Here is a 55,746-nt window from a genome sequence, read left to right as displayed (position 1 = left end):
CGCTTTCGACACCGCGAACGGCGGATGCGCGCGCGCCCTCCTGCAAAACCGGCGGCGCCCGAACCTCGAGTTCGCGGCGCGCCACGGAGACCGCCTTAATGCCCAAGAAGATGCTTATCGACGCCGCTCACGCCGAGGAAACTCGCGTGGTGGTGATCGACGGAACCCGAGTTGAAGAATTCGATTTCGAGAGTCAGAACCGCAAACAACTCAGAGGCAATATCTATCTCGCCAAGGTGACGCGCGTTGAGCCGTCGCTGCAGGCGGCCTTCATCGAGTACGGCGGCAATCGTCACGGCTTCCTGGCCTTCAACGAAATCCACCCCGACTACTACCAGATCCCGGTGGCCGACCGCGAAGCGCTGATGCGCGAAGAGGCCGAGGAAGAGGACGATCACCCCGAGCCCCGCGGCCGTTCCTCGTCCAACGACGATGAGGACGATGACGACGCCGTCGAGGACGACGACGACGTCATGGAGGAAGAGGTCGCCCGGCGCCGCCGGCGGCTGATGCGCAAGTACAAGATCCAGGAAGTGATCCGCCGCCGGCAGATCATGCTGGTTCAGGTGGTCAAGGAAGAGCGCGGCAACAAGGGCGCGGCTCTGACCACCTACCTGTCCCTGGCCGGCCGCTACGGCGTGCTGATGCCTAACACCGCCCGGGGCGGCGGGATATCGCGCAAGATCACCACGGTCACCGACCGCAAGCGTCTGAAGGGCGTCGTTCAGAGCCTGGACGTGCCGGACGGCATGGGCCTGATCGTCCGCACGGCCGGCGCCAAGCGCACCAAGGCCGAGATCAAGCGCGACTACGAATATCTGCTGCGTCTCTGGGAGAACATCCGCGAGACCACCCTGCATTCCGTGGCCCCCGCCCTCATCTATGAGGAAGAGGACCTGGTGAAGCGGACGATTCGCGACCTCTACGACAAGGACATCGACGAGGTCTGGGTCGAGGGCGAGGCCGGCTTCAAGGAAGCGCGCGAGTTCATGCGCATGCTGATGCCGTCCCAGGCCAAGAAGGTTCAGCCGTATCGCGAACCGATGCCGCTGTTCGTGAAGTACCGGATCGAGGACCACCTCAGCCAGATCTACTCCCCGGTGGTGCCGCTGAAGTCCGGCGGCTACCTGGTGATCAACCAGACCGAGGCCTTGGTGGCCGTCGACGTCAACTCCGGCCGCGCCACCCGCGAGCGGAACATCGAGGCCACCGCGCTCAAGACCAACATGGAAGCGGCCGAGGAGGCCGCCCGTCAGCTGCGCCTGCGCGACCTGGCCGGCCTGATCGTCATCGACTTCATCGACATGGATGAGTCGAAGAACAACCGTGCCGTCGAGAAGAAGCTGAAGGACTCGCTGAAGGACGACCGCGCCCGCGTCCAGATGGGCAAGATCAGCTCCTTCGGCCTGATGGAGATCAGCCGCCAGCGCCGCCGCTCCGGCGTGCTGGAAGGCACCACCCACGTCTGCGAACACTGCGGCGGCGCCGGACGCGTGCGCACGGTGGAGTCCAGCGCTCTCACCGCGCTGCGCGCCCTGGAGATCGAGGCCCTGAAGGGTGGCGGCGAGGCGACCCTGAAGGTCCCGCGCGCCGTCGGCCTCTATATCCTCAACGAGAAGCGCAACCATCTGGCGCGCGTCCATGAGAGCCTCGGCCTGTTCATCACCATCGTGATCGACGACGCCCTGGCCCACGCCGACCACGAGATCGAGCGGACCTCCAGCGAGACCCGGCCTGAACACCAGGCCCTGATCAGCCGCGCCCCGATCCAGGCCTACCAGCCGGTCGACGAGGACCTCGCCGACGAGACCTACGAAGACGAGGACGAGGACGAAGAAGGCTTCGAGGACGAGGAGGCGGTTGATCGCGAGGCCACCGACGACGACGAGGCCGAGCATCGACTGCAGGACTCTGAAGAGGGCGATGATGATCGCGGCCAGCGCCGTGGTCGCCGCCGGCGGCGTCGCGGTCGCCGCGACGGCGAGCCGCGCGAGGCCACCGATCGTCCGGCCGCCGCCGCCGTCCCCGCCGCGGCCGAGGCCGCCGGTTCCGACACCGAGGACGACGGCCAGGGCGGCCGCCGTCGCCGCCGCGGCCGCCGTGGCGGTCGCCGGATGCGCGACGACGGACGTCCGACCGACGTGTTCTCCTGGACGCGCCCCTGGGTGCCCTATGGCGACGACCCGTTCGTCTGGCACGATCCGGCGGAAGACATCCCGGCGCCGCGCGCGCCGGTGGCCGCCAATGACGAACGTCCCGCGCCGGTTGCACAGGCCCAGCCGGTGATCAGCGGTCCCGACGTCGATGTCTGGGTCGAGCTGCCCGCCGTCGACGACAAGCCGAAGAAGACCCGCTCACGCCGGGGCCGCGGACGCGGTCGCGGCGAGGACGGCGAGAGCCCGGCCGAATCCGCTGTCGAGGCCGAAGCCCCGATGGCTGAAGCCCCCTCGGTGGAAGCGGTCGTCGAGCCGGTGATCGAAGCGGCTCCCGAGCCGGAACCCGCCGTCGAGGCGGCGCCGGTGAAGAAGCCGCGCGCGCGCCGCACCAAGGCCTCCATCGCCGCCGAGGCCGCGGCGGCCGAAGCGGTCGCCGAGACCGCCCCGGAAGCCGCCCCGGAACCCGAACCGGAACCTGCTCCGACCCCGGCCCCGCCCGTCGTGGCCGTTCGCGAGCCGGATCCCGCCGAAATCGGCGCCAAGCCGCCGGCGGCGGCCCGCAAGGGCTGGTGGCGAAGGGGCTAACACCTAAATGCGCTTTCGGGCCCGGTTTCCACTCGTCCCGAAAGCGCGCTAGGCTTCGACCAACGATTTGGCGGGGGGCGCTAGGAGTTTGTTCGGCATGGTCTCCCCTGCCCGTTCTTTTTCCCGCATCGCTCTGGCGGCGACCGTCGCCTTCAGCATCGCGCTTCCTGCCGCGCCCGCCCGCGCCCAGGACGAAGGCATCGCGCTGATCCGCGACACCGAGATCGAGGAGATCCTGCGCAAGGACTCCGAACCTCTCTTCAAGGCGGCGGGGGTCGACTCGAAATCCATCGAGATCCTGCTGATCGGATCTAAGGAGCTGAACGCGTTCGCCGCGCCCAGCACCATGGCCGTCTTCACCGGCCTGATCCTTGAATCCGACAATCCCAACCAGCTCCAGGGCGTGATCGCCCACGAGGTCGGCCACCTGGCCGCCGGTCACTCGGCGCGCTCAGGCGAGATGAGCTCGGCCGGCATGAAGCCCTTCCTGCTGACCATGGGACTGGGCGTCCTGGCGGCCCTGGCCGGCGCCCCCGACGCGGCCGCCGGCCTGGTGAGCAGCGCGGGCTATTTCGGCACTCTGGGCGCGATGGGCTACAGCCGCGAGCAGGAGAGCCGCACCGATCAGGCCGGGGCCGCGATGCTCGAGCGGGCCGGGATTTCGGGCAAGGGCCTGGCCGACTTCTTCGACAAGTTCCGCTACCAGGAAGTGTTCCAGGAGGCGCGGCGGTTCGCCTATTTCCGATCCCACCCGCTTTCGTCGTCGCGGATCGACTCCCTTCGCCACCGCGTCGAACAGAACGCCAGCTACGACAAGGTCGACACGCCCGAGGCGATCGAAGAGCACAAGGTCATGAAGGCCAAGCTGGACGGGTTCCTCAACCCGACCACGGCCATCGTGAAGTACGGCGAGAAAGACACGAGCTACGCCGCGCGGTATGCCCGCTCGATCGCCTACTACCAGATGAAGCAGCCCGATCAGTCGTTGAAGCTGATCGACGCCCTGCTGATCGAGCACCCCAAGAACCCCTATCTCTGGGAACTCAAGGGTCAGGTGCTGTTCGAGTTCGGGCGCGCCAAGGACGCCGAGGCGCCGCAGCGCAAGTCGGTCGAACTGAAGCCAGACGCGCCGCTGCTGCGGGTCAATCTGGGCCAGACATTGATCGCCCTGGACGAGCCGACCAAGATCGAGGAAGGCGCGGCCGAGCTGCGCAAGGCGCTCACCCAGGAAGACGACAACGCCGTGGCCTGGCGGCTGCTGGCCCAGGCCTATGACAAGCAGGGCAAGGAGGGCCTGGCCCGCCTGGCGACCGGTGAGTACCACTTCGCGCTCGGCGACGCCCAGCAGGCGCGCGTCTTCGCCATGCGCGCCCGCGAGAAGCTGACCAAGGACACGCCCGAGTGGCGGCGCGCCACCGACATCGTACTCACTTCCAAGCCCAGCAAGGACGACCTGAAGGACCTTGCCCGGGAAGGCTCGATCATCCGCAGTTCCACGCGCTAGCGCCAGGCCGGCCGATCGCCTATCTCCGCAGGATGACCCCGATGTTCCGCACCGCCGTGGCGCTCGCCGCCCTCCTGTCGCTCACCGCCTGCCAGAAGGCCGAGGACGCGGCCTTCGGCCAGAAGGTCCGCGCCTATCTGCTGGCCCATCCCGAGGTGATCGAGGAAGCCGTGCAGAAGCTGCAGGAGAAGAAGCAGGTCGAGGCGGCCAACATCGCCAAGGTGGGCCTAGTCAAGCACCGCGACGCCCTGGAGCGTGACCCGCGCGACTTCGTGGCAAATCCGAACGGCAAGATCACGGTGGTGGAGTTCTTCGACTACCGCTGCGGCTACTGCAAGGTCAGCGCTCCGGAGATCCTGAAGCTGATCGAGGAGAACCCCGACGTCCGCTTCGTCTTTAAGGAATTCCCGATCCTGACCCGCGAGTCGGCCATGGCGGCCCAGGTGATCCTCTCGCCCAAGGCCAAGCCCAAGACCCTGGAGCTCCACCGCGCCTTCATGGCCGAAAAGGCGCTCAGCGAGGAGAGCATCTACCGCCACCTGCGCGCCGCCGGCGTCGATCCGGAGGCGGCCAAGGCCGAGGGTCGCGGCGCGGCGGTGATGAAGCACCTGGCCGACACCCGCGCCCTGGCCGGAAATCTCGGCATCGACGGCACCCCGGCCTTTATCGTGGGTGATCGGATGATCTCCGGCGCGGACATGGCCGGCCTGCGCGCGGCGATCGCCGAGGCCAAGACCGCCAACCTGAAGACCATCAACCAAGCCAAGGTCGACGGCGCCACCGGCTAGCTCGCCGCCGCCGGAAGCGGACGGCGCACGGCTCTGGAACGCGAGCCCTCCCCTACGTCAGGCTTTCCGGAGCGACGCGGCGCGGCTAGGCTTGATTCTACGCTTAGGCGCCAGTCCGTCGAGACGGAGGCCAGGAAGCAGGATGCACGAACGCGTGCTGGTGATCGGGTCGGGGATCGCCGGGCTGTGCGCCGCGCTCGCGCTGGCGCCGACCGGGCGCGACATCGTGATTCTCGAGCGTGACCCGCCCCCGCCCAAGGGCGACCCCAACGCCGCCTTCGACGACTGGAACCGGCGCGGGGTCGGCCATCTGCGCCACAGCCACGCCTTCCTGGCGAGGCTGCGCACCCTGATCCGCGACGAGCATCCGCGGCTGCTGGCCGACTTGCTGAGCGCGGGCTGCCGGGAACTCGGCTTCGAGAGCATGCTCACCGACCTGCACAAGGCCGACTACCGGCCCGAGGCGGTCGACCGCGACCTGGTCGTGCTGACCAGCCGCCGCACCACCCTGGAGCTGGTCATGCGCCGCTATGTGGAGCGGTGGCCCAATGTGCGGGTGGCCTCGGAGACTTTCGTGCGCAGGCTGCTCGTGCAGCACGATCCCCAGGGCCTGCGCGTCGTGGGGGTCTCCGTCGCCGACGCGGCCGGGCCGCGCGACGTGATCGGCGACCTGGTGATCGACGCCGGCGGCCGCACATCTTCGGGGATCGAACAGCTGGTCGAGGCCGGGGCGCCGATTACCGAGGAGAGCGAAACCTGCGGGATTCTCTACTTCACCCGCCACTACCGCCTGCTACCGGGGGTGAATGAGCCGCCACGGGGCAAGGCGCCGGCCACCGGCGACCTGGGTTTCCTGAAGTTCGGGGTGTTCCCGGCCGACAACGGCTGCTTCTCCATCACCCTGTGCGTGCCCGAGATCGAAATGGAGCTGCGCAAGGCGATCGTCGCCCCGGAGGTGTTCGACGCTATCTGCGCGCGGATGCCGGGCCTGGTCCCCTGGATCGACCCGGCCACCGCCCAGGGTGTCAGCCGGGTGTTCGGCATGGGCGAACTGCACAGCCGTTGGCGCGACCTGGCCAAGGACGGCGCCCCGGCCGTCCTCGGCTACTTCGCCGTGGGCGACAGCCTGATCCGCACCAATCCGCTCTATGGGCGCGGCTGCTCCTTCGCCGCCGTGCAGGCCTATCTGCTCCGCGACGTCCTGGTGGAGACCGACGATCCGGTGGTGCGGATGGCCGACTTCCAGGAGCGGGTGACCCGCGAGCTCCAGCCCTACTACACCAGCATGCGCGACCAGGATCGCTCGGCCATCAAGCGGGCGCAGCAGACCCTGACCCCGGGATTCCGGCCCAGCCTCAAGAGCCGGGTGATCAAGAGCTTCCTCGACGACGGCGTGAGCATCGCAATCCGGTCGGACACCCAACTCCTGCGTCAGGCCCTGCGTGGCTTCCACATGCTGGAGCATCCCTCGGCCTGGCTGAAGAAGCCGGGAAACCTGGCCAAGGTGCTGGGCTTTTGGGCCACTGGCCGTCAACAGAAGGCTGCTGCCTATCCGCCGAAGCCGGGCCCGGACCGCGATACCCTGATGCGCGCCGTCGGCCTGGAGCCGGAGGCCGACATGCTGAAGGTCGCAATGACCGGCTCCAAGGCCCGCGCCGCCCTCCGCGAAGGCGTCGTCCAGGCGCCGTAAGAATAGGTCCTCCCCCAGCGCGCAGCGCGATTTGGGGGAGGTGGATCGTCGCTTCTTCGCGACGAGACGGAGGGGGCTTCATCCACGGGGGACTGGGTCAAAGTCCCCCTCAGTCAGCTTCGCTGACAGCTCCCCCAGGAGGGGAGCATACTAGGTCAGGATTCATCCGCCGGCCGATTGAACAAACCGCCGGCCGCCATCTGCTCGCGCATGGCCTCGGGGGCGGCAGTGGCCATCTTGTCCATCTCCACCAGCTCGGGCGGCACGTACCAGTGCAGGGTGTCGGCGTGGTAGGCCTCCCACACCACCTTGGCGACCTCGACCGGCGGGATGGCGCGGAACAGGCCTTCCTTGGGCGCATTGGCCACCGTCTCCGGCGGCAGGATCGGCGTGTCGATCAGGCCCGGCAGGACATCGGCGACCCGCACCCCATAGGCCTTGAACTCCACCGACAGCGCCTCCGACAGCCCCTTCACGGCGTGCTTGGTGGCCGAATACACCGCGATCCCCGGCATGCCGAAGGTGGCCGAGGACGACGAGGTGGTGAAGCACAGCGAATTGGGCGTGGCCTTCAGCAGGCCGATGCCCTCGTGGATGCCGATCAGCACCCCCATCAGGTTGACCTGGACGACAGCGATCACGTCCTCGAAGGGCTGGTCGGCGAAGGGGCCGCCCCGGCCGATCCCGGCGTTGTTGTAGAGGATGTCCATCTGGCCGCCGGTGGCCTCGCCGAACGCCTTTAGCGCGGCGCGATAATCCTCGCGGTCGGTGACGTCGAGCGGCCGAACGATGCAGTTGTCGGCGCCCAGCTCGGCCTCCAGCGCCGTCAGGCCGGCGCTGTTGACGTCATACCCGCCCACGAACCACCCCTTGCCCGCGAACAGCCTGGCGGTCTCGCGGCCCATGCCCGAGGCCGCCCCTGTGATGAAGATCGATTTGCGTCCGTTCGCGCGGCCCATCAGATCAGTCCTGTCGTCGGCGAGGAGGCTTCGCCGAACACCTTCTTGGGCATGCGGCCGGCCAGGAAGGCTTCGCGCCCGGCGATCACCGCGTGCTTCATGGCCCGCGCCATGCGGATCGGGTCCTTGGCGTTGGAGATGGCGGTGTTCATCAGCACGGCGTCGCAGCCGAGCTCCATGGCGAGCGTCGCGTCCGAGGCGGTGCCAAGGCCCGCGTCCACCAGCACCGGGACCTTGGTCTGGTCGATGATGATCTTCAGGTTCACCGCATTGAGGATGCCCAGGCCCGACCCGATCGGAGCGGCCAGCGGCATGATGGCCGCCGCGCCGGCGTCTTCCAGCTTACGGGCGAAGACCGGGTCGTCGGTGCAATAGACCATCACCTGGAAGTCCTCGGCGATCAGCATCTTCAGCGCGCGCAGGGTCTCTTCCATGTCGGGATAGAGCAGGTTGGGGTCCGACAGCACCTCCAGCTTGACCAGATCCCAGCCCCCGGCTTCGCGCGCCAGGCGCAGGGTGCGAACCGCCTCCTCGCCGGTGAAGCAACCGGCCGTGTTGGGCAGGAAGGTGAAGCGGTCGGGCTTCACATGGTCGACCAGCATGGGCTGGCTGGGATCACTGAGGTTCACGCGGCGCAGCGCTACAGTGACGATCTCGGCGCCCGCCGCCTCGGCTGCCGCCGCGTTCTCCGCATAGTCCTTGTACTTGCCGGTGCCCACGATCAGCCGCGAGGTGAAGGTGCGGCCGGCGACCGTCCAAGTGTCCTGGTTGTGAACCGACCCGTCCATGTCAGCCGCCTCCGATAAAGTGCACGATCTCGATACGGTCGCCGTCGGCGAGCGCGGTGGCGCCATAGGCCGAGCGCGGTACGATTTCCAGGTTGCGTTCGACCGCCACCTTGCGCGCGTCGAGGCCCAGCTCCGCCACCAGGGCGGCGATGCTGGACAGGCTTCCGAAGGCCCTTTCCTCGCCGTTGATAGTCAAAGTCATGACGACCTCGTGAAGCGCCAAACCGCCGAATGCTTGTGACCCCCGCCGCCGACCGTTACAAGACGGCGGAATCGACGGCGGAGCCGAATGTCGAAACCGATCTATGTGCTTAGCGGACCGAACCTCAACCTCCTGGGGGTCCGAGAGCCGGAGATTTACGGAAAAGAGACCCTGGACGACGTCCGCACCCGATGCGAGCGACGTGCGGGCGCGCTGGGCCACGCCATCGTCTTCCGTCAATCCAACCACGAGGGCGAGCTGATCGACTGGGTCCAGGAGGCCCGTCTCGAGGCTTGCGCCCTGGTGATCAACCCCGCGGGCTACGGCCACACCTCAGTCGCCCTGCTGGATGCATTGAAAACACTGGATATTCCAGTTATCGAGTGCCACCTCTCAAACCCTGCGGCGCGCGAGGCGTTCCGCCGCGAAACCTATGTCTCGCTGGCCGCGACCGGAGTGGTCTCCGGCTTCGGCGGGGCGAGTTATGAACTGGCCGTCGAGGCCGCCGCGGGCCTCGTCCGCTAGGTCTCAACCAAGTTAAGGATTTTCATATGGCTAGCAGTCCCAAGGCTCCTGCCGATCCGATCGACGCGCGTCTGGTGCGCAAACTGGCCGACATCCTCACCGACACCGGCCTCTCGGAAATCGAAGTCGAGCGTGACGGACTGAAGATTCGCGTCGCCAAGACCCTGACGTCGGCGCCGATCCACTATGCGGCGGCTCCCGCGCCGGCCGCTCACGCGGCTCCCGCGGCGGCTCCGGCCGCCGAGGCGGCCCCCGCGCCTGCGGCGGAAACGCGCAGCAAGGCCGACACCATCAACTCCCCGATGGTCGGCACCATCTACCTGCAGCCCCAGCCGGACGCTCCGGCGTTCATCAAGGTGGGCGACACAGTCGCTGTCGGTCAGACCCTGATGATCGTCGAGGCGATGAAGACCATGAACCCGATCCCGGCGACCAAGGCCGGCAGGGTGGTGGAGATCCTCGTCGAGGATGGGCAGCCGGTCGAGTTCGGCGAGCCGCTCGTCGTCGTCGAGTAGGACGATGTTCGAGAAAATCCTCATCGCCAATCGCGGCGAGATCGCCCTGCGGGTCCACCGGGCCTGCAAGGAAATGGGCATCTCCACGGTGGCGGTCCATTCCGAGGCCGACGCCGGCGCCATGTGGGTGCGGCTGGCCGACGAGAGTGTCTGCATCGGCCCGGCCCCGGCGGCCAAGTCCTATCTGAACATACCCTCGATCATCGCGGCGGCGGAGATCACCGGGGCTCAGGCGATCCATCCAGGCTACGGATTCCTTTCGGAAAACGCGCGCTTCGCCGAGATCGTCACCGCCCACGGCTTCACCTTCATCGGCCCCAAGGCCGAGCACATCAAGATGATGGGCGACAAGATCACCGCCAAGCAGGCGGTGAGGGACGTGGGCATCCCCGTTGTGCCCGGCTCCGACGGCGCCGTGACCACTGAGGAGGAGGCCTTTGCGGCCGCCAAGGAGATCGGCTTCCCGGTGCTGATCAAGGCCGCCGCCGGAGGCGGGGGGCGCGGCATGAAGGTCGCCCAGAACCAGGACGAGCTCTACGAGGCGGTCTCGACCGCCCGCGCCGAGGCTCGCGCGGCCTTCGGCGACGACGCGGTCTATATGGAGCGCTACCTCCAGACCCCGCGCCATATCGAGTTGCAGGTGATCGCCGACAGCTTCGGCAATGTCTGCCACCTGGGCGAACGCGACTGCTCCCTGCAGCGCCGCCACCAAAAGGTGCTGGAAGAAGCCCCCTCCCCGGTCATCGACGCCGCGGCCCGCGCCAAGATCGGCAAGGTGGTGGTCGATGCGATCAAGGCCATCGGCTATCTGGGCGTGGGCACCATCGAGTTCCTGTACGAGAACGGCGAGTTCTTCTTCATCGAGATGAACACCCGCCTGCAGGTGGAGCACCCGGTCACCGAAGCGATCACCGGCATCGACCTGGTCCGCGAACAGATCCGAATCGCCGCCGGGATGCCCCTGTCGTTCAAGCAGGAGGACGTGGTCTTCGAGGGCCACGCGATCGAGTGCCGGATCAACGCCGAGAACCCGAAGACCTTCGTCCCCTCGCCGGGCCTGGTCACCGACTTCCACGCCCCTGGCGGCCTGGGCGTGCGGCTCGATAGCGCCCTCTACGCCGGCTATACCGTCCCGCCCTACTACGACAGCCTGATCGGCAAGCTCATCGTTCACGGCCGCGACCGCGAGGAGTGCATCGCGCGCCTCAATCGCTGCCTGGGCGAGATGGTGGTCGGCGGCATCGAGACCTCGATCCCCCTGTTCCAGGAGCTGCTGCAGCAGCCTGACATCCTGGCCGGCAAGTACGACATCCACTGGCTGGAACGATGGATGAAGGCCCAGTCAGAGGCGTAGTCGCCCCCCGCGTCGCGGGCGGCCGGCCATGAGCGGCCGGTTCGGGGCGCAGGAGCTGCTGGATTGCTACGCGCGCGGCGTCTTTCCCATGGCCGACGCGCGGGAGGACGAGCGGGTCTTCCTGATCGATCCCGAGAAGCGCGGGGTCCTGCCGCTGGCGGGTTTCCACGTCTCGCGCCGCCTGGCCCGGACCGTCCGCGCCGAGCCCTTCGAGATCCGCATCGACACCGCCTTCAGCCAGGTGGTCGAGCTCTGCGCGGCCGCCACGCCGGGTCGAGCAGAGACCTGGATCAACGGGGTGATCGAGCGCCTGTACGGCGAGCTGTTCGAAAGGGGCCACGCCCATTCGGTCGAATGCTGGAAGGACGGCCGCCTGGTCGGCGGACTCTACGGCGTGTCGCTGGCCGGCGCCTTCTTTGGCGAAAGCATGTTCTCACGGGCGACCGACGCCTCGAAAGTGGCTCTGGTCCACCTGGTCGCGCGGCTGATCGCCGACGGCTTCGTCCTGCTGGACGCCCAGTTCATGACCGAGCACCTGACCCAGTTCGGCGCCGAGGAGATCCCGCGTGCTGAATACCGCCGAAGGCTGGGCCGCGCGCTGGCCCGCGAGGCCAAGTTTCAGCGCTGCGCGGTGGGCGGCGGAGCCGCGGCCCTGCAGGTGATCAGCCAGGCGTCGTAGACCGGATGCTCCAGCGGGTTCAGGCCCGGCGAGGCGGCGTACATCCAGCCTCGGAAGGCCTGGCGGGGCGGCGGGACGGGCTTGCCCGGCGCGGGGCGCGGCTGGGATTCCACTGTCAGGTGGACCATGGAGTCCTCCACCGCCTCGTCGTCTGCCGAGCGCTCACAGGCCTTCACCGTGAACACCAGGTTCTTGTAGCGTACGGGTTTGCCGACCGCGGCCTCGAAGCGCATGGATTCGGCGGTCACCTTGTCCAGGGCCTGGATCACCGCGACGTCGTAGCGGGCGCGCTTGATGGCGGCTTCCGCGGGCTTGGCCGCGACCTGGGCCTTGGGGGCCGGCGCGGGAGCCACTTCAGTGGCCTCGATAGGCGGCGTGACGATCGGGGGCGGCGCGGCCACCTGCACCGGCGGCGCCTCCTCGGCGGGCGCGGCGTCGGGGGTCGGCGGCGGCACGGCCAGCGGCGGAGGCTGGACGGGCGGCGGGGCCGGCGCGGGCTGGGCCACGACGATCCCGGCCGCGGCGATCGCGCCCAGGGCCGCCAGGCCCGCGAGGATCGAACGCCGCACCATGACTATTCCGGCCGCCAGGCCTCGTAGTCGCCCGTCGCCTTCTGCCGCTCGCCGCCGCGGGCGATGGAGCCCTTGGGACGCCAGGCGTGGACCGTGCCGGTCAGGTTGGGGATGTGGTCCCGCTCCCAGGCCTGGCGCTTCAGCGGCTCGAGGGTGGGGGGCTCGTCGAAGGTGTGGTGCAGCCAGCCGTGCCAGTCGGGCGAGACCTTGGAGGCCTCGGCATAGCCGTCGAAGATCACCCAGCGGCGCTTGCGGCCGTCATAGGAATCCTTGGTGTCCTTGGCTTCGTAATATTTGTTGCCGTTCTCGTCCTGGCCGATGAAGACGCCGCGACGACCCACGGTGAAACGGATGCCGATGGTCGCGCCGTTCCACCAGGTGAAGAGATCTTTGAGCACGTTTGGGAGTTCCGGACAGAGCTACGAAGCGGGCGGACTATAGGTCCCAGGCTCCCGGGCGTCCAGCGACGCAAGCCTCGCAATATGTTGGGGATGGCCGGGGTGGCGACCACAACATGTGTTGCTCGACAAAGCGGCTCTCCCTAGACTCAGGTCTCGGGAGAACGATGCATGCGTAGCGAGACGGCGAGGATCGAGCGACGGCTTCTGGAGCGCGCCGCGAGCGTCGCCGAGGTCCTGGCGCCCGCCTCCTGGACCGACGCGCGGGTCGAGGCCTGGCTCGACTGGCTGGACGAGACTTCCGACCTGCCCGCCGCCCTCTTCCGGTACGCCGAGGACCTGGTCCAGCGCGGCGACGTCGCCGGCCTGTTCGATTCGGCCCGCTCGCGCGGCGGGTTCCGGCGCGACCTGGGCGCGGCCATGCTCTCGGGCCAGATGGCGATCTCCGCGCCCCGGCTCGGCCAGCGCATGCCGCTGGTCCAGGCCGCCGACGGCGAGTTCGCCGGCGCCCTGGTCACCCTGCGGGCCGAACACCGCGGCCGGGCCATGGCGCGCGCGGCCATGCGCGAGCTCACCGGCCGGCTGCAAGCCGTCATGGACGCCATCCTGCGCTGCGAGGGCGACCCGGCCGCTTGCGCCGACGTCCGCGCCAACGCCAGCCTGGCCCGCGCCGCCGAGGCCGCCCGCGCCGCCGGCGCCACTGACGCCATGATCCTGGACGCCGTCGCCCTGGCCCGGGCCGGCGAGCATGACTGGTCCGCACTCGAGCCGGTATTCAGCGACGTCGATGGCCTGGAGCTGGTCTGCGTGGGAGGTGAGGAGCCCGACCCTCGCCTCGCCGTCGCCGCCTGGGAGACTGGGGCTGTCGCCGCGGTGTTCTCCGCCGAGGCCGGCCAGGCCGTGGCCCGCGGCTGGGGCGGAGTACGCGGCGCGCTCAACGTGCTGGCCTTCGGCGCCGGGCAGGATTTCGACGCCCCGGGCTTCGACGCGGCCGTGGCGCTGCTGGGCGTGGCCCTGGCCGCGGCGGCCGACGATCGGCCCGTGGCGCTCGGCCTTGCGGGCGTGGCCGACTGGCTGGTGGCCCAAGGGCTCGCCTATGATTCGCCGGCCGGTCGCAGCGCGACCCAGGAGCTCTATCGCCGGGCGAGTTCGGCCCTGATTTCAAGCGGCGTGAAGCTGAGCGGCGGGCTGGCGGTGTTCGACGATCCGGAGCTGGCCCTGCGCCTAGGGGGCGTGGGCGCCTCGGCCGCGCCCTGGCTCGGGCCGATCACGGTGGCCGAGACCGAGGACGGCGCGATCGCCCGCGTGCTGTCCGAGGCGAGCCTGCAGGGCCTCACCGTCCTGGGCGGCGACATCGCCCAGGCCCGGGCGCATCTGTTGGGCCGCCTCGACCTTTCCGAGGCGCCGGGCGTGAGCCACGCGGCCCTGCACGCCAAGGGCTTCACCGATCACGAGATCGCCGCGGCCGAGGCCGCCCTGCCCTTCGCCACGCGGCTGTCCGACGCCTTCGCCGCCATCGACGCCGGCTTCCTCTGCGACGTGCTGGGCGCCACCGACGCCGACCTGGCCGATCCGTCGTTCGACGTCCTGAAGCTTGCGGGCTTCAGCGACGCCGAGGTGGCCTCGGCCGAGGAGTACGCCCTGGGCTCAGGGGCGCTCGCCGAGGCCGAATTCCTGACTCCAGCCCAGCAGGCGGTGTTCCGCACCGCCGACGATCTGGGTCCCGCGCCCTATTTCTCTCTGTTGGCGGCCATCCAGCCGGCCCTGTCGGCGCCCGCCATGCCGGACCTGGAGCTTGAGTGGGACACCACGCCCGCCGACGCCCGCGCCCTGATGAGCGCCGCGGCCCGGGCCGGCGTGGCCGCGATCCGGGTCCGCCGCGCGCCGCCCCCAGCCGATCTCTCGCTGGACCTGCCAAGGGCCTCCGAGCCGCCGCCGCGCGCCGCGCGCGACGCCGGTCCCGACGCCCAGGAGCGCCCAGCCGCCGAACGGATCGTCGAGCGCATCGTCGAGCGCGACCGCACCCGCCGCAAGCTGCCCGACCGCCGCAAGGGCTATATCCAGAAGGCGGCCGTGGGCGGCCACAAGGTCTATCTTCACACCGGCGAGTACGACGACGGCGAGCTGGGCGAGATCTTCATCGACATGCACAAGGAAGGCGCGGCCTTCCGATCGCTGATGAACAACTTCGCCATCGGCATCTCCATCGGCCTGCAGTACGGCGTGCCGCTGGAAGAGTTCGTCGACGCCTTCGTGTTCACGCGCTTCGAGCCGGCCGGTCCGGTCACCGGCAACGACTCGGTACGTTCGGCGACCTCGATCCTCGACTACATCTTCCGCGAACTGGGCGTGTCGTACCTGGCGCGCGACGACCTCGCCAACGCCGACCCAGGGGAGCTGAACGCCGACGGCCTGGGACGCGGCAAGCTGGACGACGCCGAGGAGCACCCCGGCGAACCCCAGCCCGCCAGCCACTTCATCTCCCGCGGCTTCGCCCGCGGCGCCGCTCCAGACAACCTGGTCTTCCTGCCCTCGGCGAAGGAACGCGGCCAGCCGCCGAATGCGCTGGAGGCCGACGTCTGCGCCGCCTGCGGCGATGTGGCCGTTGTGCGCAAGGGCGCCAGTCTGATCTGCGAGACCTGCGGCGTGCGGGCGGACGGCCACGGCGGGGACATGACCGGCTAGGCGAATGGCCGCGTTCACGATCAATCAGGTCTTAAAGCTTGGCCTGTAGACTTTGGCGGTCAGGTTCGGAGACCGCCATGAAACCGCCGGTAGTTATGTTGGGCCTGGCCCTGCTCGCGGCGGCTGTTCCCGCGGCCGCCCAGAACAAGGGCCAGATCAGCCAGGCCCAGCGCGGCGCGAGCTGCCCCAAGTGCAATCTTTTTCAGGCCGACTTCACCGGCCTGGAGATCCAGGGCCGCAATTTCGCCGGCGCGCGGCTCCGCCAGTCGGACATGTCGCTGGCGGTCATGAACCGCACCAACTTCGCTGGGGCAGACCTGCGCGACGTCGAGGCCTATGGCGCGGTGTTGTCCAGCGGCAATTTTACGGGCGCGGACCTCACCCACGCCAGCTTCGTGGGCGCCTACCTAGCGGGGTCGAATTTCACCGGCGCGAAGCTGGAGGGGACGAATTTTTCCGGCGCCAGCCTGAACGGCGCCAAAGGCTTGTCGCAAGCTCAACTGAATAGAGCGTGCGGCGATCCTTCGACCGGCCTGCCGCCAGGCCTGCGGATCCCCGCCTGTTGAGAACCGTTCGCTAAGTCGCTGAGAATTACCGCGAATTAAGTAGCCTACCGCAGCTTGTGCAGGCACATCATCACGCCATGGATCGCAATACTCGACCCCTGACGCCTCGGTTCGCCGCCCTGCTGGCCGCGATCGCCGCCACCGCCGCCTTCGCGCCCGGCCTGGCCAGCGCCGCCATCGGCGACAAGGACGTGGCCCGGATGGTTTCGTTCGGCGGCGCCTGCAGCCGCTGTGAACTCTCCGGCCGTAAGCTCAACGGCGCCCAGTTCATGGGCGCGAACTTCTCCGGCTCGGCCCTGGTCGGCTCGGACCTGCGCGATGCGCGCTTCTTCGGCGCCAACTTCGCGGGCGCGGACCTCTCTCGCGCAGATCTCTCCGAATCCGAGATGGTGGGCGCCAATTTCGCCTCCGCCGTGCTGGTCGACGCGCGGATGCGCTCGGTGGAGGCCAAGGGCGTGAACTTCGCCTCGGCCAACATGGCCCGTATCGACATGCGGGATTCCGAGGCTGTCGGCTCCAACTTCGCCAAGGCCAACATCTCGTCCGGCCGCTTCCAGGCCGCAGCCATGAACGGCGCGAACCTGACCCGGGTCGACGCCCGTGGCGCCAGCTTCCGCGACGCGGAGTTGTCCGGCGCGACGATGTCCGGCGGCCGTTTCGATCAGGTGTCCTTCCGCGACGCCGACCTCGACGGCGCCAACCTGATGGGCTCCAGCTTCTCCGGGGCCGACTTCCGCGACGCCAGCCTGCGCCATACCCACATCACCGGGGCCGATCTCTCACGCGCCCAGGGCCTGAGCCAGGAACAGCTCGACGAAGCCTGTGGCGATGCTTCCACCAGGCTGCCCTCGGGTCTGACCGTGCGCTCGTGCAGCCGCAAGATCCGCTTCGTCGGCGCCCATCACGCACCGGTTCCCGCCGTCAAGGCCATGCCGGCGGTTCCGCCGGCTCCGCCGGCCCCGCCCGCGCCCCGCTACATCGTCGCCAACGACTAGGCGTCTCCGCCCGCGCCGTCAGACCTTGATCGGGGGCGCGAGCCGGATGTGCAGTTCCTTGAGCTGACGCTCCTCGACTTCCGACGGGGCGTTCATCAGCAAGTCCTGACCTTGCTGGTTCAGCGGGAAGGCGATCACCTCGCGAATTGCGGTCTGGCCGGCCAGCAGCATGACGATGCGGTCGATGCCGGGCGCCAGGCCTCCGTGCGGAGGCGCGCCGTGACGGAACGCGTTCAGCATGCCGCCAAACTGCTCCTCCACCACGTTCGACCCATAGCCGGCGACCTCGAAAGCCTTCAGCATCAGCTCCGGACGATGGTTCCGGATCGCGCCGGAACACAGCTCGTAGCCGTTGCAGACGATGTCGTACTGGTAGGCCAGGATCGACAGCGGGTCCTGGGTAAGCAGGGCCTCCATCTCGCCCTGGGGCATGGAGAAGGGGTTGTGCGAGAAGTCGACGCGCTTCTCCTCCTCGTTCCACTCGAACATCGGGAAGTCGACGATCCAGACGAACTCGAAGCGGTCCTCGTCGATCAGCTTCAGGTCGGTCCCCACCTTGGTCCGGGCGCTGCCGGCGAACTTGGCGAACGCCTTGGGATCACCGGCCACGAAGAAGGCGGCGTCGCCCTGCCCCAGGCCGAGCTGGCCCATGAGCGCGCCGGTGGCGTCTGGGCCGAGGTTCTTGGCGATCGGGCCACCCCAGCCGCCCTGGTCCTCGCTCCAGAAGATGTAGCCGAGGCCCGGCTGACCCTCGCCCTGGGCCCAGCTGTTCATGCGGTCGCAGAAGGCGCGGCTGCCGCCCTTCGGCGCGGGGATGGCCCAGACGGCGTTCTTGGCGTCCTCGAGGATGCGGGCGAACAGTCCGAAGCCGCCGCCCCGGAACCGCTCGGACACGTCCTGCATGATCAGCGGGTTGCGGGTGTCGGGCTTGTCGGTGCCGTACTTCTGCATGCTCTCCCGGTACGGGATGCGCGGGAACGGATACGGCGTCACCGGCTTGCCGTCGGCGAATTCCTCGAAGACGCCGTGCATCACCGGCTCGATGGCCGCGAACACGTCTTCCTGGGTCACGAAGCTCATCTCGACGTCGAGCTGGTAGAATTCCAGGCTGCGGTCGGCGCGCAGGTCCTCATCGCGGAAGCAGGGCGCGATCTGGAAGTAGCGGTCGAAGCCCGAGACCATCAGCAGCTGCTTGAACTGCTGGGGCGCCTGGGGCAGCGCGTAGAACTTGGTCGGATGCAGACGCGAGGGCACCAGGAAGTCGCGCGCGCCTTCCGGCGACGAGGCCGTCAGGATCGGGGTCTGGTACTCCAGGAAGCCCTGGCCGATCATGCGGTTGCGGATCGAGTGGATGACCTTCGAGCGCAGGACGATGTTCTTGTGCAGGGTCTCGCGGCGCAGGTCGAGATAGCGGTGCTTCAGCCGGATCTCTTCGGGATAGTCGGGCTCGCCGAACACCGGCAGCGGCAACTCGGCGGCCTCCGACAGCACCTCGACCGAGCGCACCCGCACCTCGACCTCGCCAGTGGGCAGGTTGGCGTTGATGGTCTCGGCCGAGCGGGCCACCACCTCGCCGTCGATGCGGATCACGCTCTCGGCGCGCAGGCGTTCAATGACGTCGAAGCCCGGGGTCTCCGGGCTCATGACCAACTGGGTCAGGCCGTAGTGGTCGCGCAGGTCGATGAACACGAGACCGCCGTGGTCGCGCTTGCGATGGATCCAGCCCGAAAGTCGGACGGTCTGACCCGTGTCGGCGGCGCGCAGGGCGCCCGCGGTATGGCTGCGGTAGGCGTGCATTTGGAGTCGCTTGGGCTCTGAAAATCGAGGCGCGGAAGGGCGCATGTAGGCCCCCGAAAGTCAAGGCGAGGCGCGCGCTCCGACAGCTTGACCGTCGCGAGAAGGCCATGAAAAATCGCTGCGAATGCTGGACCAAGACAGCATCGCCTCGCGGCCGCATGAAGTGAAGTCCTGCTCCCCGCCAAAGGTCCCCTACGACGACAACCTCGGCTAATCCCCGGCAGTTCATCGCGCCTTGGAAGGCGTCCGGCCCGGCGGATAGTGTTCGAATATAGGTGAAACCAAGCGGGAATGTGTCCAGTATTATAAAATACTTAGAGGTAGAACGGAAACAATTTCGATCTCAAGGGTTGTATGACCCAAGAGGTAACTGGCTAATGCCAAATCCCACGATAATATTCGTTGATGACGACTTTATCTGCAACCATGACATCTGCGAGATACTCAACAGAGCGGACTTCACGGTTGTAACCGCCTATTGCGCTGCCGCTGCACTCGACGCCATCGCCACGGGTGACCCTCTGTCGGGCCTGGTGACTGACATCGACCTTGGGCCCGGGGCGGATGGTTTCGAAGTCGCCCGCCGCGCCCGCGCGGCCTACCCCGACCTGCCGATCATCTATATCTCGGGAACCGCGGCCGGCCGGCACCCCTTCGAGGGGGTCTCCGACTCGACATTCCTGTCCAAACCCTGCTCGCCCCAGCAGATCGTCGCGGCCCTGAACCGCGCGATCCGGCTCGAGGCGACCTGAGTGCTCTATCGCGCGGCCCTGGTCATTGGTCTCGCGGGTTTCTGCCTGGCCGCCGCCCTCGCCATGGCGTCGGGCGGTTAGACAGGACACGACGAAAGACCGCGTTAAACTGGTGGCCTCGCTGCAGTCCCGAGGCCATTTTGAACCGTGTCGTCATCCTGGGCTGCGCCGGCAGCGGCAAGACCACCCTGGCGCGCCGGCTGGCCGAGCGCATCACCGCGCCCCTCATCTGCCTGGACGAGATCTGGCCACCATACCAGGCGACGAACGACGTCCAGGCCTTTCGCGAGGCGGTGATCGAGGCCCACGCCACGGATACCTGGGTCAGCGACGGGAACTTCGCCCTGGCCACCTTCGACATCCGCCTGCCGAGCGCGGACCGTGTGATCTGGCTCGACCGATCCGGGCCGTCCTGCGCCTGGCGCGCAACGACGCGCCTGCTTCAGCCCGGCGAGCACCACCGGCCGCGCGACCTTCTCAAGGTGCTTCGGTTCATCCGGAGCTTCGACCGCATCAATCGCCCGCGCATCGAGACCGCGCGTATCGAGCACGGCCCGCATGCGCCGGTCGTCCGCCTGAGGAACGACCGCGAGATCGCGGACTTCCTGCGAGCGGCTGCCCCTATTTCGGCTTGAAACGCTTGCTGGTCGGGAAGCCCTTGGGCGCCAGCTTGCCAGCGGCCGCCCGCTTGGCCAGCCAGTCGCGCCACTCGCCCCAGACCCGGGTGCGCCCGGCGGTGTCGATCCAGGTCGCCCCCTCCTCGGCCTTGAACACGATGGCGTCTCGCAATCCGCCCTCGCGGTAGGACTGAAGCTTGACGCCCTTGCCCCGGGGCATTTCCGGCAGCTCGGCCATGGGGAAGATCAGGATCTTGCCGTTGTCGCCGATGACCCCCAGGTGGTCGCCCGTGGCCCGCAGGGCGAAGGCCGCTCCCTTGGCGCCGGCGTTCAGCACCTGCTTGCCGGCGCGTCGGAAGGAGATCGCCTCCTCCTCGGGCAGGACGAAACCGTAGCCCTCCTTCGAGGCGATGATCCGCTTGGTCCCCGGCCGATGCGGGAAGACGTCGACGATGGCGGTCTTGTCGTCCAGGTCCAGCATGAGCCGCAGGGGCTCGCCGTGGCCTCGCGCGGACGGGAGCTTGTCGCAGGGGATGGTGAAGAACCGGCCGTCGGAGGCGAAGATCAGCAGCTTGTCGGTGGTCTCGGCGGGGACCACGAAGCCGTGCTTGTCGCCCTCCTTGTACTTGAGCTCCGAGGGGTCCTCGACCTTGCCCTTGGCGGCGCGGATCCAGCCGCGATCGGACAGGATCACGGTGATCGGCTCGCGCACGATCATCGCCTCGATGGCCGCGTCCGCGTCGACGGTGGGCGCGTCGGCGAAGATCGAGCGGCGGCGGCCGAGCTCGGTGTCGGGCCCCAGGACCTTGCGCACCGCCTTCAGGCCCACGCCCACCAGCTTCCATTGCTGCCTGTCGGAGGCCAGCATGGTGACCAGGCCGTCGCGCTCCTCGGCCAGTTCGGCATGTTCGCGCCGCAGCTCCATCTCCTCCAGCTTGGCCAACTGGCGCAGGCGGGTGTTGAGGATGGCGTCGGCCTGCAGCTCGCTGAGCGCGAAGGCCTCGATCAGCTTGGCCTTCGGGTCGTCCTCGTAACGGACGATGCGGATCACCTCGTCGAGGTTGAGGTAGGCGATCAGCAGGCCGTCGAGGATGTGAAGCCGGGCTTCGATCTTGCCCAGGCGGTGCCGGGCGCGGCGCACCAACACCTCGCGGCGGTGGTCGAGGAAGGCCTGCAGGGCCTGGCGCAGGCCCATGACGCCGGGAGAGCCCCGGGCGTCCAGCACGTTCATATTCACCGGAAAGCGGGTTTCGAGCGCCGAGAGCTTGAACAGGCTCTCCATCAGCACCTCGGGCTCGACATTGCGGCTCTTGGGCTCGAGCACCAGGCGCACGTCCTCGGCGCTCTCGTCGCGCACGTCGCCCAGCAGCGGCGCCTTCTTGTTCTCGATCAACTCGGCCAGCTGCTCGACCAGGTCGGCCTTCTTCACCTGGTAGGGAATCTCGGTGATGACGATCTGGTAGGTCCCGCGACCGCCGTCCTCCTTTTCCCAGAGTGCGCGGACCCGGACCCCGCCCCGGCCGGTGGCGTAGGTCTCGATCATCGAGGCCTTGGACTCGACGATGACTCCACCGGTGGGGAAGTCCGGCCCAAGGACGTGTTCGGCCAGCTGCTCGGTGGAGGCATCGGGACTGTCCAGCAGCAGCAGGCAGGCGTCGATCAGCTCGGCGGCGTTGTGCGGCGGGATCGAGGTGGCCATGCCCACGGCGATGCCGCTGGAGCCGTTTGCCAGCAGATTGGGAAAGCCGGTGGGCAGGACGACGGGCTCTTCGTCCTGGCTGTCATAGGTGGGCTTGAAGTCGACGGCGTCCTCGTCGATGCCGTCCAGCAGCAGCATGGCCGCGGCCGTCAGCTTGGCCTCGGTGTAGCGCATGGCGGCGGGGTTATCGCCGTCGATATTGCCGAAGTTGCCCTGGCCGTCGACCAGCGGATAGCGCTGGGAGAAGTCCTGGGCCATGCGCACCAGGGTGTCGTAGATCGACTGGTCCCCGTGCGGGTGATAGCCGCCCATCACCTCGCCGACGACCTTGGCGCACTTGCGGGCCGCGTTCTCGGGATTGAGGCGCATCTCGCGCATGGCGTAGAGCACGCGCCGCTGAACAGGCTTCAGGCCATCGCGCACGTCGGGCAGCGCCCGGTCGGTGATGACGGAGAGGGCGTAGGCGAGATAGCGCCGCGACAGGGCCTCCGTCAGGGGCTCGTCGATGACGCGCGGGCCGTCGCCGGGCGGTTGGGTCTGAACTGTCATGCCGAATCGAACCTGGATGCTCGTCCTGTTCTAGCGGTCGCCGGGCCAATCGTCGCCGCGACGGAAAGACTCTCCACAGCCGGTTTCCCATGGTCGCCGATTCCTCCGGAGAGATCGGATCGTATGGGTCCCGGCCTTCCGCTTCGCCCCAGGCTGGATGGCAGCCGTTGAGTTACAGCCGGTCGGCTTCGTTCAGCCGGTCCACCAGCCAGACGCGGGCCGGCGGCAGCGGCCGGTTCAGCGGACCGAACACGAACAGCTCCAGGAAGTGGGCCGTCAGGTCGAGGCCGGCGCGCACGTCGCCCTCGGCCAAGCCGCCCTGGGACGAGAGCATGAAGGGCGGCAGGGCCAGCAAGCGGTCCTTATAGGGCTCCCCCGCCGTGCGGCTGACGGCCCGACCGGTGCGCGGGCTCACATAGATCAGGTCGTCCACCGCCCCGGTGGACGCGCACTTGGAAAGGTCCAGCCCAAAACCAAGGTCCTGCAGCAGGCCGGCCTCGAAACGCACGAAGATCGCCGGCCAGATGTCGGGCGCGAGGAGCGACTGAGTCAGGGCCTCGAAGGCCAGGAAGGCGCCGGGATGGGGCTCGCGCTCCGGCAGGGCCGCGGCGGCCACGGCGGCGGCCGCCGAGAGACCCGCGAGCGCCAGGGGATCGTCGAACAGCGCCGAAGGCCCCTCGCCCACCGGCTCGAGGGCCGCCGAGCCGAGCTGGTCGGACATCCGCGAGCGGTATTGCAGGATCACCCGCGCCCCGGCCTGCAGGAAGGGCTTCATCCGCCGCGAGGCCCCGCCAGCCACATGGGCGGCGTACTTGCCGTGCCGCGCGGTCAACAGTTCGACGATGGCCCCGGTCTCGCCATGCGCGCGGGCCGAGAGGACATAGGCGTCGTCCTCGAACTCCATCAGGGGGCGGCCGCAGCGACGGCGCGCGCCAGCACGGGTCGCCAGTCGGCCGCCACCGGCAGGCCGAAGGTCGAGGCCAGCTCGGCCTCGAGTTCGTCCAGGCTCAAGTCGCGGCGCTCCATCGCCCCGTCGTTGGTTCGCACGGTCAGGCGGCTGTCGCGCAGGATGTAGCGCGCCTGCGGCGTGGTCTTGCAGACGATCAACAGATGGCGGAAATGCGAGCTGGGATGGGTGGAGGAGAACCAGTTGTTGAGCTCGTAATCCTGATCGAGCTGGATATCCGGCGGGATCTGGTAGACCGGCGCCCAGTCCTCGCCGAGCTGGGCCTCCATCAGGATGTCGTCGCCGACCTGGGACAGCCGGTAAGTCTCGTGCGCCGTCGGCTGTGGTCCGCGCTCGGCGAACCTCAAGGGGGCGGTCGGCACGCAGCTGCCGAAACCGACATCGCAGAGCCAGGCTTCGCTCTCGATCGTCACGCGCAGCACCATGTGGGTACGCTGGCGCAGGGGAGCGTCAAGCGGCTGCTGCCACCGGACCCGCGCGATCAGGCCCTCAACCTGGAAGCCGAGCTCGATCAGCACCCGCTTGAAGAGACTGTTCTGTTCGTAGCAATAGCCGCCGCGCCCGGCGCCGATCAGCTTGGCGTCGACGGCCTGTGGGGCCAGGTCGACACCCCGGTCGAGCAGGACATCGACGGCCTCGAAGGGGATCGAGGCCGGGTGCAGCTCCAGCAGGCTGCGCAGGACAGCCAGCGTGGGTTCGCGCGGGCCGTCATAGCCGATGCGGGCGAAATAGGCGGTGACATCGGTCATCGGGCTCACCTATGGGGCCTAGGCGTCGAAATCCAGGCCCACGTCGCCGTAGAACTCCCGCTTGTCGGCCCAGCGCTCATCGACCTTTACGTGGATGAACAGGTGGACCGGCCGGTCCAGCAGTTCGATCAGCTCCTCGCGGGACTTTTGGCCGATCCACTTCAGGGTCTGGCCGTTCTTGCCCAGGATGATCGGGCGCTGGCTCTCGCGCTCCACATAGATCTGCTGCTCGATGCGGACCGAGCCGTCCTTGCGCTCTTCGAAGGCGGTGGTCTCGACCGCCGCCGCATAGGGTAGTTCCTCGTGGACCCGCAGGAACAGCTTCTCGCGGGTGATCTCGGCGGCCAGCAGGCGGGCCGGCAGGTCGGCGGTCTGCTCCTCCGGATAGAGCCAGTGGCCCTCGGGCATCAGCTCGGCCAGCCGCGCCTTCAGGTCGTCGACCCCTTGGCCGTCGGCCGCCGAGATCATGAAGACCTCTGAATAGACGCCGGTGTCGAACAGGCGCTGAGACAGGCCCAGCAGGCGGTCGCGGCGCATGCCGTCGATCTTGTTGAGCGCCAGTATGGCCTTCTTGCCGGCGGCCTTCAGGCCCTCGACGATGGTTTCCACGTCGATGGCCGATCGCTTGTCGGCCGACTTGGCGCCCGGCTCAGCGGCGGCCAGCTCGGCCACGGAGTCGACGAGGTGGACGATGCAGTCGGCCTCCTGCGCCCCGCCCCAGGCCGAGCGGACCATGGCCCGGTCCAGCCGGCGGCGCGGCGCGAAGATGCCGGGGGTGTCGACCAGGATGATCTGGGCCTCGCCGGCCATGGCCACCCCGCGCACGGGAAAGCGCGTGGTCTGGACCTTCTGGGTGACGATCGAGACCTTGGCCCCCACCAGGCGATTGGTCAGGGTCGACTTGCCCGCATTGGGGGCGCCGATGATCGCGGCGAAGCCGGCGCGGGTGGTCATTAAGTGCCTTCTCGTTTCAACAACATGGCCATGGCCGCGGCTTTCTCCGCTTCCTGGCGCGACCGGCCGTCGGCCAGTTCGGGTTCGTGCTCGCCCACGCTCACCGAGACGGTGAAGGAGGGCGCGTGGTCGGGTCCGGTGCGGTTTACCACCTTATAGGCCGGAAGGGGCATGCCGCGCGCCTGGGCCCATTCCTGAAGCTGGGTCTTGGGGTCCTTGATGCGCGGCTCGTCCAGCCGGCTGAACTCCTCGGACCAGAACTCCAGGAAGAAGGTCCGCGCCAGATCCAGGCCGCCCTCCACATAGAGCGCGCCCATCAGGGCCTCGCAGGCGTCGCCGAGGACCGTGTCGTTCTCGCGCGCGCCGATCTTGCTGGCGCTAGGGGCCAGGCGCAGGGCCTCGGCCAGGCCGATCCGGCGGGCGACCCGGGCGCAGGCGTGATAGTTCACCAGCGCGGCCATCAGCCGGCTCATCTCGCCCTCGCGGGCCTCCACGTCGAGCGCCATCAGGCGTTCCGCGGCCAGCAGGTTCAGCACCCGGTCGCCCAGGAACTCCAGCCGCTCGTAATGCCGGACCTTGGTCGCACCGTCGCCGACGCTGGCGTGGGTGAGCGCCCGTTCCAGGAGCTCGCGATCGTGGAAGACGTGGCCGATGCGGCCTTCGAGTTCGGCGACCGCGGCCTTGCGTCTATTCACTTGAGGACTTGGAAGAACCGGCTGGGTCGAGCGTCAAGGAACCAGGTCCACGGCTTGAAGATCGAGGCTTCCTTGTCCCAGGACAGCATGATGATCTGGGCCTTGCCCACCAGGTTCTCGGCGGGCACGAAGCCCACGCCGATCTCGGCCGGCACGCGGCTGTCCAGCGAGTTGTCGCGGTTGTCGCCCATGAAGAAGTAGTGGCCTTCCGGCACCACGAAGACGTCGGTCTTGTCGACCTCGCCGTCCGGACCGAAGTCGTAGGTCACGAACGTCTTGCCGTTCGGGAAGGTCTCCTTGAAGCGCTCGACGCTGCGGGTGAAGCCGTAGCCCGAGTCGATCATCACCGGAGGCAGGCCCTCGCTCGGCACCAGCTTCTCGTTCAGATAGAGCTTGCCGTCGCGCATCTGGATGCGGTCGCCCGGCAGGCCGACCAGGCGCTTGATGTAGTCGGTGCGGCCGTCGCGCGGCAGCTTGAAGACGACGATGTCGCCCCGCTGCGGCGCGCGCTCCATGATCCGGCCGGTGAACACCGGCGGGCTGAACGGAATCGAGTGCCGCGAATAGCCGTACGAGAACTTCGAGACGATGATGTAGTCGCCTTCCAGCAGGGTTGGCTCCATCGAGGCCGACGGAATCGTGAAGGGCTGGAAGAACAGCACGCGCAGGAACAGCGCGATCAGCAGCGCGTAGGCGACCGTTTTCACGATCTCCACGAACTCGTTCACCGCGCCGGATTTTTCCGGGGCCGCGGCGGTCTGCGCCTGTTCGGTCATCAACAACGTCCTGACAGATGTCCGAGCTTCGGACAGTGAGCCTAGCTAGACGCTGCTTACGCAAGGAGCAAGCCAGAGCCCCGTGAACTCTGTGTCACGTGACCTCCGCATTTCGACGCAGCCGGCGATTGCAGGACAGAGCCGGCCGAAGTGGTCTGGCCCGGCGCGCCAAGGCGGACCATTGCGGCCAAGCCGCGATGCCCTATCTAGTCGCCGCATGACGCGCCCCGCCCTGCCCTGGTTGCATGTCCTGCTCGCCGTGGCCGTGGTCGCGGTGTGGGGCACCAATTTCGTGGTCATCCGCATCGGCCTTGACCACCTGCCGCCCCTGACCTTCGCGCTGCTGCGCTTCACCTTCGCCCTGCTCCCGGCGGTGCTCTTCCTGAAGAAGCCGGACGTGCCGTGGCGCAACCTGGCGGCCTATGGGGTGCTGATCGGGGCGGGTCAGTTCGGCCTGCTCTACATCGCCATCAACGGCCACATCTCACCGGGCCTGGCCTCGCTGGTGGTCCAGACCCAGGTGTTCTTCACCATCGGCCTGGCCATGTGGATCGCCAAGGAGCGCATCCGGACCTTCCAGATCGCCGCCCTGGCCCTCGCCGCAATCGGCTTGCTGGTCATCGTCGCCCATACCGACGCCAGCGTGACCCCGCTGGGCCTGGGCCTGGTGCTGCTGGCCGCGGCCAGCTGGGCGGGCGGCAACGCCTTCTCCAAGGCCGCGGGCCAGGTGAACATGCTGGCCTACGTGGTCTGGGCCAGCCTGTTCTCCCTGCCGCCCCTGCTGGTCCTGGCCCTGGTGTTCGAGGGTCCCACCGCCATGATCCAGGGCGTGCGGGCGGCCGACGCCGCCACCTGGGGCGCGGTGATCTGGCAGTCGGTGGGCAACACCCTGTTCGGCTACGCCGCCTGGGGCTGGCTGCTCTCGCGCCACCCAGCGGCGACCATCACGCCGATGGCCATGCTCGTGCCGGTGTTCGGCATGGGCGCCTCGGCCCTCTGGCTGGGCGAGTCCCTCCCCGACTGGAAGCTGCTGGCCGCGGGCCTGGTGATGAGCGGCCTGGCGCTCAACATCTTCTGGCCGGCCATGGAGCGGCGCCTAGCGCGAGCCTAACCGCCGCATTCCGCCGCCCGACCCAGCAGGAACGCCTTCTCCCGCGCGTTGCGGCTGAAACCAGCGGCCCGCTCGAACTGCTCCCTGGCCTCGGCCAACCGGCCGGCCCGAAACAGGAAATCGCCCTTGGCCGCCGGCAAGGGCGCATAGCTGCGCAGGGCGGCGGCCTCGATCCGGTCGACGAGGACCAGGCCGGCCTCGGGCCCGAAGGCCATGCTGTAGGCCACGGCCCGATTGAGATCGACCACCGGCGAAGGCATGACCCCGCTGAGCCTGTCGTAGAGCGCCGCCATGCGCTTCCAGTCGGTGTCCTCCGCCCTGCGCGCCCGCGCGTGGCAGGCCGCCAGCGCGGCCTGCAGGGCATAGGGACCGTCGGCGCCGCCCAGGGCCTCGGCGCGCTCCAGGGCGGCCAGGCCGCGGCGGATCAACATCTGGTCCCAGCGGGCGCGATTCTGCTCGGTGAGTGGGATCGGAGCGCCGTCGGCCGCCGTACGAGAGGCCAGCCGCGAGGCCTGGATCTCCATCAGCGCCAGCAGTCCGAAGACCTCGGGTTCGTCAGGCGCCAGCCGAACCAGGATGCGGCCCAGCCGCTGGGCCTCTGCGCAAAGGGCCGGGCGGATCAGGTCCTCGCCGGCCGTGGCGAAATAGCCCTCGTTGAAGACCAGGAAGATGACCTCCAGCACCGACGCCAGGCGCGCTTCCCGCGCCTTGGCCCGAGGCGTCTCGAACGCCAGGCCCGAAGCGCCGAGCGTGCGCTTTGCGCGGACGATGCGCTGGGCGATGGTCGCCTCGTTGGAGAGGAAGGCGCGGGCGATCTCGTCGGTGGTCAGTCCACCGATCAGCCGCAGGGTCAGGGCCACCAGCGCCTCGGTGGACAAGACCGGATGGCAGGCGGTGAACATCAGGCTCAGAAGCTCATCGCCGATCTCGTCGTCCATGGTCGCTTCGATGTCTTCGACGCCGACCGCGCCTTCGTCCTCCAGGTCCCGGCCGATCTCGGCGTGCTTGCGCGCGAGCATCTCGTTGCGGCGAAACCCGTCGATGGCCCGGCGCTTCGCGGCGGCCATCAGCCAGGCGCCGGGATTATTCGGGACCCCGGTCTTCGGCCACTCCGACAGCGCGATGACCAGGGCGTCCTGGGCCAGCTCCTCGGCCTGGCCCACGTCGCGCACCATCCGGGCCAGGCCCGCGATAAGCCTGGCCCGTTCGATCCGGAAGACCGTCTCGATCGCCTGATGGGTCTCGCTCGCCGCCACCTCTCCAGCTTAGGGAAACGCCGAGCGGCAAGGCAAGTCTCGCCCGGTCTCAGCGGTCGGCCAGCTTCTCGCGCAGCCTGTCCTGCCGTTCGGCGACCTCCGGCGTCATGGCGTCGCCGAAGTCCGCGGCCTCGAACAGCGGGCGGATCTCGATCTCACTGGGACCCATCATCGGGTTGGGGCAGCGCTTCACCCACTCGACGGCCTCGGCCATGTCCTTGACTTCCCAGATCCAGAATCCGGCGACCAACTCGCGGGTCTCTGCGAAGGGGCCATCGATGACCGTGCGGCCGGGGCCGTCGAAGGCCACGCGCTTGCCCTTCGCCGAAGGATGCAGACCATCGCCGGCGAGCATGACGCCGGCGTTGACCAGCTCTTCGTTGTACCTGCCCATGGCTTCGAGCAGCTCGGTCGAGGGCATGATCCCCGCTTCGCTGTCCTTCGTCGCCTTGACCATAACCATGACACGCATCGTCGCTCTCCTTTGCTTGATTGAGGCCGCACACGCGTCCTTGCCCAAACGACGAGCGAGCGGCGACGGGATCGACAGGGGCGTTCGATTTTTTCGAGAAGGTTTCGACCGCTCGCCCCCTAAGGCCGCACGCGCAGCCCTTCCAGCAGGGTCCTGAGCGCCGCAACATAGGCGCGAGGATCGCCACCATGAGCGCCGGCCACCGCGGCCTCTGTGACCGCACCCAGCAGCAGGCGGCCCAAAGGTTCCACCGGCTGTCGGGCGATGGTCCCCTGGTCCATGGCGATGCCCAGGGCGCGCGGGATCAAGGCTCCGAAATAGCGGCTGTCGATCTCGCGCCAACGCTCCCAGCCCAGGACCTTGGGTCCATCGCCCAGGATGATCCTGCCGTTGGGGCCCTCGGAGCAGGCCTCGAAATAGGCCGCCGTGCCGAGACCGATGGAGGCCAGCACGTCGCGGGCGTCCCGAGAGGCGGTCATCACATCCCGCGCCAGGATCTCGGAAGCCTCCTCGAAGACCGCCTCGAACACCGCCTCCTTGGTCGGGAAGTGATGATAGACCGCGCCCTTGGCCACGCCGGCGGCGGCGGCGATCTGATCGACCGAGGTGGCGGCGAAGCCCTGGGTTCCGAACAGGTCGGTCGCGGCCCCCAAGATGGCCGCGCGGGTGGCGGTGCGTCGCTCAGCCTGTTTCGCCATGGCCTCAACCTAACAGCGGAACCATCACCCGCCAATTGACATACCGCCGCTCGGTCGGTAAATACCGACTTCGGGTCGGTTTATGTAACTCCTCAGGTACCAGCCATGGTTTCGCCAACGCAGATCGAGAAGGCCGCCCGCTTCGCGGCCCTGCACCGCTCGGGATGTTTCGTGCTTCCGAACGCCTGGGACATCCCGAGCGCCCTGCTCTGCCATGAGGCCGGCTTCCCGGCTGTTGGCACCAGTTCGTTGGCGGTGGCGCTGGCGCACGGGGTGCTGGACGGCGAGGAGATCGGCCGCGACCGGATGCTGGCCGCCAGCGGCGCCATCGCCCGCCGGGTGCCGATCCCGGTCACCGCCGACCTGGAGGCCGGCTACGGCCCCTCCCCCAGTGATGTCGCCGAAACCGTGCGCATGGCGATCGAGGCGGGCCTTGTCGGCTGCAATCTCGAGGACACCGATCCCCTGACCCGCGGCCTCGCCCCCGCCGTGCGCGCCGCCGAGCGGATCGCCGCGGCGGTGCAGGCGGCCAAGGCCGCGGGCCTCCCCGACTTCGTCGTCAACGCTCGCACCGATCCCTACTACCACCAGTCCGCGGACCCGGCGGCGGCCTTCTCCGAGGCGGTGGTGCGGGGCAATATGTATCTGCAGGCCGGGGCGACCTGCGTCTTCGTGCCGGTGCCCAGCGACCTTGAGACCGGCAAGTCCCTGGTCACCGCCATCGATGGCCCGGTCAATCTGATGGCCGCGCAGAAGGTCGCCACGGCGTCCTTCCGCGAACTCGCCAACGCGGGGGTCCGCCGGATCTCCATGGGCGGCAGCCTGATGGCCGCCACCTACGCCCAGGCCGGCGCGGTGCTGGACGAGGTCCGGGCCAGCGGAAGCTTTGACTACGCCCTGCGCAGCGGCTCGGCCTTCCGCGACCTGGCCCGGCTGGTCTCCCGCCATCCCGAAGACAGCCACGCCTGAGGAAGCCCATGCCCAGCCAAGAAACCCTCGACGCCTTCGTCGCCCACGTGATCAGCGGCGACCATGTGGGCGCCATCGAGCGCTACTATACCGACGACGCCTCCATGCAGGAGAACAACGACCCGCCTCGGGTCGGCCGAGACGTGCTGATGGCCAGCGAGGCCAAGGTTCTGGCCCGGGTCGAGCGGGTGACGACCGAACTGAAGGCGCCGGTCCTGGTGGACGGCGACCAGGTGGCGATCCGCTGGCGCTTCGAGTTTTTTCCCAAGGAGGGCCCCTCGCGCATCATCGAAGAGGTCGCCTGGCAAACCTGGCGCGGCGACAAGATCGCCCGCGAAACCTTCTTCTACGATCCCAGGCAAATGACCGCCTGAAGTCCCGGGCTCCTCCAAGCCTTCCAACGTGCCCAAGCCCTCACCTCGCCCATCCCGGTTCGCCGGGGTGGGCGCTTTTTTTGCTAGTCCGGCAAGGCCTCGATGATCACGAAGGCCTGGGCGTAGGGATGCTCGTCGGTCAGCGACAGGTGGATGGCCGCGTGATGGCCCGGCGGCATGATCTGGCTGAGCCGGGCCAGGGCCCCGCCGGTGAGCGCCATGGTCGGCTGGCCCGAGCGCAGGTTGACCACCCCCATGTCGCGCCAGAACACCCCGCGCCGCATCCCGGTGCCCAGCGCCTTGGCGCAGGCCTCCTTGGCGGCGAAGCGCTTGGCGTAGCTCGCGGCGCGATCGGGCTTGCGCTCGGATCGGCTGCGCTCGATCTCGGTGAAGACGCGATTGGTGAACCGCTCGCCGTGCCGCTCCAGGGTCTTGGCGACCCGGCGGATGTCGGACAGGTCCGAACCCATGCCGATGATCACGCGGCCCGCTCCGCCAAGAGCATTTTCCGCCGAAGCGGCCGCCGGTTCGGCGAAGAAAATGCTCTCATCTTGAAATCCCTTGAGCCAATTCCGCTTCGGAATTGGCTCGGGCCTGATCCATCAAGGCGCGCATCCGCTGGATCGCTGGGACCAAACCGACGAAGATGGCTTCGCCGATCAGGAAATGGCCGATGTTCAGTTCGGCCAGGTCCGGAATGGTGGCGATCGGCTTGACCGTCTCGTAGTCGATCCCGTGACCGGCGTGGACTTCAAGCCCCAGGCGTCCGGCCTCGGCCGCGGTGTTCCGCAGGTTCGCCAGCAGCCGCTCCGCCTCGCCGGTCCGTTCACGCACCGCGTCGCAATAGGCGCCGGTGTGCAGCTCGATCACCTGGGCGCCGATGTCCTTTGAGGCCTGGGCCTGGATCGGATCGGCGTCGATGAAGCAGGAGACGCGGATGCCGGCATCGACCAGGCGGCGCACGACCGGGGCGATGGCGTTGTGGCCGCCGGCCACGTCCAGGCCGCCCTCGGTGGTGCGCTCCTCGCGGCGCTCGGGCACCAGGCAGGCGGCGTGCGGCAGGTGGGCGAGCGCGATGGCCTCCATCTCCGCCGTCACCGCCATCTCAAAGTTCAGCGGCCGGCCTCGCTTCCGGGTGATCACCGCCAGGGCCTCGATATCGGCGTCCGAAATGTGCCGGCGGTCCTCCCGCAGGTGAGCTGTGATCCCGTCGGCGCCGGCCGCCATGGCCAGTTCGGCCGCCCGCATCGGATCTGGATAACTTCCGCCCCGGGCGTTGCGGATGGTCGCCACGTGGTCGATGTTCACCCCCAGGCGCAAGCGGCTCATGCGCGCAGCCTCTTGCTGCCCGGCTCCTCGGCTGGGAGGGCCGCCAGTTCGGGCGGAAGCTCGCCCGCGGCGTAGGACGGCACGTCGATGGTGGCCAGGGCCACCAGCGGCCAGCCCACATCGGCCTTGCCGCCGGACCGATCGACGATGCAGGCGCAGCACAGCACCTTGCCGCCAGCGGCCTCGATAGGCTCGACGGCTTCGCGGAACGAGCCGCCCGTGGTGATCACGTCCTCCACCACCACGACCTTGGCGCCCGGCGCGATCGTGAAGGCGCGGCGGAGTTTGAACTTGCCGTCCTCGCGCTCGACATAGATCGACGGCACGCCCAGCCAGCGGGCGACCTCATATCCCGGGATGATCGCGCCGACCGCCGGAGCCACGATCACGTCAGGCTTGCCGAACTGCGCGACGATCTTCTCCGCCAGCGCCTTGCACAGCCGCGCGGTGCGCTCGGGATACTGGAAGACCAGGTTCTTCTGCAGGAACATCGGGCTGTGACGCCCCGAGGCCAGGATGAAGTGGCCTTCGCGGAGCGCGCCAGCGCCGCGGAATTCCTCGAGGACGTCTTGGGTGTTCATGCTGGGCCTCCTGGCGTGCGGATTACCGAACCCCTGCCAAGCTGTCATCGACCAATTCGCCTGGGGACCGCAGACCGGCTGGTCGCCGAGACCCCCGACGCCATCGCCGACAACCGGCCGCGCCGCGGACCTGACGTCTCACCACGCCCAGCTCCAGTCCTTGGCGGTGGGGCGGCAGCCGCCGTCCGCCCAGCCCTTCCAGGCGCGGCCGCGAACGACCTTGCCGGCCTTGGCGCCGGTGGGCTCGCCGTCGGACAGGACAACCGCGCCATTGACGACGACGTGGCTCACCCCCGTCGCGAACTGCTTGGGCGCCTCATAGGTCCCCTTGTCGCCGACCGTGGCCGGATCGAACACCACGACGTCGGCGAAATAGCCGGCCTTCAGCAGGCCGCGATCCTTGAGACCCAGGTTCCTGGCCGGCAGGGCCGAGAGTCGGTGGATGGCGCTCGGCAGGCTCGTGGCCTTCTCTTCGCGCACGTACTTGCCCAGCAGGCGGGCGAAGTTGCCGTAGGCGCGGGGGTGGGTGCTGGATTTCATGAACACCCCCTCCGGCGCCTGGGCCGAGGCGTCGGAGCCGAAGCTCATCCACGGCAAGGCCGTCTGGCGCCTCACGTTCTCCTCCGACATCAGGAAATAGACCACCTGGACGCGGCTGCCGTCCTCGATGACCAGGTCGATGGCGGCGTCCTCCGGCGAGACGCCGCGCGCCTTGGCGACGTCGGCCAGGGTCTTGCCGGTCAGGCCCTTCAGCGCCGGGTTCTTGAACCCGACCAGCAGGGTCCCCTCGGGTCCGGCGTGGCGATAGAGGTTCTCGAAGGCCGGCGTCTCCTGGCGCATCTCGGCCAGGACCTTTGCTCGCGTCGCCGGGTCCTTCATGCGGCCGATCCAGGCCTCCACCCCGCCCGCCTGCACCCAGGGCGGCATGGCGGCGTCCAGGCCGGTGGAGCCGGCTGTGTAGGTGTACATGTCGGCGGTGATCCGCTGGCCCCTGGCCCGAGCGGCCTCGATACGGGCGATGGCGGCCTCGATCTTGGGCCAGTTGGCGCGGCCCGCGGCCTTCAGGTGATAGATCTCGGCCGGCGCGCCCGAGAGCCGCGAGATCTCGATCAGCTCGTCGATGGCCTCCAGCAAGCGGTCGGCCTCCGAGCGCATGTGGCTGATATAGATGCCGCCGCAGCGACCGGCCTCGGTGGCGAGCGCCGTGAGCTCCGGGGTCTCGGCATAGCTGGCCGGGGCGTAGATCAGCGACGAGCCGACCCCCAGCGCCCCGTCCTCCATGGCGTCGACCACCAGCTTGCGCATGGCCAGGAGCTGCTCCGGGGTCGGATCGACATCGCCCTCCCCCAGCACATGCTGGCGCGCGCTGGCCGCGCCGATGAAGGAGGCGACATTGACCGAGATCCCCCGCCGCTCGAGGTAGGTCAGGTACTCGTCGAGGGTGGTCCATTCGATGGGATACTTGATGTCCCCCATCCGCTGGACCTCCAGCCGCTTCATCTCCGGCGACAGCGGGCCCATGGAAGTCCCCTCGCCCATCACCTCCAGGGTCACGCCCTGCTTCAGGTCCGACAGGCCTCGCCCATCGACGATCAGGCTCTCGGTGGCCCAGGAAAGCATGTTGACGAAGCCGGGCGAGACCGCCTTGCCGCCCGCGTCGATCACGGCCTTGCCGGCGCCGGGCGCGCGGCGCCCGACATAGGCGATGCGGTCGCCCGTGACCGCCACCTCGCCCCGGAAGGGCGCGCCGCCCGAGCCGTCATAGATCTCGGCGTCGCGGATCAGCAGATCATACGCCGGGGGCCCGGGCGGGGTGGCGCAGCCGGCGAGCAGGATGGCGGTGAGCGAGAGGGTGGCGAGAGTTCTCATCGGCCCATCTGATGTGAGAATCTGCGCCGTGTCAGGCCGCGCGAATTTTTTTCGAATCTCCGGGAACCAAAGCCCGGGGCGCCTGTTGATCATTTGGTTGAACGCGAAAGCCGACAACCACGCCCGACCTGGCTTCCAATGAAACGGAAAACGGATCGGACAAGAAGCCCGGAGGATTTCCCCGATTCACCTCGGAGCGACCCCCGGGCTTCGCTGTATCTGGACCTAGCCCTTAGCCCGATCCACCGTCTCGATGGACGGGTTGGCCCGCAGGGCCGCGGCGATGTGGGTCAGGTGCTTGGCGTCCTTGACCTCGATATCGAAATCCACGTCGAAGAAGTCCGCCTGGCGACGGTGCATGCGCAGGTTGACGATATTGCCGCCGGCCTCGCCGATCACCGTGCAGGCCTGGCCCAGCACGCCGGGCGCATTGTGGATGGTGGCGGTCAGCCGCGACAGGGTGACGGTGTTGCGCTCGGCCTCGGGCGTCCATTGCAGGTCGCGCCACAGCTCTTCGCGGTCCTCGTATTCGGCCAGGGTCGCGCAGTCGATGGTGTGGATGGTCAGGCCCGTGCCGTCCGGTTCGATGATGCCGACGATGCGGTCGCCGGGCACCGGGGTGCAGCAGGCGCCGAAGTGCAGCGACACCCCCGGCGTCAGGCCGCCGCCGCGCACATAGAGCCGGGCGGCCTTCCCGCCCTCGATACGGGTGGTGGCGGTCGCCGCCTCCCGGTCTGCGGCCTTCAGGCCGGGGAAGATCACGTCCAGCACCTGGGTCGGCGATAACCGCCCGCGCCCGACCGTCTCGAACAGTTCGTCTTCGCCGGCGATGGCGAAGCGCTCCAGCGCCGGGCGCAGGGAAACGTCCTTGCGCGCCTTGCCGGCCTTCTCGAAGGTCTGGTCCACGGTGGCGCGGCCGAGCCGGGTGAACTCTTCCTTCTCCGTCTGGCGGATGTGGCGGCGGATCGCCGAGCGGGCGCGCCCGGTGACCGTCAGCGAGCGCCAGTCCGGCGGCACAACGGGCTTGGGTCCCCGCACCACCTCGACCACGTCGCCGTTCTGCAGGATGGTCCGCAGCGGCTTCAGCTCACCGTTGATCTTCACCCCGATGCAGGTGTCGCCCACGTCGGTGTGGACGGCGTAGGCGAAGTCCAGCGCCATGGCGCCGCGCGGCAGGCTGACCAGCTTGCCCTTGGGCGTGAAGACGAAGGCCTGGTCGAGATACATTTCGAGCTTGGCGTGCTCCACCAGCTCCTCGACGTCGCCGCCGTGCTCCAGGACCTGGACCAGGTGGCGCAGGTTGAGCAGCGGATCGCGGCCCCCGGCGTCGGCCTGGGCCTCGGCGTCGAAACCGTAAGACTTGTCCTTGTAGCGCCAGTGCGCCGCCACCCCATCCTCGGCCACCCGGTCCATGGCCTCGGTGCGGATCTGCATCTCGATGCGCATGCCCTTGGGGCCGACGACCGTCGTGTGCAGCGAGCGGTAGTTGTTGCGCTTGGGCGTGGAGATGAAGTCCTTGAACCGCTCCGGCACGCTGGGCCAGGCCCGGTGGATGACCCCGAGCGCCGCGTAGCAGTCGCTCTCGGTGTCGACGATCACCCGGAAGGCGTAGATGTCTGAGAGCTGGGAGAAGCCGATCGACTTGCGCTGCAGCTTTCGCCAGATCGAATAGGGGTTCTTCTCACGGCCGAAGACCCGGGCGGAGATGCCGCCGTTCTCCAGCTTGGCGGCGATTTCGCCGGAGACCACCGCGACCGCCCCGCCCTGCTCGACCCGCAGGTTCTCCAGCCGGCGCCCGATGGCGTCGCGGGCCACCGGGTTCAGGTGCTCGAAGGCCAGCTCCTCCAGCTCCGAACAGATGCGGTGACAGCCGATGGACCGGGCCAGGGGGGCATAGATGTCCAGGGTCTCGCGGGCGATGCGCTCACGCTTGGCCGGGCTGGTGATGTAGTGGAGCGTGCGCATGTTGTGCAGGCGGTCGGCCAGCTTGACCATCAGGACGCGGACGTCCTTGGAGATGGCCAGGATGAACTTGCGCAGGTTCTCGGCCTGCTTGGTGTGCTCGCTGTTGAGCTCCAGCTTGGTGAGCTTGGTGACCCCCTCGACCAGCTCGGTGATCTCGGCCCCGAACAGGGCCTTGATGTCGTCGGGGGTGACCGGGGTGTCCTCGATCACATCGTGCAGCAGGGCCGTGACGATGGTCGAGGTGTCGAGCCTGTAGTCGGTGAGAATGCCCGCCACCTCGATGGGGTGGGCGAAATAGGGGTCGCCGGAGGCGCGCTTCTGCGAGCCGTGCATGCGCATGGCATAGACATAGGCGCGGTTGAGGATCGCCTCGTCCGCGGTCGGGTCGTACGAGCGGACCTTCTCGATCAGCTCGTACTGGCGCAGGAGTTTGGGACGCTTGCTGGACGGCGCGTCCCTTTGGTCGGCGGCGGTGGCCGCCTTCAGAGTGAGGGGTTCTGGGCCTTCGAGGCTCAGTACCGCTCCTCCTGGCCGCCGTCACGGTCGCTCTGCAGCGCGCGGACCAGTTCCAGCTCGCTCATTTGCATGTGGGTCGGATCGGCCAGCAGAGCGAGGGTTTCGGCCTCTTCCTCGGCTTCCGAACGCTCGTCGACCCGTTGCAGGGTCCCGATCAGGTTCTCGCGCAGCTCGTCGGCGTCGACCACGTCGTCGGCGATCTCGCGCAGTGAGACGACCGGGTTCTTGTCGTTGTCGCGGTCGACGAGAAGCTGGGCGCCGGCCGAAATGGCGCGGGCGCGATGGGCCGCCAGCAGCACCAGGCTGAAGCGGTTGGGAACCTTCTCGACGCAATCTTCGACGGTGACGCGGGCCATGGAATCCTCAGAGGAGCGGTAGAACCCCGCAAAATAGAGGTTTTGCGCCCATTGTGCAACGCCGCATGGCCGTGGCGTCCGGCCTCACCCCGATTTCGGCGCCGGCGCTCCAAGGGGCGTTGCGTCCAGGCCCACTGTGGCCGCCGCCGCCAGCTCCGCCGCCGTCCTACCCAGCACCGGGTGTCGCCACTCCGGCGCGATCTCGGCCAGCGGCCCCATGACGAACAGGCGCTCGTGAGCGCGTGGATGCGGCAGGGTCAGGTTCGGGTCGTCGCAGACCGTCCGGCCGTGGGCGATGAGGTCGAGATCGAGCGTCCGCGCGGCGTTTCGCGCACCCCTGACGCGCCCGAATGCCGCTTCAAGGTTGAACAATGTTCGGATTACGCGTTCAGGGGCTAGCCGAGCCTCGACAAGCACGACGCCGTTGCGATACTCCTGACGGCTCGGGTCCGGCCAGGCGGCGGAGCGCCACCAGGACGACCGGGCCACCAGAGGCAATCCCGCCTCTGCGAAACGAGCGAGCGCCGCCTCGAGAAGGGCTTCGGACGACCCAAAGTCGCCGGCGATATTTCCGCCAAGGGCGATGATGACCGCCTCGTCCGCCTTCAAGCCCAACGCCCCATTTCCAGGATATCCGTAATCATGACGTTCTACCCCACCGACAGGCTTGCGCTCTTCATCGATGGCGCGAACCTGTATTCGGCCGCCAAGGGGCTGGGCTTCGATATCGACTATCGCAAGCTGCTGGAAGAGTTCCGCAAGCGCGGCGTCCTGATCCGCGCCTATTATTACACCGCCCTTGTCGAGGATCAGGAATACTCTCCGATCCGTCCGCTGGTGGACTGGCTGGACTACAACGGCTTCCGCCTGGTGACCAAGCCGGCCCGGGAATACACCGACGCCCAGGGCCGCAAGCGCTGGCGCGGCGACATGGACGTCGAGATCGCCGTCGACATGCTGGAGATGGCCGGCCACGCCGACCATCTGGTGCTGTTCTCCGGCGATGGCGACTTCCGGGTCCTGGTCGAGGCCGTGCAGCGCAAGGGCGCGCGGGTCACCGTGGTCTCCACCGTCAAGTCGCAGCCGCCGATGGCGTCCGACGACCTGCGCCGCCAGGCCGACAGCTTCGTGGATCTGGCCGACCTGGCCGACATCATCGGCCGGCCCTCGCGCCTGCCGCGCTTCATCCAGGAAAGCCGCACCACCCAGGCCGACCGTGACGCGGACGCCGATATCGACGCCGAAGCCTAGTGTCGGTCGAACTCTGGGGCGCCGAGCCGCCCCGCGACTGCCCGCTCTGCCCCCGGCTGGTCGCCTATCGTGCGGCCAACCGCGCCCAGAACCCCGACTGGTGGAACGGCCCGGCGCCGTCCTTCGGCGATCCTCATGCGCGCCTGCTGGTGGCGGGCCTGGCGCCCGGCCGCACGGGGGCCAACCGCACCGGCCGGCCGTTCACCGGCGATGGCGCCGGCTGGATGCTCTACGAGACCCTGATCAAGACGGGCTTCGCCCGCGGCGTCTACAAGGCCGAGCCCAATGACGGGCTCGAGCTGGTCGACTGCATGATCACCAACGCGGTGCGCTGCGCTCCGCCCGGCAACAAGCCTGAGACTAGCGAAGAGAACACCTGCCGTCCGTTCCTGAACGCGCGCCTCACAGCCCTGCCCCGGCTCAAGGTCATAATCACCCTGGGCGACGTCTCGCGGCGCAATGTGCTGAAGGCTATGGGGCTGAAGGCCTCGGCCGGCCTGCCGGGCCACGGGACGGAGTTCCAGGCCGGGCCCTATGTGGTGCTCAACAGCTATCACTGCTCGCGGCTCAACACGAACACCGGCCGGCTGACGGCTGAGATGTTCGAGGCCGTGTTCCGTAGGGCGCGGGAACTGGTCCACGGCTAGGGCATTCACATGGCTTAGCGATGGGGCGACGCTGTGCCGACTGTCAATTACAGTGACGGACTTGAGCCGGCGTGCCAGAGTGCGTGGCCGCTACGCTGCGTTGGCAGATGAATGTCCGATTGTAGCCGGATCAAGCTGAAGAGGCGCGTTTGAGCAGAGCCGCTCCGGAAATGCGGAGTATCGCCAAACGGCTGATAGCTTTCGAGACGCCAGGGAACATGTCAGCCGAGGCGGACCATCCCCCTGCGTTTCGCGCCACCGACAAACTGCGTCCGCATCTTTCCATGCTGATGGGTCGGGGCGGCTTTCAGGCCCTGCTTGCGCGCGCGCTGCTGCTGGCCACCGCCGACGCTTCCTGGCTCACGGAGGTGCAGGTCCTCGCGGATGGGGAACTGGGGGGCCTTGCGGTCGCCCAAGCGAGACTTGACGCCACCGAATTTTCCGAAGGCGAAATCGTCCTCCTGGCCCAACTGCTCGGACTGCTGGTGGCCTTCATCGGTCCGGCTCTGACCTTGCGCCTGATCACCCAGATGTGGCCGCAGCTCTCGTTCGACGACGCGGATTTCGGCGAGGCGGCAAACTAATGAGAAAGCCTAGTAAGATGGCCAAGTCAGCCCAACCGAAGGCGGGCAGGCGCACGCCGCCCAAGGTCACGATCAAGAAGCTTCCCACCAGGGTGCAGGGGCTCGACGACATCCTGGGGGGCGGCATCCCGGAGTTCTCGTTCAACCTGATCGGGGGCTCGCCGGGGGGCGGCAAGACCACTTTGGTGCACCAACTTGCGTTCGCCAACGCGACCAAGGCCAGGCCGGTGCTCTATTTCACCGTGCTGGGCGAACCGGTCATCAAGATGCTGCGCTACCAGCAGCAGTTCTCATTTTACGACGACTCCAAGGTGGGCGGGGACCTTCGGTTCATCAACCTGTCCGAAGCGGCCCTCCAGAACGACCTGACCGTGGTGTTCGAGGAGATCGCGGCTCAGGTCACCGCGGCCAATCCAGGCGTCGTGGTGATCGATTCGTTCCGCAGCCTCGCGCGAAGAGCGACCGGCGAGGCGGGCGAGATGGAGATTCAGGCGTTCATCCACCGCCTCTCCCAGTTCCTGGTAAACTCGGAGGTCACGACGTTCCTGGTGGGGGAGTACGCCCACGACGAGATCCGCGACAATCCGCTGTTCACCATGGTCGACAGCATCCTCTGGCTATCGCAGGTGACGGAGCGAAATTCCGTCGTGCGGAAGCTGCAGGTCCTGAAGTTGCGCGGCCAGGCCTCGGTGCCGGGATTGCACACCATCCGGATCACTGACGATGGCCTCCAAGCCTTCTCACGCACGCTCGGGCTCGAAACTGCCAGGGCCAGACCCCAGCGACGCCGTCGGCTTTCCATGGGTATTCCCGAACTGGACAAGATGCTCGGCGGCGGCGTTCTGGAAGGCGACAGCGTCCTGGTGGCGGGCCCGTCGGGGACGGGCAAATCGGCGCTGGCGACCCAGTTCATCGGTGAGGGCCTCCTCCGCGGGGAGCCGGGGATCATGGCGATTTTCGAGGAACGCCCGGATGGCTACGTCCACAGGGCGGACGCGTTCGGCCTCAAGCTCAAGTTGGCGCAAGAGGCCGGAAACCTCGAGGTCCTCTACCTTCGTCCCCTGGACCTGTCGGTTGACGAGACCATGCTGGCGATCCTGGACGCCATCAAGAGAGTGGGCGCAAAGCGCGTGGTCATCGATTCCCTGGTGGGCTTCGAGATGGCGCTGGCGCCCAGCTTCCGGGCCGACTTCCGGGAGTCGCTGTACCGAATGATCGGGGCGCTGACCGGCGCGGGGATCACGATCCTCAGCACGGTCGAGGTGGAGGACAACTTCACCTCCCTTCAGTTCAGCCACTATGCGGTGTCATTCCTCACCGACGACATCATCCGCCTGCGCTATGTGGAGATCGACGGCCAATTGCGGAAGGTGATCGTCGTGATCAAGATGCGCGGAGGCAACCACAGCAAGGATATCCGGGAATATGTGATCAACGACCAGGGGGTCGTCATCATCGAACCCCGGAATACGGACTACAGCCACTTGAGCACCGGTATCCCAGTCCGGACGGGCCCCCGCAGGCAACAAGACGACGAAAAGCCTCCGGAGCCGAAAGCGGTCGAATAATGCCGTCCTCTATGACCGGGAACGTGAAGTCGATCGGAGCCCTTTCGAGTTCCTTCGACCATGCGCCTTGGGCCGTGACTGAGCTTTCCGGAGAGACGCATATCGTCCGTTACGCCAACCCCGCGTTTTGCCGCCTGATCGGCAAATCAAACGATGAGGTTATTGGCAGACCGTTCGACGGATTGGCCCCGCAAACAGACGAGTGCCTGACGCTGCTGGATCGCGTCTACAGTACGGGGACGGCGGCAAGCTACACGGCGGAAGAACAGGCGGCGCCTTGCCCTCTCTTCTTTTCCTACACTCTGTGGCCGGTCAAGGCCGACGGCCGTACGGCGGGCGTCATGATCCAGGTGACCGAGACAGGGCCCCTTCACGAGACCAGGCAGGCGATCAGCCAGGCCCTGCTGCTCGGGGCGCTGCGCCAGCATGAACTGGTCGAGGCCGCGGATTCGGCGAACGTCGAGCTACAGGCCGAAATTGGCGAGCGCAGGCAACTCGAGCGCGACGCCAACATGCTGACCAACGAGGTGTCGCACCGGGTCAAGAACAACCTGCAGGTGGTCGTCGCCTTGCTCGCAAACGAGATCAGGCGGACGCCAGCGCCTTGGGTGCAAGGCTATCAGGCCATGCAACACCGCATCATGGCCATCGCCCACCTCTATGACCTGATGTCGCAATCCAGTCGTGGCCACACCGTCGCCCTGGACACGTACCTTACGGAAATCGCCAAGTCCCTGTCGGCGAGCCTGCTGGGCGACACCTCCGGCATTCGGATAGCCGTCGAGGCGGAAGCCCTGGAGATCGATTCAGAGCGCGCCGTGCCCTTCGGCCTGCTGGTCAACGAGTTGGGCACCAACGCGGTCAAGCACGCCTTCCCTGGGGGAGTCGGGCTGGTCACCCTTGCCGTCCGGCGGATCGGGAACGAGGGCGAGCTGAGCGTGACCGACGACGGAATCGGCCTGCCCGCCCAGGGCCAAACAAGCACGCCGGGGAAACATGGCGCTGACTATGTGGCGATCTTCGTGCGCCAACTTCGAGGGGTCCTGGTCAGATCGGGGGCGCCAGGTGTTGGGACGACCGTCAGCATACGCTTCCCATTGAATGTCTCCTGATCCCGAAGCGCCCGGCGTCCGCCCGCGCGTTCCTGACCGCCGGACTGGAGGCCCTGCCCAGACTCAAGGTCATCGTCGCCCTGGGCGAGGTCTCGCGGCGCTGGTCCACGGTCGGCGCATCGGGGTTGTTTAGGACGAAGCCCGACGTTCCGACCGCGCGGCCTGCCAGACCTCGCGGGCGGCGTCGGCATTCATCAACGCGATACCGAGCCCCACCATCAGGTCCGGCCATGCCGAACGCCAGACCAGGGCGGTGACGAAGCCCGCGGAGATGATGGCGACATTTGCAAGCGCGTCATTGCGCGCCGAGAGGAACGCCGCCTTGGTCAGGCTGCCTTCCCGATGGCGGTGGCGAGCGAGCATGACGGCGCAGGTAAGGTTCACCCCCAGCGCGCCGAGTCCGGCGATCGACAGCGGAATCGGATCGGGCGCGACAAGGGTGTTGAACTTCTCCCATGCCGTCCACAGAGTCGCGATCCCGGGCACAAGGAGCATGGCGGCGAGCAGCATGCCGACTGAGGCGCGACGCCGTGCCGTCCAGCCGAGAGCCGCCAGGATCAGCAGGTTGACCGAAGCGTCCTCAAGAAAGTCGATCGAGTCCGCGAACAACGAGACGGACCCGATGGTGCTCGCTACGGTGAACTCCACGCCGAAATAGGCGAAATTCAGGAGCGCCACGAGCACCAGGACCCTGCGAAGCGCCGGGTCGGAGCTATTCGGAACCTGGTCGATCTTCTCCCCTCCAAGCGCGTGGCGCGCCGCGGTCAGCGCGCCGGTCGGCTCCAGTAAAAATACCGCCAGGCCGGTTTGAACCCGAATCCACGATAGAGCGAGCGGGCCTTGAAGTTGGCTTCCTCCACCTGGAGGAAGACCCGGTCGATCCCGCGGTCCCGGGCCGCACCGGCCAGGCCCGCCAACACGCGGCCGGCCAGACCCTGGCCGCGACGGGAAAAATCGGTGCGCATGCCATGCACGCTGGCCCAGCCGTGACCGAAGGCCGCCACTCCAACCGCCACCGTCCGGTCGCCGTCCCGCACCCCGCCATAGACCGCGTCCGGAGAGCGTGTGAGCGCGGCCACGCGATTGGCGCCGTCGGCGGGATCGAAGCCCTCCCCCGTGAACACCCGCGCCCAGCCCTCGGCGGGCGCCTCGGCGACCTCGGCGGGCGCGCCGCGGGCGGCGGCGATCATGGCCGCGGCCGAGCCGACCTTCACGAGGGTTGGCTGTTCGAAGCCGTAGCCCCGACGGGTGAGTTCGGCGCGCACCGGCGCCAGGCCCGGCAGGTCGGCCAGGCGGAAGGCCGGCTCCAGACCGTGCTCGGCGAAGGCGGCCTCGATGCGATCGAGGATCGAGGGCGAGTAAGCCGGATCGTGGCTCAGGGGGACCGCGCTCTTGGCGCGCCGGATCGTGCCGGGTTCGAGGGCGACCAGCCAGCCATCGAACTCGGCGACCGCGCGCGGGGCGACTGCGGAGAGCGTCGCGCGTTCGATGGCCTCGACGTCCACTAGCCCTTGTCGCGCATCAGGCGGGCCTTATCGCGCTGCCAGTCCCGTTCGGCGGTCGCTTCGCGCTTGTCATGGGTCTTCTTGCCCTTGGCCAGCGCGATCTCCAGCTTGGCCAGGCCCTTCTCGTTCCAATAGAGCTTGGTCGGGATGAGCGTGCGGCCCTCCCGCTGGACGGCGCCGATCAGCTTGTCGAGCTGCTTCTTATGCAGCAGCAGCTTCCGATGCCGACGCGGCTCGTGGTTGAATCGGTTGGCCTGGGCGAAGGGCGGGATGTCGGCGTTGATCAGCACGATGTCCTTGCCCTCCACCGAGGCGTAGGACTCCGCGATATTGGCGCGGCCGAGACGCAGCGACTTCACCTCCGAACCGGTCAGCATGATGCCCGCCTCGAAAGTCTCCTCCAGGAAATAGTCGTACCGCGCGCGGCGGTTCTCGGCGATCAGCTTGCCGGCCATCAGACCACGCCGGCGTCCCGCATGGCGGCGACGACCTCGATGCGCGAGGCTTCCGAGCAGGGTACGATGGGCAGGCGCACGTCCTCGAGGCACAGGCCCAGATGGGCCAGGGCGAACTTGGTGGGCGCCGGCGAGGCGTCGGTGAACAGCGCCTTGTGCAGCCGAATGAGCCGGTCCTGGCCATACAGCGCGCCGGCCCACTGGCCCGTCATGGCGTCGTTGTAAAAGTGGGCGCACTGCTCGGGCGCGACATTGGCCGTCACCGAGATGCAGCCATGACCGCCGTGAGCCATGTAACCGAGCGCCGACGGATCATCACCGGACAACATCACCCAGTCATCGCCGCAATGCAGTCGTTGGAGACTGGCCCGGGCCAGGTCGCCGGTGGCGTCCTTGATCCCGACGATGTTCGGCAGCTTCGAAAGCCGGACCAAGGTCGGCTCGTTGATGTCGACACTGGTCCGGCTCGGCACGTTGTAGATCAGCACAGGCAGCTGAACCGCCTCATTGATCGCCGCGTAGTGGGCGTAGAGCCCTTCCTGGCTGGGGCGGTTGTAGTACGGCGTCACGACCAGGGCCCCATCGGCGCCGACAGTCTTGGCGTGGCGGACCAGCTCGATGGCTTCGGCGGTGGAGTTGGAGCCCGCCCCGGCGATCACCGGAAGGCGGCCGGCCGCGACCTTGACGCACAGCTCGACCGCGCGGCGGTGCTCGTCATGGCTGAGGGTGGACGTTTCGCCCGTGGTGCCGACCGGCACCAGGCCGTGGACTCCGCCCTCGATCTGGCGCTCGATGAGCGAGACGTATGCCTGCTCGTCCAGCGCGCCGTCGCGGAACGGCGTCACCAGCGCTGGCATGACGCCCTTGAACAATGGATCTGACATGGTCTGCAAAAAGCCGTGAAAGCGGGGCCTATTAATTGCGGCCTCAAGATTTGGCCGGACAATATGGCGGGCGGCCCCCGCGCCGCAACATATCTATGATGAGACCGGAGTTCGTCGACTTGCACTTCAAGGCCCGCAAAGCGTTCCTGACCGCCACGGCCGCGATCCTCGTCACGAGCGTCGCCCAGGCCCAGCCCGCGCCCACGCACCAGGTCTATGAGGGCCCGCCGCGCCCGATCGAACTGACCCAGACCCCGCAAACCGCCTACCGCCGAGCCTTGCCCGACGCCGATTCCACGGCCCTGCGCAGCGCCCTGGACGCCGCCAAGCGGGCCGACGTCACCGGGGCCCGCTCGGCCATCGGAATGATCGGGGACCCGATCGCCAAGAAGATCGCCACCTGGGCCCTGGTCGATGCGGCGGCCGAGTCGCTGTCGTTCTTCGAGGTCGACCAGGCTCGTCGGGACCTGGCCGGGTGGCCGCGCGGCCAGCGCCGGCTGCAGGCGTCCGAGCGGTTGCTGGAGACTTCGGGCCAAAGCCCACAACGAATCATCGAATGGTTCGGCGGCGGCGAGCCCCAGACCGCCGAGGGCGCCATGGCCCTGGCGTCCGCCTATCAGGCCACGGGCAAGGCCAAGGAGGCCGCCGAGCTGATCCGCGGCTTCTGGCGCAACCGGATCTTCGAGGTCGCCCCGCAGAGGGCCATGCTAGCCCGGTTCGGGGCCGTGTTGACGCCCGAGGACCACGTCCGCCGCGCCGACGTCGTGCTCTATGGCGCACAGGGGCCGGCCGCCCGCGAGCTGCTGCCCCTGCTGCCGCTGGACCACCTGGCTTTGGCCCAGGCGCGGATGGCCTATCGCGCGGGCGCCGCCAACGCCAACGACCAGGCCGCCGCCCTGCCCCCGCAGTTCGCCAACCATCCGGGCCTGGCCTTCGAGCGGGCCGCCTTCTACCGCAAGCGCAACCTCGAGAACCTCGCCCTGGCCCAGGTGCGCTATTTCCCGACCGAGGCGCCGCATTCCGAGATGGCCGACCGGATCTGGGACGAGCGCTACCGCCTGGTGCTGTTCGCCCTGCGCAACGGCGACGCCCAGGGCGCCTACGCCGCCGCGGCCAACAGCGGCCTGACCTCGGGCGGCGACGCGGCGGACGCGGAGTTCTACGCCGGCTGGCTGGCGCTTAATCGCCTGCGCAACCCGAAGCAGGCCGATATCCATTTCGCCAGCCTGGAGAAGATCGGCTCCTCGCCGATCACCCGCGGCCGGGCGCTCTACTGGCGTGGCCGGGCGGCGGAGGCCGCGGGCGACAAGGCCAAGGCCAACGGCTTCTATTCGGCCGCCGCGCAGCACAACACCACCTTCTACGGCCTGCTGGCCGGCGAGAAGGTGGACGGCGGACGCCTGACTCTGGGCCAGGACCCGTCGGTCACCCAGGCCGACCGCGCCCGCTTCGAGGGGCGCGATTCGGTGCGCGCGGCGCGCCTGCTCTACGAAATGGGCGACAAGGACCGCTTCCGCGCCTTCGTCCTGGCCCTGGACGACGTCCTGCCGACGGGCGAGGAACAGGCGTTGCTGGTCGACCTGGCCCGCGGCTACGGCGATCAGGACACCTCCATGAAGGTCGTCCGCACCGCCGCCCAGCGCGGCTTCATCCTGCCCGGCCGCGGTTATCCGGTCCGCACCCCGCCCCCGGTGTCCGGAGCGCCCGAGGCCGCACTCACGCTCGGCATCACCCGCCAGGAAAGCGGCTTCGATCCCATGGTGCGATCGGGGGTGGGCGCGCGGGGCATGATGCAGCTGATGCCGGCGACCGCGGCGATGACCGCCCGCAAGGTCGGGATGACCTATTCGCCGGGCATGCTGGACGATCCGGACTACAACATGCAGCTCGGCCAAGCCTATCTGGGCGAGATGATCGGAACCTTCTCCGGCTCCTATCCGATGGCCATCGCCGCCTACAACGCCGGACCCGGACGTCCCAGCCAGTGGACATCCTTCTGCGGTGACCCGCGCGGCGGCTCGACCGATCCGATCGACTTTATCGAGTGCATTCCGTTCTCGGAGACCCGCAACTACGTCATGCGGGTGATGGAGGGGATGCAGGTCTACCGGGCCAAGCTCAACGGCGGCAGCGCCCCGATCACGCTTTCCAGCGACCTGAGGCGCGGCGCCTATGGGACCTATGCCGGTCCCGCCCAAAAGACGGCGACTCGCCTCCCGCTAGGCGGGGCGAACGCGCCGATTCCGAACCCCCAGTAGGGGTTGGTCCCAGTAGGGCTAGTCGGCGACCAGGCCGTGCATCAGGCCATCGAGCGTGACTTCGATGATCTCGTCGGTGGGCGCCCAGTCGAAGTTCGGCCGGGTGACCATCAGGGTCACGACCCCGTGGCATGAGGCCCACAGGGCCTGGGCGGCCGAATCCGCCGTGCCGGTGCGCAGGCGGCCCTCGGCGGCGATCTCGCGCACCACGCCGGAGAAGATCTCGTAGCATCGGGCGCCCGTATCGGCGGTGCCCTCGTGCCATACGCCCGAGATTTGTCGGGCGCCGGAGAACACCAGCTCGTAGGCGTTGGGATGCTCGAACCCCCAGCGCATATAGGATTCCAGCATCAGCTTGACCCGCGTGGCGGCGTCCACGGGCTTGGCGGCGATGACGCTGTTGCGTTCCAGCAGCTGGCCGATGGTCCGCTCGCAGATCTCGAGCAGGATGCAGCCCTTGTCGGGGAAGTGCATGTAGAGGGCGGTGGAGGACACCCCCACCTCGTCGGCGATCTTGCGGATCGTGGCGCCTTCATAGCCCTCGGCGACGAAGATGCGCTCCGCGGCCTCCAGAATCTCGGCGCGACGCAGATGGCCGTCGCCCTTGGGCTTGCGGGCCGAGCGTCTCGTGGTCACTGCCGTGGTCACGGGAATCCTTCCGAGGTCTGAGCACTGCGCGAACCATAACCGTGTCTTGGCGAGTCCGCCCCCGGAAAGTGAGGCATTTCCGTGACTAAGGCCAGACTGCAGATTCAGGCGCTCACATCTCCGCAGCTTGACGGAACCGCAGCGCCGGGCGCCAACTTTCCTTGGGGATGTCTCACGGATTGGAAGCGACCATGAAACTACCGGACGACCAACTCCAACGCTTAGCCCTGCATAGCGCTTTCGGCCTTCACCTCATCGCCAAGTGGATGGCCGGGCGCAACGATGTCGACCCCGAGATCCGCGACCGCCTGAGCGTCCATATCGCCGCCCTGGAAGGCGTTTTCGCCTTCAACGGTCACGACTGGATCAAGGAAGAGATCGAAAGCACGGAGGCCGCGCTACAGAGCCACTAGTCGCGAAGCTGGACGGCCGGGCGTCCGAACGGCTAGTGCGGGGCGATGAGCAAGATCGCCCCCGCCGTCGCCGAGGCTCCCGGCGTCATGCGCACCACAGGCTGGAGCGACTACGCCCTGCTGGACAGCGGCGATGGCCGCAAGCTGGAGCGCTACGGGCCCTATTCCGTCGTCCGGCCCGAACCGCAGGCCCTGTGGAGCCCGAAACTGGCGCCGGAGGTCTGGGCGCGGGCCGACGCGGTTTTCGATCCCAGCGACGAGGAGGACGCCGGCCGCTGGCGCTTCCAGGGCAAGCCCAAGGAAAGCTGGCCCATGGCCTGGGGCGAGGCCAGGTTCCAGGCCCGCTTCACCGCCTTCCGCCACCTGGCCTTCTTCCCCGAGCAGGCGGCCAATTGGGCCTGGCTGGACGAAAAGGTCCGCGCCGCAGGAGGCCAGCCGAAGGTGCTGAATCTGTTCGGATATACGGGCGTGGCGAGCCTGGTCTGCGCGGCCGCCGGCGCGGCCGTCACCCACGTGGACGCCTCGAAAAAGGCCATCGGCTGGGCGCGGGAGAACGCCGCCCTGTCGGGGTTGGAGGACCGGCCGATCCGTTGGATCTGCGAGGACGCCCGCCGCTACGTGCAGCGCGAGGTCCGGCGCGGCTCGCGCTATGAGGGGATCATCCTCGATCCGCCGAAATACGGCCGCGGGCCTGATGGCGAGGTGTGGCGGCTATTCGAGAACCTGCCTGAACTTTCGACGCTATGCGCCGAACTTCTATCGGAAAAGGCCTCCTTCCTGCTGCTCAACGCCTATGCCGAACGCATCTCCGGCGCGGCCCTGGCCGGTTTGCTGGCCGACAAGCTCGGCGGTCGGGGCGGACACATCGAGTGGGGTGAGCTCGCCCTGGTCCAGGACGGCGGCGAACGCCAGGTGGGGATGAGCTTCTACGCTCGGTGGGCCGCGTGACCGGCCGCGCCGTCACCTCGCTCACCAATCCCACGGTCAAGGCCGTGCGCGCCCTGCATCTTCGCAAGGAGCGGGACGAGACCGGCCTGTTTGTCGCCGAGGGCCTGAAGATCGTCACCGAGGCGGTGGAACTGGGCCAGGCGCCGCGCATCCTGATGTACGGCCAGGAGGCGCAGGGCCATCCCCTGCTCCGCCAGGCCATCGCCGCGACCCAAGCCGCGGGTGGCGAGGTCATCGAAGTGACCCAGGAAATTCTCGCCAAGGTCTCGCGGCGGGATAATCCGCAGGCGGTGGTGGGCGTCTTCGCCCAGGTCTTCACGACCCTGGCGGACCTGAAGCCGGACGCGGCGTCCTGCTTCGTCGGGCTGCACCGTGTCCGCGACCCCGGCAACCTCGGGACGATCGTGCGCACCGCCGACGCAGCGGGCTGCGGGGCGGTGATCCTTGTGGGCGAATGCTGCGACCCGTTCTCGGTGGAGGCCGTGCGCGCCACCATGGGCTCGATTTTCGCCGTGCCGATCGTCAAGACGACCGAGGCGGAGTTCGCCGCGTGGCGGGCGTCCTGGCCGGGCTCGGTGGTGGGCACGCTGCTGACCGCCGAGGTCGACCACCGCCAGGCGACCTACGCCAAGCCAGCCCTGGTCCTGATGGGCAACGAACAGCAGGGCCTGACGCCGGACATGGCGGCGCTGTGCGACGTCAACGTCAAGATCCCCATGCGCGGCCGCGCCGACAGCCTGAACCTGGCGGTGGCCACCGGGATCATGATCTACGCGGCGACCTAGGTCCCGCGCGGCTTGGCGCGTGCGGTGGGCGCGGCGGTCGCCGGGTCTTCCGGCCAGACGTGCTTGGGGTAGCGGCCGCGCATGTCGGAACGGACGTCCTTCCAGGACCCCCTCCAGAAGCCCGGCAGGTCCTTGGTCATCTGGACCGGGCGGTGGCCGGGCGAGAGCAGCGACAAGGTGATCGGGACGCCGCCGACGTTTGGGTGGTCGTTGAGGCCGAACACCTCCTGCACCCGCACGTCGACTCGCGGCCCGCCCTCGGCGGCGTAGTCGATGGCGAAGCTGTTCCCGGTGGGGGCGGTCCAGCGGATCGGGGCGGCGGCGTCCAGCCGGCGCTGCTGGTCCCAGGGGATCAGGGCGCGGATTGCGCCGTCCAGGGCGTCGGGTTTCAGGGCCGCCAACGCCCGGACGCCGGTCAGCAAGGGCGTCAGCCAGTCATCCAGCCTCCCCACGAGCGCCTCGTCCGACAGGTCGGGCCAGGCCTCGCCCTCCCGTAACCTCAGGAAGGCCGCGCGCCGGCGCAGGCTGCTGGTCGCCTCGCTCCAGGGCAGGGCCGACAACCCCTCGCGACGCACCCGCTCGGCCAGGGCCGCGGCGATGAGCACCGGGTCCGGACGCTCATCGATCTCCTCGCGGATGGCCAGCCGTCCCAGCCGGACGATCCGCTTGGCGCGCAGCCGCCCGCCGCCGCTCTCCTCCAGCCGGGTCTCGGTCTCGAGTTGGCCGGCGAAGACCCTCGCCAGATCGGACTCATCGAGCGGCGCGGCCAGCAGGATGCGGTCGCGCCGCTCGCCGCCGCCCAGTTCGGCCACCGCCAGCCACTTCTCGCGGGCCAGCGCATCGCTGGGCTCCACGAACGCGCCGCGACCGCTGACCAGCTGGAATTCTCCCGGGGCGCCGCGCGCCTTGGCGATCCGCTCGGGGTAGGCGAAGGCCAGCAGCAGGCCGTCGTCGAGCGGCGCCTCGCGCCCGGCCTTGCCCGCCAGGCCGGCCCAGCGGTCCGCCAGGGCCCGGGCGTCGCGGGCGCGGGGAGATCGGTCGCGTTCGAACCCCTCCAGCCGATGGCGCAGGTCGGCGTCGCGACCGCCCAGGCCGCGCTCGGTGACCAGGGCGGCGATCCGCGCGGCGCGTCCGCCCTGCCCGCTCAACTGGGCCTTCAGCACCATGTGGGCCAGGCGCGGCGCCAGGGGGAACTCCGCCAGGGCCTCGCCGTGGGCGGTCAGCACCCCGTCGTCGGTCAGGGCCTCCAGCCGCCGCAGCAGGGCGCGCGCCTCGGCGAAGGCGGCCGCCGGCGGTGGATCGAGAAAGGCCAGGCTGGCGGCGTCCTTCGCGCCCCAGCGGGCGAGGTCCAGGGCAAGGCCCGAGAGGTCGGCGTCCAGGATCTCGGGATCGGCATAGGCCGGCAGGGCGCGGGTCTCGGCCTCGTCCCACAGCCGGTAGGCGACCCCGGGCTCGGTGCGCCCGGCCCGGCCCCGACGCTGGTCGGCGGCGGCGCGGCTGACGCGAACCGTGGCCAGGCGGGTCAGGCCGCTGGCCGGATCGAAACGCGGGACCCGCGCCACCCCCGAATCGATCACCACCCGCACGCCCTGGATGGTCAGGCTGGTCTCGGCGATGGAGGTGGCCAGGACCACCTTGCGCACACCCTGCGGCGCTGGGGAGATGGCGGCGTCCTGTTCGGCGGGATCGAGGGCGCCATACAGCGGAGCGATCCGCACGTCGGGTCGCCGCAGCCGCTCGGCCAGAAGCTCGGCGGCGCGGCGGATTTCCCCCTGCCCCGGCAGGAAGACCAGGACGCTGCCGGCTTCCTCGGCCAGCGCCCGCTCAACGGCGCGGACGACACGGTCCTCGAGGCGCAGGCGATCGTCACGGCCGAGATACCGGGTGTCCACCGGAAACGCCCGGCCCTGGCTCTCGATCACCGGGGCCTCGTCCAGCAGCCGGCCCACCGCGGCGCCATCCAGAGTCGCCGACATCACCAGGATACGCAGATCCTCGCGAAGCAGGCCCTGGGCGTCGCGGGCCAGGGCCAGTCCAAGGTCGGCGTCCAGGCTGCGCTCGTGGAACTCGTCGAAGATCACCGCACCGACCCCGTCCAGGGTCGGATCGGTGAGGATCATCCGGCTGAACACGCCCTCGGTGACCACCTCGATCCGGGTCCGGGCCGAGACCTTCGACTGCATCCGAACCCGGTAGCCCACCGTGTCGCCGACCCGTTCGCCCAGCGTCTGGGCCATGCGCTCGGCCGCGGCGCGGGCGGCCAGCCGGCGCGGCTCCAGCATTACGATCTTGCGGCCGGCCAGCCAGTCGGCGTCCAGCAATCGCAAGGGGATGACAGTGGTCTTGCCCGCCCCCGGCGGCGCCACCACCACGGCCGACGTGCGCTCGGAGAGCGCTGTTCGCAGCACGGGCAAAATTTCCTCGACGGGGAGCATGCTGCGGTCTAGCCGGGCCGGGTTCCCGCGCCAAGCGGCCGCTCATTCCCCGGGCGCCGGGTTTGGCGCAATCGGTCCGCGTGCGTTGGCGCTTGACCGCGCGCCGCCGAAAAGGCCACGTAACGCCAAATCATGACCGCGCGGCGGGGGCCGCCGGAACTCCTGGAGGAAATATGTGGCGAGTTAAATCGCTCGACGCGATTCTTGCGACCGCTGAGAAGAAGTCGCTGCACCGCTCGCTGGGGCCATTCCAGCTCACCATGCTGGGGATCGGGGCCATCATCGGCACCGGGATATTCGTGCTCACCGCCGAAGCGGCCCAGAAGGCCGGGCCCGGCATGATCGCGGCGTTCATCATCGCCGGCTTCGTCTGCGCGGTCGCCGCGCTCTGCTACTCCGAAATGTCGTCCATGGTCCCGGTCTCGGGGTCGGCCTATACCTACAGCTACGCCGTGATGGGCGAGATGATGGCCTGGATGGTCGGCTGGGCGCTGATCCTGGAATATGCGGTGGCGGCCGGCGCGGTCTCCGTGGGCTGGTCCGGCTACGTGGTCGGGCTGGTGGAGAACGCCTTCAGCATCGACATCCCCAACGCCCTGGTCCTCGGACCGATGGACGGCGGGATCATCAACCTGCCCGCCGCCCTCATCGCCCTTGTGGTGACCGCCCTGCTGGTGGTCGGCACGCGGGAGTCGGCGACGGTCAACGCCTTCCTGGTGGCCGTGAAGGTCGCCGCCCTGTCGCTGTTCTGCGTCCTGGCCCTGCCGGTGATGAAGATGGAGAACTTCGAACCCTTCGCCCCGCTCGGCATGGCCGGGATCTCGGCGGCGGCGGCCTCGATCTTCTTCGCCTATGTGGGCTTCGACGCGGTTTCGACCGCGGCCGAGGAGACCAAGAATCCGCAGCGGAACATGCCGATCGGCCTGATCGGCTCGCTGGGTATCTGCACCATCTTCTACATCCTGGTCGCGATGGGCGTGATCGGCGGCGTCGGGGCCCAGCCGGTGATGGACGCCAGCGGCGCTGGCCTGCGTCCCGGCAGCCCGGAACTGACGGCGGCCTGCGCCTCGCTCGCCGACAGCCACGTGGTCTGCTCCAAGGAAGCCCTCGCCTGGACCCTGCGCTCCATCGGCTGGCCGCAGATCGGCAACCTGCTGGGCCTGGCCGCCGGCCTCGCCCTGCCCTCGGTCATCCTGATGATGATGTTCGGCCAGACCCGCATCTTCTTCGTCATGAGCCGCGACGGCCTGCTTCCCGCGGTGTTCTCGAAGGTGCACCCCAAATTCCACACCCCCTATGTCATCACCATCATCACCGGCGTGTTCGTCTCGGCCTTCGCCGCCTTCTTCCCGGTGGGCGTGCTCGCCGACATCTCGAACTCCGGCACGCTGTTCGCCTTCGCCATGGTGGCGATCGCGGTGATGGTGCTGCGCAAGACCGACCCGGATCGCAAGCGGCCGTTCCGCACGCCCGCCGTCATGGTGGTCGCGCCCCTGGCCGCCATCGGCTGCGTCTACCTGTTCTTCAGCCTCTCGAACGAGACCAAGCTGATGTTCGTGGGCTGGGCCGCCATCGGCCTGGTGGTCTACTTCCTCTACGGCCGCAGCCGCAGCCATGTGGGCCGCGGTATCGTCGACGTGCCGGAACTGGCGGCCGACGCGCCTCCGGGCCCGGTGCCGCCGATGCCCGGCGCGCCGTCTCCGACGGATCGCAGCGCCTAGGACGGAGAGACCCGGGTTCGCCCGGGTCTTTTCATATGGCCTTCAAGGCACGATGTTAGGGCCATGAGCACCGAACCGCCCATCCGCGCCCTGATCGCCCCCGTCACGCCCCTGGCCCAGAACTGCACCATCGTCTGGTGCGCCAAGACGCGGAAGGCCGCGATCATCGATCCCGGCGGAGAGGTTCCTCGCCTGCTCGAAGCCTTGAAGGCGCACGATCTCACCCTTGAAAAGATCTGGATCACCCACGGCCACCTGGACCATGCCGGCGGCACGGCGGCGCTTAAGGAGGCCACCGGCTGCCCCATCGAGGGACCGCACCCGGACGACGCCTTCTGGATCGACGAGATCGGGACCTCCGGCGCGCGCTGGGGCATGCCGGAGGCCAAGACCTTCACCCCCGACCGCTGGCTGGCCGACGGCGACATCGTGACGCTGGGGGAGACCCAGTTCGAAGTCTATCACTGCCCCGGCCACACGCCGGGCCATGTGGTGTTCTTCCATCGCGAGGCGCGCTTCG

General features: G+C 68.4%; 55 protein-coding genes (1 of these 55 running past the window's edge). 27 read left to right on the top strand and 28 right to left on the bottom strand.

All coding sequences use genetic code 11. The annotated features are described in order from the left end of the window. Positions 1–98 precede the first annotated feature (98 nt). From M9M90_RS10110 to M9M90_RS10095, 4 genes are all read left to right on the top strand, one after another. Complete coding sequence (locus M9M90_RS10110) at positions 99–2,741, top strand: ribonuclease E/G (protein ID WP_254837029.1); 2,643 nt, start codon at positions 99–101, stop codon at positions 2,739–2,741. A gap of 97 nt (positions 2,742–2,838) precedes the next feature. Beyond that, complete coding sequence (locus tag M9M90_RS10105) at positions 2,839–4,245, top strand: M48 family metalloprotease (RefSeq protein ID WP_254837028.1); 1,407 nt, start codon at positions 2,839–2,841, stop codon at positions 4,243–4,245. A gap of 41 nt (positions 4,246–4,286) precedes the next feature. Further along, positions 4,287–5,033, top strand: coding sequence for a DsbA family protein (locus tag M9M90_RS10100; RefSeq protein WP_254837027.1), 747 nt, complete (start codon positions 4,287–4,289; stop codon positions 5,031–5,033). A 142-nt stretch (positions 5,034–5,175) separates the two neighbouring features. After that, entirely contained in the window at positions 5,176–6,723 is a 1,548-nt protein-coding gene (locus M9M90_RS10095; protein ID WP_254837026.1) for an FAD-dependent oxidoreductase, read from the top strand. Between the two features lie 155 nt (positions 6,724–6,878). On the opposite strand, the gene M9M90_RS10090 is transcribed toward M9M90_RS10095, so the two are convergent. Genes M9M90_RS10090 through thiS form a run of 3 tightly spaced genes read right to left on the bottom strand, consistent with a single transcriptional unit; the run spans position 6,879 to position 8,672 of the window. Then, positions 6,879–7,682: an SDR family oxidoreductase gene (locus M9M90_RS10090; protein WP_254837025.1), complete on the bottom strand. Its 804-nt coding sequence runs from the start codon at positions 7,680–7,682 to the stop codon at positions 6,879–6,881. After that, positions 7,682–8,470: a thiazole synthase gene (locus M9M90_RS10085; protein WP_254837024.1), complete on the bottom strand. Its 789-nt coding sequence runs from the start codon at positions 8,468–8,470 to the stop codon at positions 7,682–7,684. The genes M9M90_RS10090 and M9M90_RS10085 overlap by 1 nt, the downstream gene beginning before the upstream one ends. 1 nt (position 8,471) lies before the next feature. Then, positions 8,472–8,672 (bottom strand): sulfur carrier protein ThiS, encoded by a 201-nt coding sequence (thiS, locus tag M9M90_RS10080; RefSeq protein ID WP_254837023.1) that lies wholly within the window; start codon positions 8,670–8,672, stop codon positions 8,472–8,474. Positions 8,673–8,759: 87 nt separating this feature from the next. On the opposite strand from thiS, the gene M9M90_RS10075 reads away from it, so the two are divergent. From M9M90_RS10075 to aat, 4 genes are read left to right on the top strand one after another with little or no spacing between them, the layout of a single operon-like run. Continuing rightward, positions 8,760–9,197 (top strand): type II 3-dehydroquinate dehydratase, encoded by a 438-nt coding sequence (locus M9M90_RS10075; RefSeq protein WP_254837022.1) that lies wholly within the window; start codon positions 8,760–8,762, stop codon positions 9,195–9,197. A gap of 26 nt (positions 9,198–9,223) precedes the next feature. After that, complete coding sequence (gene accB, locus M9M90_RS10070) at positions 9,224–9,712, top strand: acetyl-CoA carboxylase biotin carboxyl carrier protein (RefSeq protein ID WP_254837021.1); 489 nt, start codon at positions 9,224–9,226, stop codon at positions 9,710–9,712. 4 nt (positions 9,713–9,716) lie between these two features. Then, positions 9,717–11,066 carry an acetyl-CoA carboxylase biotin carboxylase subunit gene (gene accC / locus M9M90_RS10065; protein ID WP_254837020.1) on the top strand — a complete coding sequence of 450 codons (1,350 nt, stop codon included), beginning with the start codon at positions 9,717–9,719 and terminating at the stop codon, positions 11,064–11,066. Positions 11,067–11,094: 28 nt separating this feature from the next. Beyond that, a complete protein-coding gene (gene aat, locus M9M90_RS10060) occupies positions 11,095–11,745 on the top strand; it encodes a leucyl/phenylalanyl-tRNA--protein transferase (protein WP_254837019.1) in 651 nt (216 codons plus the stop codon). Here the strand turns inward: aat and M9M90_RS10055 are convergent. Together M9M90_RS10055 and M9M90_RS10050 are read right to left on the bottom strand one after the other, a co-directional pair. Next, complete coding sequence (locus tag M9M90_RS10055) at positions 11,685–12,317, bottom strand: DUF2155 domain-containing protein (protein ID WP_254837018.1); 633 nt, start codon at positions 12,315–12,317, stop codon at positions 11,685–11,687. The two genes, aat and M9M90_RS10055, sit on opposite strands and share 61 nt — an antisense overlap. A gap of 2 nt (positions 12,318–12,319) precedes the next feature. After that, positions 12,320–12,715: an NADH:ubiquinone oxidoreductase subunit NDUFA12 gene (locus tag M9M90_RS10050; RefSeq protein ID WP_254837017.1), complete on the bottom strand. Its 396-nt coding sequence runs from the start codon at positions 12,713–12,715 to the stop codon at positions 12,320–12,322. A gap of 171 nt (positions 12,716–12,886) precedes the next feature. On the opposite strand from M9M90_RS10050, the gene M9M90_RS10045 reads away from it, so the two are divergent. The 3 genes from M9M90_RS10045 to M9M90_RS10035 all read left to right on the top strand — a co-directional run bounded on the left by M9M90_RS10045 (position 12,887) and on the right by M9M90_RS10035 (position 16,961). Beyond that, positions 12,887–15,400: a ribonucleotide reductase gene (locus tag M9M90_RS10045; protein WP_254837016.1), complete on the top strand. Its 2,514-nt coding sequence runs from the start codon at positions 12,887–12,889 to the stop codon at positions 15,398–15,400. A 77-nt stretch (positions 15,401–15,477) separates the two neighbouring features. After that, positions 15,478–15,966 carry a pentapeptide repeat-containing protein gene (locus M9M90_RS10040; RefSeq protein ID WP_254837015.1) on the top strand — a complete coding sequence of 163 codons (489 nt, stop codon included), beginning with the start codon at positions 15,478–15,480 and terminating at the stop codon, positions 15,964–15,966. A gap of 77 nt (positions 15,967–16,043) precedes the next feature. Further along, entirely contained in the window at positions 16,044–16,961 is a 918-nt protein-coding gene (locus M9M90_RS10035) for a pentapeptide repeat-containing protein (protein ID WP_254837014.1), read from the top strand. An 18-nt stretch (positions 16,962–16,979) separates the two neighbouring features. Here M9M90_RS10035 and aspS read toward each other — a convergent pair whose 3' ends face one another. Beyond that, positions 16,980–18,758 carry an aspartate--tRNA ligase gene (gene aspS / locus M9M90_RS10030; RefSeq protein WP_254837013.1) on the bottom strand — a complete coding sequence of 593 codons (1,779 nt, stop codon included), beginning with the start codon at positions 18,756–18,758 and terminating at the stop codon, positions 16,980–16,982. Positions 18,759–19,135: 377 nt separating this feature from the next. Here aspS and M9M90_RS10025 point away from each other — a divergent pair, with 377 nt between their 5' ends. Both M9M90_RS10025 and M9M90_RS10020 read left to right on the top strand, forming a co-directional pair. After that, entirely contained in the window at positions 19,136–19,510 is a 375-nt protein-coding gene (locus M9M90_RS10025) for a response regulator (RefSeq protein ID WP_254837012.1), read from the top strand. 140 nt (positions 19,511–19,650) lie between these two features. Next, positions 19,651–20,145: an AAA family ATPase gene (locus M9M90_RS10020; protein ID WP_254837011.1), complete on the top strand. Its 495-nt coding sequence runs from the start codon at positions 19,651–19,653 to the stop codon at positions 20,143–20,145. Here the strand turns inward: M9M90_RS10020 and parC are convergent. The 6 genes from parC to lepB form a co-directional block, all read right to left on the bottom strand. Beyond that, the gene (parC, locus tag M9M90_RS10015) at positions 20,132–22,375 is read right to left on the bottom strand and encodes a DNA topoisomerase IV subunit A (RefSeq protein WP_254837010.1); all 2,244 of its coding nucleotides are present in this window, start codon (positions 22,373–22,375) and stop codon (positions 20,132–20,134) included. The genes M9M90_RS10020 and parC overlap by 14 nt on opposite strands. A gap of 172 nt (positions 22,376–22,547) precedes the next feature. Further along, positions 22,548–23,279: a DNA repair protein RecO gene (recO, locus tag M9M90_RS10010; RefSeq protein ID WP_254837009.1), complete on the bottom strand. Its 732-nt coding sequence runs from the start codon at positions 23,277–23,279 to the stop codon at positions 22,548–22,550. After that, the gene (locus M9M90_RS10005) at positions 23,279–24,091 is read right to left on the bottom strand and encodes an arylamine N-acetyltransferase (protein WP_254837008.1); all 813 of its coding nucleotides are present in this window, start codon (positions 24,089–24,091) and stop codon (positions 23,279–23,281) included. The genes recO and M9M90_RS10005 overlap by 1 nt, the downstream gene beginning before the upstream one ends. An 18-nt stretch (positions 24,092–24,109) precedes the next feature. Beyond that, entirely contained in the window at positions 24,110–25,045 is a 936-nt protein-coding gene (gene era / locus M9M90_RS10000) for a GTPase Era (protein ID WP_254837007.1), read from the bottom strand. Next, the gene (rnc, locus tag M9M90_RS09995) at positions 25,045–25,740 is read right to left on the bottom strand and encodes a ribonuclease III (RefSeq protein ID WP_254837006.1); all 696 of its coding nucleotides are present in this window, start codon (positions 25,738–25,740) and stop codon (positions 25,045–25,047) included. The genes era and rnc overlap by 1 nt, the downstream gene beginning before the upstream one ends. After that, a complete protein-coding gene (gene lepB, locus M9M90_RS09990) occupies positions 25,737–26,516 on the bottom strand; it encodes a signal peptidase I (protein ID WP_254837005.1) in 780 nt (259 codons plus the stop codon). Before lepB ends, rnc begins: the two co-directional genes overlap by 4 nt. A 217-nt stretch (positions 26,517–26,733) precedes the next feature. Here lepB and M9M90_RS09985 point away from each other — a divergent pair, with 217 nt between their 5' ends. Then, on the top strand, positions 26,734–27,627 hold the full coding sequence (locus M9M90_RS09985) for an EamA family transporter (RefSeq protein ID WP_254837004.1): 894 nt from the start codon (positions 26,734–26,736) through the stop codon (positions 27,625–27,627). Here M9M90_RS09985 and M9M90_RS09980 read toward each other — a convergent pair. From M9M90_RS09980 to M9M90_RS21195, 3 genes are all read right to left on the bottom strand, one after another. Beyond that, positions 27,624–28,883 carry an RNA polymerase sigma factor gene (locus M9M90_RS09980; RefSeq protein ID WP_254837003.1) on the bottom strand — a complete coding sequence of 420 codons (1,260 nt, stop codon included), beginning with the start codon at positions 28,881–28,883 and terminating at the stop codon, positions 27,624–27,626. The two genes, M9M90_RS09985 and M9M90_RS09980, sit on opposite strands and share 4 nt — an antisense overlap. Positions 28,884–28,932: 49 nt before the next feature. Then, positions 28,933–29,355, bottom strand: a complete 423-nt coding sequence (locus M9M90_RS09975) for a YciI family protein (RefSeq protein WP_254837002.1) — start codon at positions 29,353–29,355, stop codon at positions 28,933–28,935. 119 nt (positions 29,356–29,474) lie between these two features. After that, positions 29,475–30,053, bottom strand: coding sequence for a TetR/AcrR family transcriptional regulator (locus M9M90_RS21195; RefSeq protein ID WP_305885143.1), 579 nt, complete (start codon positions 30,051–30,053; stop codon positions 29,475–29,477). Positions 30,054–30,158: 105 nt separating this feature from the next. Between M9M90_RS21195 and M9M90_RS09965 the strand changes: the two genes are divergently transcribed. Next, positions 30,159–31,022, top strand: a complete 864-nt coding sequence (locus tag M9M90_RS09965; protein ID WP_254837001.1) for an isocitrate lyase/phosphoenolpyruvate mutase family protein — start codon at positions 30,159–30,161, stop codon at positions 31,020–31,022. Between the two features lie 8 nt (positions 31,023–31,030). Next, a complete protein-coding gene (locus M9M90_RS09960; protein ID WP_254837000.1) occupies positions 31,031–31,396 on the top strand; it encodes a nuclear transport factor 2 family protein in 366 nt (121 codons plus the stop codon). A gap of 83 nt (positions 31,397–31,479) precedes the next feature. Here the strand turns inward: M9M90_RS09960 and acpS are convergent, their stop codons facing one another. The 7 genes from acpS to folK all read right to left on the bottom strand — a co-directional run bounded on the left by acpS (position 31,480) and on the right by folK (position 38,627). Then, complete coding sequence (gene acpS / locus M9M90_RS09955; protein ID WP_254836999.1) at positions 31,480–31,878, bottom strand: holo-ACP synthase; 399 nt, start codon at positions 31,876–31,878, stop codon at positions 31,480–31,482. A 64-nt stretch (positions 31,879–31,942) separates the two neighbouring features. Continuing rightward, a complete protein-coding gene (locus tag M9M90_RS09950; protein ID WP_254836998.1) occupies positions 31,943–32,725 on the bottom strand; it encodes a pyridoxine 5'-phosphate synthase in 783 nt (260 codons plus the stop codon). Continuing rightward, positions 32,722–33,306, bottom strand: a complete 585-nt coding sequence (gene pyrE / locus M9M90_RS09945; protein WP_254836997.1) for an orotate phosphoribosyltransferase — start codon at positions 33,304–33,306, stop codon at positions 32,722–32,724. The genes M9M90_RS09950 and pyrE overlap by 4 nt, the downstream gene beginning before the upstream one ends. 138 nt (positions 33,307–33,444) lie before the next feature. Then, positions 33,445–35,175 (bottom strand): amidohydrolase family protein, encoded by a 1,731-nt coding sequence (locus M9M90_RS09940; protein ID WP_254836996.1) that lies wholly within the window; start codon positions 35,173–35,175, stop codon positions 33,445–33,447. A gap of 225 nt (positions 35,176–35,400) precedes the next feature. Beyond that, positions 35,401–37,626 (bottom strand): bifunctional (p)ppGpp synthetase/guanosine-3',5'-bis(diphosphate) 3'-pyrophosphohydrolase, encoded by a 2,226-nt coding sequence (locus M9M90_RS09935; RefSeq protein ID WP_256549249.1) that lies wholly within the window; start codon positions 37,624–37,626, stop codon positions 35,401–35,403. A gap of 26 nt (positions 37,627–37,652) precedes the next feature. Beyond that, the gene (gene rpoZ, locus M9M90_RS09930; RefSeq protein ID WP_254836994.1) at positions 37,653–38,012 is read right to left on the bottom strand and encodes a DNA-directed RNA polymerase subunit omega; all 360 of its coding nucleotides are present in this window, start codon (positions 38,010–38,012) and stop codon (positions 37,653–37,655) included. Positions 38,013–38,096: 84 nt separating this feature from the next. Continuing rightward, positions 38,097–38,627, bottom strand: a complete 531-nt coding sequence (gene folK / locus M9M90_RS09925) for a 2-amino-4-hydroxy-6-hydroxymethyldihydropteridine diphosphokinase (RefSeq protein ID WP_254836993.1) — start codon at positions 38,625–38,627, stop codon at positions 38,097–38,099. A gap of 27 nt (positions 38,628–38,654) precedes the next feature. On the opposite strand from folK, the gene M9M90_RS09920 reads away from it, so the two are divergent. The 5 genes from M9M90_RS09920 to M9M90_RS09900 all read left to right on the top strand — a co-directional run bounded on the left by M9M90_RS09920 (position 38,655) and on the right by M9M90_RS09900 (position 43,174). After that, positions 38,655–39,263 carry an NYN domain-containing protein gene (locus tag M9M90_RS09920; RefSeq protein ID WP_254836992.1) on the top strand — a complete coding sequence of 203 codons (609 nt, stop codon included), beginning with the start codon at positions 38,655–38,657 and terminating at the stop codon, positions 39,261–39,263. Continuing rightward, positions 39,263–39,910 carry a uracil-DNA glycosylase gene (locus M9M90_RS09915; protein WP_254836991.1) on the top strand — a complete coding sequence of 216 codons (648 nt, stop codon included), beginning with the start codon at positions 39,263–39,265 and terminating at the stop codon, positions 39,908–39,910. The genes M9M90_RS09920 and M9M90_RS09915 overlap by 1 nt, the downstream gene beginning before the upstream one ends. 170 nt (positions 39,911–40,080) lie before the next feature. Next, positions 40,081–40,494 (top strand): hypothetical protein, encoded by a 414-nt coding sequence (locus M9M90_RS09910; protein ID WP_254836990.1) that lies wholly within the window; start codon positions 40,081–40,083, stop codon positions 40,492–40,494. Positions 40,495–40,511: 17 nt separating this feature from the next. Beyond that, complete coding sequence (locus M9M90_RS09905; protein ID WP_254836989.1) at positions 40,512–42,062, top strand: ATPase domain-containing protein; 1,551 nt, start codon at positions 40,512–40,514, stop codon at positions 42,060–42,062. A gap of 11 nt (positions 42,063–42,073) precedes the next feature. Next, complete coding sequence (locus M9M90_RS09900; RefSeq protein WP_254836988.1) at positions 42,074–43,174, top strand: PAS domain-containing sensor histidine kinase; 1,101 nt, start codon at positions 42,074–42,076, stop codon at positions 43,172–43,174. Positions 43,175–43,303: 129 nt separating this feature from the next. On the opposite strand, the gene M9M90_RS09895 is transcribed toward M9M90_RS09900, so the two are convergent. From M9M90_RS09895 to dapA, 4 genes are all read right to left on the bottom strand, one after another. Next, entirely contained in the window at positions 43,304–43,858 is a 555-nt protein-coding gene (locus M9M90_RS09895) for a cation transporter (RefSeq protein ID WP_254836987.1), read from the bottom strand. 80 nt (positions 43,859–43,938) lie between these two features. Next, positions 43,939–44,679 (bottom strand): GNAT family N-acetyltransferase, encoded by a 741-nt coding sequence (locus tag M9M90_RS09890; protein WP_254836986.1) that lies wholly within the window; start codon positions 44,677–44,679, stop codon positions 43,939–43,941. Continuing rightward, complete coding sequence (gene smpB / locus M9M90_RS09885) at positions 44,679–45,134, bottom strand: SsrA-binding protein SmpB (protein WP_254836985.1); 456 nt, start codon at positions 45,132–45,134, stop codon at positions 44,679–44,681. The genes M9M90_RS09890 and smpB overlap by 1 nt, the downstream gene beginning before the upstream one ends. Continuing rightward, positions 45,134–46,018: a 4-hydroxy-tetrahydrodipicolinate synthase gene (gene dapA / locus M9M90_RS09880; protein WP_254836984.1), complete on the bottom strand. Its 885-nt coding sequence runs from the start codon at positions 46,016–46,018 to the stop codon at positions 45,134–45,136. Before dapA ends, smpB begins: the two co-directional genes overlap by 1 nt. A gap of 119 nt (positions 46,019–46,137) precedes the next feature. Between dapA and M9M90_RS09875 the strand changes: the two genes are divergently transcribed. Then, on the top strand, positions 46,138–48,276 hold the full coding sequence (locus M9M90_RS09875; RefSeq protein ID WP_254836983.1) for a lytic transglycosylase domain-containing protein: 2,139 nt from the start codon (positions 46,138–46,140) through the stop codon (positions 48,274–48,276). An 18-nt stretch (positions 48,277–48,294) separates the two neighbouring features. On the opposite strand, the gene M9M90_RS09870 is transcribed toward M9M90_RS09875, so the two are convergent. After that, complete coding sequence (locus M9M90_RS09870) at positions 48,295–48,924, bottom strand: TetR/AcrR family transcriptional regulator (protein ID WP_371876919.1); 630 nt, start codon at positions 48,922–48,924, stop codon at positions 48,295–48,297. 191 nt (positions 48,925–49,115) lie between these two features. Here M9M90_RS09870 and M9M90_RS09865 point away from each other — a divergent pair, with 191 nt between their 5' ends. Genes M9M90_RS09865 through M9M90_RS09855 form a run of 3 tightly spaced genes read left to right on the top strand, consistent with a single transcriptional unit; the run spans position 49,116 to position 51,070 of the window. Next, complete coding sequence (locus tag M9M90_RS09865) at positions 49,116–49,337, top strand: hypothetical protein (protein WP_254836982.1); 222 nt, start codon at positions 49,116–49,118, stop codon at positions 49,335–49,337. 54 nt (positions 49,338–49,391) lie between these two features. Beyond that, complete coding sequence (locus M9M90_RS09860) at positions 49,392–50,285, top strand: class I SAM-dependent methyltransferase (protein WP_254837102.1); 894 nt, start codon at positions 49,392–49,394, stop codon at positions 50,283–50,285. Beyond that, positions 50,282–51,070 carry an RNA methyltransferase gene (locus M9M90_RS09855; RefSeq protein WP_254836981.1) on the top strand — a complete coding sequence of 263 codons (789 nt, stop codon included), beginning with the start codon at positions 50,282–50,284 and terminating at the stop codon, positions 51,068–51,070. The genes M9M90_RS09860 and M9M90_RS09855 overlap by 4 nt, the downstream gene beginning before the upstream one ends. Here M9M90_RS09855 and hrpB read toward each other — a convergent pair. After that, entirely contained in the window at positions 51,067–53,505 is a 2,439-nt protein-coding gene (gene hrpB / locus M9M90_RS09850; RefSeq protein WP_254836980.1) for an ATP-dependent helicase HrpB, read from the bottom strand. The genes M9M90_RS09855 and hrpB overlap by 4 nt on opposite strands. Positions 53,506–53,678: 173 nt before the next feature. On the opposite strand from hrpB, the gene M9M90_RS09845 reads away from it, so the two are divergent. Both M9M90_RS09845 and M9M90_RS09840 read left to right on the top strand, forming a co-directional pair. Next, on the top strand, positions 53,679–55,226 hold the full coding sequence (locus tag M9M90_RS09845; protein WP_254836979.1) for an amino acid permease: 1,548 nt from the start codon (positions 53,679–53,681) through the stop codon (positions 55,224–55,226). 63 nt (positions 55,227–55,289) lie between these two features. After that, a protein-coding gene (locus tag M9M90_RS09840; protein ID WP_254836978.1) for an MBL fold metallo-hydrolase crosses the window boundary here: on the top strand, positions 55,290–55,746 show its 5' portion. Its footprint extends 212 nt past the window's final position; only the first 457 of its 669 coding nucleotides appear in the window; its start codon is at positions 55,290–55,292; its stop codon lies off the right edge, out of view.

It is taken from the genome of Phenylobacterium sp. LH3H17 (genome assembly GCF_024298925.1).
Lineage (GTDB): Bacteria > Pseudomonadota > Alphaproteobacteria > Caulobacterales > Caulobacteraceae > Phenylobacterium.
This window is presented reverse-complemented; position numbering and strand designations above follow the sequence as displayed.

What these genes read in the sequence shown, in the direction of transcription:
- era (WP_254837007.1), bottom strand. Translation starts at nt 25,045, where the DNA reads ATGACCACCCGCGCCGGCTTCGCCGCGATCATCGGCGCCCCCAATGCG.
- M9M90_RS09985 (WP_254837004.1), top strand. Translation starts at nt 26,734, where the DNA reads ATGACGCGCCCCGCCCTGCCCTGGTTGCATGTCCTGCTCGCCGTGGCC.
- recO (WP_254837009.1), bottom strand. Translation starts at nt 23,279, where the DNA reads ATGGAGTTCGAGGACGACGCCTATGTCCTCTCGGCCCGCGCGCATGGC.
- pyrE (WP_254836997.1), bottom strand. Translation starts at nt 33,306, where the DNA reads ATGAACACCCAAGACGTCCTCGAGGAATTCCGCGGCGCTGGCGCGCTC.
- M9M90_RS09910 (WP_254836990.1), top strand. Translation starts at nt 40,081, where the DNA reads ATGCGGAGTATCGCCAAACGGCTGATAGCTTTCGAGACGCCAGGGAAC.
- hrpB (WP_254836980.1), bottom strand. Translation starts at nt 53,505, where the DNA reads ATGCTCCCCGTCGAGGAAATTTTGCCCGTGCTGCGAACAGCGCTCTCC.
- M9M90_RS09920 (WP_254836992.1), top strand. Translation starts at nt 38,655, where the DNA reads ATGACGTTCTACCCCACCGACAGGCTTGCGCTCTTCATCGATGGCGCG.
- M9M90_RS21195 (WP_305885143.1), bottom strand. Translation starts at nt 30,053, where the DNA reads ATGGCGAAACAGGCTGAGCGACGCACCGCCACCCGCGCGGCCATCTTG.
- dapA (WP_254836984.1), bottom strand. Translation starts at nt 46,018, where the DNA reads ATGTCAGATCCATTGTTCAAGGGCGTCATGCCAGCGCTGGTGACGCCG.
- M9M90_RS10035 (WP_254837014.1), top strand. Translation starts at nt 16,044, where the DNA reads ATGGATCGCAATACTCGACCCCTGACGCCTCGGTTCGCCGCCCTGCTG.
- thiS (WP_254837023.1), bottom strand. Translation starts at nt 8,672, where the DNA reads ATGACTTTGACTATCAACGGCGAGGAAAGGGCCTTCGGAAGCCTGTCC.
- M9M90_RS10045 (WP_254837016.1), top strand. Translation starts at nt 12,887, where the DNA reads ATGCGTAGCGAGACGGCGAGGATCGAGCGACGGCTTCTGGAGCGCGCC.
- M9M90_RS10100 (WP_254837027.1), top strand. Translation starts at nt 4,287, where the DNA reads ATGTTCCGCACCGCCGTGGCGCTCGCCGCCCTCCTGTCGCTCACCGCC.
- M9M90_RS09905 (WP_254836989.1), top strand. Translation starts at nt 40,512, where the DNA reads ATGGCCAAGTCAGCCCAACCGAAGGCGGGCAGGCGCACGCCGCCCAAG.
- aat (WP_254837019.1), top strand. Translation starts at nt 11,095, where the DNA reads ATGAGCGGCCGGTTCGGGGCGCAGGAGCTGCTGGATTGCTACGCGCGC.
- M9M90_RS10075 (WP_254837022.1), top strand. Translation starts at nt 8,760, where the DNA reads ATGTCGAAACCGATCTATGTGCTTAGCGGACCGAACCTCAACCTCCTG.
- smpB (WP_254836985.1), bottom strand. Translation starts at nt 45,134, where the DNA reads ATGGCCGGCAAGCTGATCGCCGAGAACCGCCGCGCGCGGTACGACTAT.
- parC (WP_254837010.1), bottom strand. Translation starts at nt 22,375, where the DNA reads ATGACAGTTCAGACCCAACCGCCCGGCGACGGCCCGCGCGTCATCGAC.
- M9M90_RS10025 (WP_254837012.1), top strand. Translation starts at nt 19,136, where the DNA reads ATGCCAAATCCCACGATAATATTCGTTGATGACGACTTTATCTGCAAC.
- lepB (WP_254837005.1), bottom strand. Translation starts at nt 26,516, where the DNA reads ATGACCGAACAGGCGCAGACCGCCGCGGCCCCGGAAAAATCCGGCGCG.
- M9M90_RS10090 (WP_254837025.1), bottom strand. Translation starts at nt 7,682, where the DNA reads ATGGGCCGCGCGAACGGACGCAAATCGATCTTCATCACAGGGGCGGCC.
- M9M90_RS10085 (WP_254837024.1), bottom strand. Translation starts at nt 8,470, where the DNA reads ATGGACGGGTCGGTTCACAACCAGGACACTTGGACGGTCGCCGGCCGC.
- M9M90_RS09900 (WP_254836988.1), top strand. Translation starts at nt 42,074, where the DNA reads ATGACCGGGAACGTGAAGTCGATCGGAGCCCTTTCGAGTTCCTTCGAC.
- M9M90_RS10040 (WP_254837015.1), top strand. Translation starts at nt 15,478, where the DNA reads ATGAAACCGCCGGTAGTTATGTTGGGCCTGGCCCTGCTCGCGGCGGCT.
- M9M90_RS09960 (WP_254837000.1), top strand. Translation starts at nt 31,031, where the DNA reads ATGCCCAGCCAAGAAACCCTCGACGCCTTCGTCGCCCACGTGATCAGC.
- M9M90_RS09940 (WP_254836996.1), bottom strand. Translation starts at nt 35,175, where the DNA reads ATGAGAACTCTCGCCACCCTCTCGCTCACCGCCATCCTGCTCGCCGGC.
- M9M90_RS10055 (WP_254837018.1), bottom strand. Translation starts at nt 12,317, where the DNA reads ATGGTGCGGCGTTCGATCCTCGCGGGCCTGGCGGCCCTGGGCGCGATC.
- aspS (WP_254837013.1), bottom strand. Translation starts at nt 18,758, where the DNA reads ATGCACGCCTACCGCAGCCATACCGCGGGCGCCCTGCGCGCCGCCGAC.
- accC (WP_254837020.1), top strand. Translation starts at nt 9,717, where the DNA reads ATGTTCGAGAAAATCCTCATCGCCAATCGCGGCGAGATCGCCCTGCGG.
- M9M90_RS10005 (WP_254837008.1), bottom strand. Translation starts at nt 24,091, where the DNA reads ATGACCGATGTCACCGCCTATTTCGCCCGCATCGGCTATGACGGCCCG.
- accB (WP_254837021.1), top strand. Translation starts at nt 9,224, where the DNA reads ATGGCTAGCAGTCCCAAGGCTCCTGCCGATCCGATCGACGCGCGTCTG.
- M9M90_RS10095 (WP_254837026.1), top strand. Translation starts at nt 5,176, where the DNA reads ATGCACGAACGCGTGCTGGTGATCGGGTCGGGGATCGCCGGGCTGTGC.
- M9M90_RS09950 (WP_254836998.1), bottom strand. Translation starts at nt 32,725, where the DNA reads ATGAGCCGCTTGCGCCTGGGGGTGAACATCGACCACGTGGCGACCATC.
- M9M90_RS09845 (WP_254836979.1), top strand. Translation starts at nt 53,679, where the DNA reads ATGTGGCGAGTTAAATCGCTCGACGCGATTCTTGCGACCGCTGAGAAG.
- M9M90_RS10105 (WP_254837028.1), top strand. Translation starts at nt 2,839, where the DNA reads ATGGTCTCCCCTGCCCGTTCTTTTTCCCGCATCGCTCTGGCGGCGACC.
- M9M90_RS10110 (WP_254837029.1), top strand. Translation starts at nt 99, where the DNA reads ATGCCCAAGAAGATGCTTATCGACGCCGCTCACGCCGAGGAAACTCGC.
- M9M90_RS09965 (WP_254837001.1), top strand. Translation starts at nt 30,159, where the DNA reads ATGGTTTCGCCAACGCAGATCGAGAAGGCCGCCCGCTTCGCGGCCCTG.
- M9M90_RS09975 (WP_254837002.1), bottom strand. Translation starts at nt 29,355, where the DNA reads ATGCGTGTCATGGTTATGGTCAAGGCGACGAAGGACAGCGAAGCGGGG.
- rpoZ (WP_254836994.1), bottom strand. Translation starts at nt 38,012, where the DNA reads ATGGCCCGCGTCACCGTCGAAGATTGCGTCGAGAAGGTTCCCAACCGC.
- M9M90_RS09865 (WP_254836982.1), top strand. Translation starts at nt 49,116, where the DNA reads ATGAAACTACCGGACGACCAACTCCAACGCTTAGCCCTGCATAGCGCT.